59 protein-coding genes, 2 tRNA genes and 1 rRNA gene are annotated in these 55,220 nt (G+C 45.3%); 1 reads left to right on the top strand and 61 read right to left on the bottom strand.

Annotation, left to right across the window (positions count from 1 at the left end):
* Positions 1 to 374: 374 nt before the first annotated feature.
* The 47 genes from lysS to metG all read right to left on the bottom strand — a co-directional run bounded on the left by lysS (position 375) and on the right by metG (position 44,837).
* Positions 375 to 1,874, bottom strand: a complete 1,500-nt coding sequence (gene lysS, locus ACH32G_RS18605) for a lysine--tRNA ligase (protein ID WP_188154897.1) — start codon at positions 1,872 to 1,874, stop codon at positions 375 to 377.
* A 91-nt stretch (positions 1,875 to 1,965) separates the two neighbouring features.
* Positions 1,966 to 2,967: a tRNA dihydrouridine synthase DusB gene (gene dusB, locus ACH32G_RS18600; protein ID WP_016936548.1), complete on the bottom strand. Its 1,002-nt coding sequence runs from the start codon at positions 2,965 to 2,967 to the stop codon at positions 1,966 to 1,968.
* A complete protein-coding gene (locus tag ACH32G_RS18595) occupies positions 2,967 to 3,194 on the bottom strand; it encodes a helix-turn-helix domain-containing protein (RefSeq protein WP_016936547.1) in 228 nt (75 codons plus the stop codon). The genes dusB and ACH32G_RS18595 overlap by 1 nt, the downstream gene beginning before the upstream one ends.
* On the bottom strand, positions 3,146 to 3,649 hold the full coding sequence (gene folK, locus ACH32G_RS18590; RefSeq protein ID WP_016936546.1) for a 2-amino-4-hydroxy-6-hydroxymethyldihydropteridine diphosphokinase: 504 nt from the start codon (positions 3,647 to 3,649) through the stop codon (positions 3,146 to 3,148). The genes ACH32G_RS18595 and folK overlap by 49 nt, the downstream gene beginning before the upstream one ends.
* Positions 3,646 to 4,008 carry a dihydroneopterin aldolase gene (gene folB, locus ACH32G_RS18585; RefSeq protein ID WP_045926517.1) on the bottom strand — a complete coding sequence of 121 codons (363 nt, stop codon included), beginning with the start codon at positions 4,006 to 4,008 and terminating at the stop codon, positions 3,646 to 3,648. The genes folK and folB overlap by 4 nt, the downstream gene beginning before the upstream one ends.
* Positions 4,001 to 4,858 (bottom strand): dihydropteroate synthase, encoded by an 858-nt coding sequence (folP, locus tag ACH32G_RS18580; protein WP_016936544.1) that lies wholly within the window; start codon positions 4,856 to 4,858, stop codon positions 4,001 to 4,003. The genes folB and folP overlap by 8 nt, the downstream gene beginning before the upstream one ends.
* Positions 4,839 to 5,723, bottom strand: a complete 885-nt coding sequence (gene pabC / locus ACH32G_RS18575) for an aminodeoxychorismate lyase (RefSeq protein WP_016936543.1) — start codon at positions 5,721 to 5,723, stop codon at positions 4,839 to 4,841. Before pabC ends, folP begins: the two co-directional genes overlap by 20 nt.
* The gene (gene pabA, locus ACH32G_RS18570) at positions 5,720 to 6,307 is read right to left on the bottom strand and encodes an aminodeoxychorismate/anthranilate synthase component II (protein ID WP_016936542.1); all 588 of its coding nucleotides are present in this window, start codon (positions 6,305 to 6,307) and stop codon (positions 5,720 to 5,722) included. Before pabA ends, pabC begins: the two co-directional genes overlap by 4 nt.
* 15 nt (positions 6,308 to 6,322) lie before the next feature.
* Positions 6,323 to 7,735: an aminodeoxychorismate synthase, component I gene (gene pabB / locus ACH32G_RS18565; RefSeq protein ID WP_188154899.1), complete on the bottom strand. Its 1,413-nt coding sequence runs from the start codon at positions 7,733 to 7,735 to the stop codon at positions 6,323 to 6,325.
* A 167-nt stretch (positions 7,736 to 7,902) separates the two neighbouring features.
* Positions 7,903 to 8,829, bottom strand: coding sequence for a cysteine synthase A (gene cysK, locus ACH32G_RS18560; RefSeq protein WP_004264603.1), 927 nt, complete (start codon positions 8,827 to 8,829; stop codon positions 7,903 to 7,905).
* 75 nt (positions 8,830 to 8,904) lie between these two features.
* Entirely contained in the window at positions 8,905 to 9,795 is an 891-nt protein-coding gene (locus ACH32G_RS18555; RefSeq protein ID WP_188154900.1) for a peptidyl-prolyl cis-trans isomerase, read from the bottom strand.
* Between the two features lie 45 nt (positions 9,796 to 9,840).
* A complete protein-coding gene (gene hslO, locus ACH32G_RS18550) occupies positions 9,841 to 10,716 on the bottom strand; it encodes an Hsp33 family molecular chaperone HslO (protein WP_016936539.1) in 876 nt (291 codons plus the stop codon).
* Positions 10,717 to 10,727: 11 nt separating this feature from the next.
* Positions 10,728 to 11,504, bottom strand: a complete 777-nt coding sequence (locus ACH32G_RS18545) for a type III pantothenate kinase (protein ID WP_016936538.1) — start codon at positions 11,502 to 11,504, stop codon at positions 10,728 to 10,730.
* Positions 11,505 to 11,652: 148 nt separating this feature from the next.
* Entirely contained in the window at positions 11,653 to 13,572 is a 1,920-nt protein-coding gene (gene ftsH / locus ACH32G_RS18540; RefSeq protein ID WP_007615201.1) for an ATP-dependent zinc metalloprotease FtsH, read from the bottom strand.
* Positions 13,573 to 13,669: 97 nt separating this feature from the next.
* Positions 13,670 to 14,209 (bottom strand): hypoxanthine phosphoribosyltransferase, encoded by a 540-nt coding sequence (gene hpt, locus ACH32G_RS18535; protein ID WP_004264611.1) that lies wholly within the window; start codon positions 14,207 to 14,209, stop codon positions 13,670 to 13,672.
* Positions 14,206 to 15,624, bottom strand: coding sequence for a tRNA lysidine(34) synthetase TilS (gene tilS, locus ACH32G_RS18530; RefSeq protein WP_045926520.1), 1,419 nt, complete (start codon positions 15,622 to 15,624; stop codon positions 14,206 to 14,208). The genes hpt and tilS overlap by 4 nt, the downstream gene beginning before the upstream one ends.
* Before the next feature lie 104 nt (positions 15,625 to 15,728).
* The gene (locus ACH32G_RS18525; RefSeq protein ID WP_448814682.1) at positions 15,729 to 16,730 is read right to left on the bottom strand and encodes a protein kinase domain-containing protein; all 1,002 of its coding nucleotides are present in this window, start codon (positions 16,728 to 16,730) and stop codon (positions 15,729 to 15,731) included.
* Positions 16,696 to 17,433 (bottom strand): vWA domain-containing protein, encoded by a 738-nt coding sequence (locus ACH32G_RS18520; protein WP_045926512.1) that lies wholly within the window; start codon positions 17,431 to 17,433, stop codon positions 16,696 to 16,698. Before ACH32G_RS18520 ends, ACH32G_RS18525 begins: the two co-directional genes overlap by 35 nt.
* Positions 17,434 to 17,500: 67 nt before the next feature.
* Complete coding sequence (gene spoIIE / locus ACH32G_RS18515; protein WP_366971677.1) at positions 17,501 to 19,990, bottom strand: stage II sporulation protein E; 2,490 nt, start codon at positions 19,988 to 19,990, stop codon at positions 17,501 to 17,503.
* 209 nt (positions 19,991 to 20,199) lie between these two features.
* Positions 20,200 to 20,271: transfer RNA gene (locus ACH32G_RS18510), tRNA-Glu, on the bottom strand.
* A 9-nt stretch (positions 20,272 to 20,280) separates the two neighbouring features.
* Positions 20,281 to 20,357: transfer RNA gene (locus ACH32G_RS18505), tRNA-Met, on the bottom strand.
* Positions 20,358 to 20,515: 158 nt separating this feature from the next.
* Positions 20,516 to 20,902 (bottom strand): S1 domain-containing RNA-binding protein, encoded by a 387-nt coding sequence (locus ACH32G_RS18500; RefSeq protein ID WP_004264630.1) that lies wholly within the window; start codon positions 20,900 to 20,902, stop codon positions 20,516 to 20,518.
* Between the two features lie 80 nt (positions 20,903 to 20,982).
* A complete protein-coding gene (gene divIC, locus ACH32G_RS18495; RefSeq protein WP_016936533.1) occupies positions 20,983 to 21,360 on the bottom strand; it encodes a cell division protein DivIC in 378 nt (125 codons plus the stop codon).
* A gap of 17 nt (positions 21,361 to 21,377) precedes the next feature.
* Positions 21,378 to 22,013 (bottom strand): spore cortex biosynthesis protein YabQ, encoded by a 636-nt coding sequence (yabQ, locus tag ACH32G_RS18490; RefSeq protein WP_016936532.1) that lies wholly within the window; start codon positions 22,011 to 22,013, stop codon positions 21,378 to 21,380.
* Positions 22,010 to 22,312 (bottom strand): sporulation protein YabP, encoded by a 303-nt coding sequence (gene yabP, locus ACH32G_RS18485; RefSeq protein WP_004264638.1) that lies wholly within the window; start codon positions 22,310 to 22,312, stop codon positions 22,010 to 22,012. The genes yabQ and yabP overlap by 4 nt, the downstream gene beginning before the upstream one ends.
* A 78-nt stretch (positions 22,313 to 22,390) precedes the next feature.
* On the bottom strand, positions 22,391 to 22,651 hold the full coding sequence (locus ACH32G_RS18480; RefSeq protein ID WP_007409934.1) for an RNA-binding S4 domain-containing protein: 261 nt from the start codon (positions 22,649 to 22,651) through the stop codon (positions 22,391 to 22,393).
* A 2-nt stretch (positions 22,652 to 22,653) separates the two neighbouring features.
* A complete protein-coding gene (locus ACH32G_RS18475; RefSeq protein ID WP_327813711.1) occupies positions 22,654 to 24,129 on the bottom strand; it encodes a bifunctional methyltransferase/pyrophosphohydrolase YabN in 1,476 nt (491 codons plus the stop codon).
* The gene (locus tag ACH32G_RS18470) at positions 24,119 to 25,699 is read right to left on the bottom strand and encodes a putative polysaccharide biosynthesis protein (RefSeq protein WP_327813712.1); all 1,581 of its coding nucleotides are present in this window, start codon (positions 25,697 to 25,699) and stop codon (positions 24,119 to 24,121) included. The genes ACH32G_RS18475 and ACH32G_RS18470 overlap by 11 nt, the downstream gene beginning before the upstream one ends.
* A 161-nt stretch (positions 25,700 to 25,860) precedes the next feature.
* Positions 25,861 to 26,397, bottom strand: coding sequence for a stage V sporulation protein T (spoVT, locus tag ACH32G_RS18465; protein WP_016936529.1), 537 nt, complete (start codon positions 26,395 to 26,397; stop codon positions 25,861 to 25,863).
* A gap of 136 nt (positions 26,398 to 26,533) precedes the next feature.
* On the bottom strand, positions 26,534 to 30,067 hold the full coding sequence (mfd, locus tag ACH32G_RS18460; protein ID WP_099744499.1) for a transcription-repair coupling factor: 3,534 nt from the start codon (positions 30,065 to 30,067) through the stop codon (positions 26,534 to 26,536).
* Positions 30,068 to 30,137: 70 nt separating this feature from the next.
* The gene (locus ACH32G_RS18455) at positions 30,138 to 30,368 is read right to left on the bottom strand and encodes an anti-sigma-F factor Fin family protein (protein ID WP_016936527.1); all 231 of its coding nucleotides are present in this window, start codon (positions 30,366 to 30,368) and stop codon (positions 30,138 to 30,140) included.
* Between the two features lie 61 nt (positions 30,369 to 30,429).
* Complete coding sequence (gene pth, locus ACH32G_RS18450) at positions 30,430 to 30,996, bottom strand: aminoacyl-tRNA hydrolase (RefSeq protein ID WP_448814681.1); 567 nt, start codon at positions 30,994 to 30,996, stop codon at positions 30,430 to 30,432.
* Between the two features lie 84 nt (positions 30,997 to 31,080).
* Positions 31,081 to 31,689: a 50S ribosomal protein L25/general stress protein Ctc gene (locus ACH32G_RS18445; protein WP_045926507.1), complete on the bottom strand. Its 609-nt coding sequence runs from the start codon at positions 31,687 to 31,689 to the stop codon at positions 31,081 to 31,083.
* 84 nt (positions 31,690 to 31,773) lie between these two features.
* Positions 31,774 to 32,727, bottom strand: a complete 954-nt coding sequence (locus ACH32G_RS18440; protein ID WP_013350761.1) for a ribose-phosphate diphosphokinase — start codon at positions 32,725 to 32,727, stop codon at positions 31,774 to 31,776.
* A gap of 21 nt (positions 32,728 to 32,748) precedes the next feature.
* Positions 32,749 to 34,119: a bifunctional UDP-N-acetylglucosamine diphosphorylase/glucosamine-1-phosphate N-acetyltransferase GlmU gene (gene glmU / locus ACH32G_RS18435; RefSeq protein WP_448814680.1), complete on the bottom strand. Its 1,371-nt coding sequence runs from the start codon at positions 34,117 to 34,119 to the stop codon at positions 32,749 to 32,751.
* 191 nt (positions 34,120 to 34,310) lie between these two features.
* On the bottom strand, positions 34,311 to 34,604 hold the full coding sequence (gene spoVG, locus ACH32G_RS18430; protein ID WP_004264660.1) for a septation regulator SpoVG: 294 nt from the start codon (positions 34,602 to 34,604) through the stop codon (positions 34,311 to 34,313).
* A 195-nt stretch (positions 34,605 to 34,799) separates the two neighbouring features.
* Positions 34,800 to 35,180 carry a 2-iminobutanoate/2-iminopropanoate deaminase gene (gene ridA, locus ACH32G_RS18425; RefSeq protein ID WP_004264663.1) on the bottom strand — a complete coding sequence of 127 codons (381 nt, stop codon included), beginning with the start codon at positions 35,178 to 35,180 and terminating at the stop codon, positions 34,800 to 34,802.
* Positions 35,177 to 36,034, bottom strand: coding sequence for a pur operon repressor (gene purR / locus ACH32G_RS18420; RefSeq protein ID WP_004264666.1), 858 nt, complete (start codon positions 36,032 to 36,034; stop codon positions 35,177 to 35,179). The genes ridA and purR overlap by 4 nt, the downstream gene beginning before the upstream one ends.
* Before the next feature lie 55 nt (positions 36,035 to 36,089).
* Positions 36,090 to 36,959 (bottom strand): 4-(cytidine 5'-diphospho)-2-C-methyl-D-erythritol kinase, encoded by an 870-nt coding sequence (gene ispE, locus ACH32G_RS18415; RefSeq protein WP_016936523.1) that lies wholly within the window; start codon positions 36,957 to 36,959, stop codon positions 36,090 to 36,092.
* A gap of 143 nt (positions 36,960 to 37,102) precedes the next feature.
* On the bottom strand, positions 37,103 to 37,291 hold the full coding sequence (locus tag ACH32G_RS18410) for a small, acid-soluble spore protein, alpha/beta type (RefSeq protein ID WP_011996172.1): 189 nt from the start codon (positions 37,289 to 37,291) through the stop codon (positions 37,103 to 37,105).
* A 162-nt stretch (positions 37,292 to 37,453) separates the two neighbouring features.
* Positions 37,454 to 37,714 (bottom strand): biofilm formation stimulator Veg, encoded by a 261-nt coding sequence (veg, locus tag ACH32G_RS18405; RefSeq protein ID WP_003218330.1) that lies wholly within the window; start codon positions 37,712 to 37,714, stop codon positions 37,454 to 37,456.
* A 210-nt stretch (positions 37,715 to 37,924) separates the two neighbouring features.
* On the bottom strand, positions 37,925 to 38,800 hold the full coding sequence (yabG, locus tag ACH32G_RS18400; protein WP_016936522.1) for a sporulation peptidase YabG: 876 nt from the start codon (positions 38,798 to 38,800) through the stop codon (positions 37,925 to 37,927).
* Between the two features lie 173 nt (positions 38,801 to 38,973).
* Complete coding sequence (gene rsmA, locus ACH32G_RS18395) at positions 38,974 to 39,855, bottom strand: 16S rRNA (adenine(1518)-N(6)/adenine(1519)-N(6))-dimethyltransferase RsmA (protein ID WP_016936521.1); 882 nt, start codon at positions 39,853 to 39,855, stop codon at positions 38,974 to 38,976.
* A complete protein-coding gene (gene rnmV, locus ACH32G_RS18390) occupies positions 39,845 to 40,408 on the bottom strand; it encodes a ribonuclease M5 (protein ID WP_013350755.1) in 564 nt (187 codons plus the stop codon). Before rnmV ends, rsmA begins: the two co-directional genes overlap by 11 nt.
* Positions 40,409 to 40,542: 134 nt before the next feature.
* Positions 40,543 to 41,868, bottom strand: coding sequence for a G5 and 3D domain-containing protein (locus ACH32G_RS18385; RefSeq protein WP_099744504.1), 1,326 nt, complete (start codon positions 41,866 to 41,868; stop codon positions 40,543 to 40,545).
* A 134-nt stretch (positions 41,869 to 42,002) separates the two neighbouring features.
* Positions 42,003 to 42,770: a TatD family hydrolase gene (locus ACH32G_RS18380; RefSeq protein WP_342007289.1), complete on the bottom strand. Its 768-nt coding sequence runs from the start codon at positions 42,768 to 42,770 to the stop codon at positions 42,003 to 42,005.
* A gap of 75 nt (positions 42,771 to 42,845) precedes the next feature.
* On the bottom strand, positions 42,846 to 44,837 hold the full coding sequence (metG, locus tag ACH32G_RS18375) for a methionine--tRNA ligase (protein ID WP_448814679.1): 1,992 nt from the start codon (positions 44,835 to 44,837) through the stop codon (positions 42,846 to 42,848).
* A gap of 483 nt (positions 44,838 to 45,320) precedes the next feature.
* On the opposite strand from metG, the gene abrB reads away from it, so the two are divergent.
* The gene (gene abrB / locus ACH32G_RS18370) at positions 45,321 to 45,611 is read left to right on the top strand and encodes a transition state genes transcriptional regulator AbrB (protein WP_169510469.1); all 291 of its coding nucleotides are present in this window, start codon (positions 45,321 to 45,323) and stop codon (positions 45,609 to 45,611) included.
* 49 nt (positions 45,612 to 45,660) lie between these two features.
* Here abrB and rsmI read toward each other — a convergent pair whose 3' ends face one another.
* The 14 genes from rsmI to rrf form a co-directional block, all read right to left on the bottom strand.
* On the bottom strand, positions 45,661 to 46,542 hold the full coding sequence (rsmI, locus tag ACH32G_RS18365; protein WP_448814678.1) for a 16S rRNA (cytidine(1402)-2'-O)-methyltransferase: 882 nt from the start codon (positions 46,540 to 46,542) through the stop codon (positions 45,661 to 45,663).
* On the bottom strand, positions 46,517 to 46,816 hold the full coding sequence (locus ACH32G_RS18360; protein ID WP_047478056.1) for a GIY-YIG nuclease family protein: 300 nt from the start codon (positions 46,814 to 46,816) through the stop codon (positions 46,517 to 46,519). The genes rsmI and ACH32G_RS18360 overlap by 26 nt, the downstream gene beginning before the upstream one ends.
* On the bottom strand, positions 46,803 to 47,546 hold the full coding sequence (locus ACH32G_RS18355) for a tRNA1(Val) (adenine(37)-N6)-methyltransferase (RefSeq protein WP_045926503.1): 744 nt from the start codon (positions 47,544 to 47,546) through the stop codon (positions 46,803 to 46,805). The genes ACH32G_RS18360 and ACH32G_RS18355 overlap by 14 nt, the downstream gene beginning before the upstream one ends.
* Before the next feature lie 60 nt (positions 47,547 to 47,606).
* Positions 47,607 to 47,966 (bottom strand): replication initiation-control protein YabA, encoded by a 360-nt coding sequence (gene yabA / locus ACH32G_RS18350; protein WP_016936514.1) that lies wholly within the window; start codon positions 47,964 to 47,966, stop codon positions 47,607 to 47,609.
* 14 nt (positions 47,967 to 47,980) lie between these two features.
* Positions 47,981 to 48,808 carry a competence/sporulation regulator complex protein RicT gene (gene ricT / locus ACH32G_RS18345; protein ID WP_004264723.1) on the bottom strand — a complete coding sequence of 276 codons (828 nt, stop codon included), beginning with the start codon at positions 48,806 to 48,808 and terminating at the stop codon, positions 47,981 to 47,983.
* Positions 48,809 to 48,810: 2 nt separating this feature from the next.
* Positions 48,811 to 49,800, bottom strand: coding sequence for a DNA polymerase III subunit delta' (gene holB / locus ACH32G_RS18340; protein ID WP_016936513.1), 990 nt, complete (start codon positions 49,798 to 49,800; stop codon positions 48,811 to 48,813).
* A gap of 11 nt (positions 49,801 to 49,811) precedes the next feature.
* Positions 49,812 to 50,252, bottom strand: a complete 441-nt coding sequence (locus tag ACH32G_RS18335) for a YaaR family protein (protein ID WP_448814677.1) — start codon at positions 50,250 to 50,252, stop codon at positions 49,812 to 49,814.
* Between the two features lie 12 nt (positions 50,253 to 50,264).
* Positions 50,265 to 50,594: a cyclic di-AMP receptor DarA gene (darA, locus tag ACH32G_RS18330; protein WP_004264734.1), complete on the bottom strand. Its 330-nt coding sequence runs from the start codon at positions 50,592 to 50,594 to the stop codon at positions 50,265 to 50,267.
* Between the two features lie 70 nt (positions 50,595 to 50,664).
* Complete coding sequence (gene tmk, locus ACH32G_RS18325) at positions 50,665 to 51,303, bottom strand: dTMP kinase (RefSeq protein ID WP_047478044.1); 639 nt, start codon at positions 51,301 to 51,303, stop codon at positions 50,665 to 50,667.
* Positions 51,300 to 52,733, bottom strand: a complete 1,434-nt coding sequence (locus ACH32G_RS18320; protein ID WP_448814676.1) for an aminotransferase class I/II-fold pyridoxal phosphate-dependent enzyme — start codon at positions 52,731 to 52,733, stop codon at positions 51,300 to 51,302. The genes tmk and ACH32G_RS18320 overlap by 4 nt, the downstream gene beginning before the upstream one ends.
* A 78-nt stretch (positions 52,734 to 52,811) precedes the next feature.
* Positions 52,812 to 53,930, bottom strand: coding sequence for a toxic anion resistance protein (locus tag ACH32G_RS18315; protein ID WP_448814675.1), 1,119 nt, complete (start codon positions 53,928 to 53,930; stop codon positions 52,812 to 52,814).
* Between the two features lie 15 nt (positions 53,931 to 53,945).
* Positions 53,946 to 54,560, bottom strand: coding sequence for a 5-bromo-4-chloroindolyl phosphate hydrolysis family protein (locus tag ACH32G_RS18310; RefSeq protein WP_448814674.1), 615 nt, complete (start codon positions 54,558 to 54,560; stop codon positions 53,946 to 53,948).
* Positions 54,561 to 54,712: 152 nt separating this feature from the next.
* Positions 54,713 to 54,907: a sigma factor G inhibitor Gin gene (locus ACH32G_RS18305; protein WP_007409914.1), complete on the bottom strand. Its 195-nt coding sequence runs from the start codon at positions 54,905 to 54,907 to the stop codon at positions 54,713 to 54,715.
* A 173-nt stretch (positions 54,908 to 55,080) separates the two neighbouring features.
* Positions 55,081 to 55,196, bottom strand: a 5S ribosomal RNA gene (gene rrf, locus ACH32G_RS18300).
* Between the last annotated feature and the right edge of the window lie 24 nt (positions 55,197 to 55,220).

Below are 55,220 nucleotides of genomic sequence, written 5' to 3'. Positions count from 1 at the left end.
CACGCCGCCAGCGTTCGTCCTGAGCCAGGATCAAACTCTCCGATAAAGTAGTTTGACTGACTACGCACATCGCTGTGCGATTTATTTAAAACTTTGAATTAACAGGTACGTTTTGTCTTGTTTAGTTTTCAAAGATCATTTTGTCTTTCATTCAAGCGACTTTATTATTATATCTTATCAATCTCTTGAAGTCAATAACTTTTTAAATTTCTTTTTTTCGTCAGCGCCTTGTTTAGCGGCAACGAATAATAATATACCACCTCACAAATAATAGTGCAATAGTTTTTTAAAAGAAAATCAAAAAAGCTTTATGAACGGCTTGTTTCTAAAAAAGCGCCGTGCTGCGATATGCAGAAACGGCGCCTTCCCTTTTATTAGCGATGTCTCATTTGAGGGAATAATAAAACGTCTCTGATAGACGGAGCATTTGTTAACAGCATGACAAGGCGGTCGATGCCGATACCTAATCCTCCGGTCGGCGGCATGCCGTACTCAAGAGCTTCAACGAAGTCTTCATCCATCATATGCGCTTCATCGTTTCCTTCTTCTCTTTCTTTTAATTGCGCTTCAAAACGTTCTCTTTGGTCGATAGGGTCATTCAGCTCCGTAAATGCGTTAGCATGCTCACGGCCGACGATAAACAACTCAAAACGGTCTGTAAAGCGCGGATCCTCAGGATTTTTCTTAGCAAGAGGCGAAATCTCTACAGGGTGGCCGTAAATAAATGTAGGCTGAATGAGTGTTTCTTCAATTTTTTGTTCGAAGAATTCATTGATGATATGGCCCACGGTCATTGAGTTTGCGATCTCGATACCATGTTCTTTTGCATGGCCGCGCGCTTCTTCAACAGTCATCTCATTCCAGAAATCTACGCCTGTAGCTTCTTTGACCGCATCTACCATATGGAGTCGTTTCCATTCAGGTTTCAGATCAATCTGCTCTTCACCGTACTGGATTGTGGTGCTTCCCAGCACTTCCTGCGCAATATGTGCAACGAGGTTTTCCGTCAGGCTCATAATGTCCTTATAATCAGCGTACGCTTCATACAGTTCGATCATCGTGAATTCAGGGTTGTGGCGTGTAGAAACACCTTCATTACGGAACACGCGTCCGATTTCGTAGACTTTTTCCAGCCCGCCGACAATCAGGCGTTTCAGATGAAGCTCAATCGCAATACGCATATAAAGAGGCATATCCAGCGCATTATGATGCGTGATGAACGGGCGCGCAGATGCCCCTCCCGGTATGCTGTGCATTGTAGGTGTTTCGACTTCTAAGTATCCATGGTCATCTAAGTATCTTCTCATCGCTTGGATGATTTTGCTGCGTGTGATAAACGTTTGTTTGCTGTCAGGGTTTACGATCAGGTCAAGATAGCGCTGACGGTAACGCTGTTCAACATCTTTTAATCCATGATATTTATCAGGAAGAGGACGCAGTGCTTTTGTCAGCAATTCAAAAGATGTCGCTTTGACAGACAGCTCACCTACGTTTGTTTTGAAAACTTTCCCGGTGATGCCGATAACGTCTCCGAGGTCTGAGGATTTAAAGATTTCATATTGTTCTTCGCCGACACTGTCTTTTCTTACGTAAATTTGAATTTGACCCTCTAAGTCCTGCAGATGGGCAAAGCCGGCTTTTCCTTTTCCGCGCTTTGTCATCATACGGCCTGCAATGGTAACTTCAATCGCTTTTTCTTCCAGTTCTTCTTTAGAAAGCTCTTGGTAGGCGTCAATGATCTGCTGAGATTGATGTGTTCTCTCGAAGCGTTCGCCGAAAGGATCAATGCCGTTTTCTCTCAGCTGGTTCATTTTATCGCGTCTGACTTGCAGCTGGTCGTTCAATTCCTCATGATTTTGCTCTTCTTGACTCATTGTTATCACTCCATTACAGATATTGTTTCATGAAAAAAGCAGAAAAACTGCCAGCACAAAACTAGCAGTGAGCAGCAAATAGAGGTGAGTATTATCCTACTTTTGCGTTTTGAAGCTCTTTCGTCTCAACTTCAACCGTAAATGCATCTAAAAGCTGTACAAACTCTTCTCTTGTCTCACATTGATTGATTTCATTGCGAACATTCGCATTGCCTTTTACGCCTTTCAAATACCATGCAGCGTGCTTTCTCATTTCTCTTACCGCTACCTTTTCACCTTTTAAGTTAATCAGGCGGTCAAGGTGCAGTTTGCATACTGACATTTTTTCACGGACTTTCGGTTCGTCTTTTAACTCACCGGTTTCAAGGTACTGAACTGTACGGTAAATCATCCACGGATTGCCGAGTGCGGCACGGCCGATCATGACTCCGTCAACACCGGTTTCCTCGAGCATGCGTTTCGCGTCCTGAGGCGTTTTGACATCGCCGTTTCCGATGACAGGAATAGAGACGGATTGCTTTACTTCTTTAATGATATCCCAGTTCGCAGTGCCTTCATACATTTGCACTCTTGTGCGTCCGTGCATCGCAACAGCTTTTCCGCCGGCGCGTTCAACAGCCTGGGCGTTTTTCACGGCATAAATGTGATCTTCATCCCAGCCCATTCTCATCTTCACTGTGACGGGCTTATCAACAGCATCTACTACTGCGGATACCATTTCATAAATTTTATTCGGATCGAGAAGCCATTTTGCTCCCGCGTCGCATTTTGTAATCTTCGGCACAGGGCATCCCATGTTAATATCAATAATATCAGCCGTCGTATTTTGATCGACAAACTTAGCCGCTTCTACAAGGGTTTCTTTCTTCCCTCCGAAAATCTGCAGGCTGAGAGGTTTTTCTCTCTCCTCGATGTAGAGCATTCCCATTGTTTTCGCGTTGTTGTACAGAATGGCTTTGTCACTGACCATTTCCGCACATACGAGTCCCGCTCCGAATTCTTTAACGGTAAGACGGAATGCGGCGTTGCAGACTCCGGCCATCGGAGCAAGAACCACTCTGTTTTTTAATTCAATATCACCGATTTTAAACACTATTCGTCCTCCTTTCCTGCATTTTCAGGCGGAGCCAATTCCTCCGCGCTTATATTTAAAGCATCAGCAGCGTCACGAATGATCGAAGCTGACGGCAAACGGTTTCCGCGTTCAATCTCGCCGAGAATGGAAACTGAAATACCTATCGCTTTTGCAAACCCTTCTTGAGTATACCCCTTCAGCTTTCTGAATGCACGAATTCGTCTACCCCAGATTTCTGCTTCCATACGCTTACACCTTCTTGGTTTGTTTCATCGCTTATCGTGATATGATCCGCATGCGGACAAATTTCTTTTAACGGCGCAAGGACAAATAAGCGCTCGTACATTCTCGGATGCGGAACAACCAGCCGCTCTGTTTCAATATTTTCACGATTATACAGCAAAATGTCAAGGTCTGCCGTTCGCGGCCCCCAGCGGATTTCTCTCGTTCTGCCTAATTCAGCTTCAATGCTTTGCGTCACGTCAAGAAGTTCGAAAGGAGTCAATGACGTCTTCACTTCAACGGCCATATTGAGAAACTGATCTTGATCTTCATAACCCACGGGATCTGTTTCATATATGGAGGACACTTTCGACACCGTCACGCCATCATGCCGGCTGAGCATGGCCACTGCCCGCCGCAAGTAACGTTCACGGTCGCCCATGTTGGAGCCGAGACCGATATATGCCGTGTTGTTCATGATTTCGTTCTCGTCATTTCTATGGCTACTGATTTATAATGGCCGGGAATCGGCGGATCAGGCTTAACAACCTTTACCGTACATTGCCGCACCGGCTCAAATTTCTTAAGAACGGTGTCTGCGATCCGCTCCGCAAGCGTCTCGACCAAATTGACGGGTTCGCCCTCAACGATGCCGCGGCAGACACTGTACAGCTCCGCATAGTTAATCGTGTAAGAAAGGTCATCCGTTTGTCCCGCTTTGCTCAAGTCCAGTTCGGCAGTCAGGTCTACTTTGAAACGCTGGCCGAGTTTGTTTTCTTCTTCGAACACACCGTGATATCCGTAAAACTCCATACCTTCTACATATACTTTATCCATAATGCGCGCCTCCTTTGTTCAACATAGCATCCATCATCTTAGTCATTCTTGCGATCTCTTTGACATCATGCACCCTCACAATGTCGCAGCCTTTCTGAACGCCAAGGCATACTGTCGCCCCTGTCCCCTCGGCACGTTCCTCAGGAGGGAGGTCAAGCACATGGCCGATGAATCTTTTTCTTGATGTCGCCAGGAGCAGCGGATAACCTAACCCGCTGAACACTTCCAGCTTGTTCATGACAGCCAGATTGTCCTCATAGTTTTTCGCAAAGCCGATCCCCGGATCCAGAATCATATTTTCATCTGAAACGCCGGCGTCCGCGGCAATTTTTACGCTTTCCATTAAGTCTGCAAGCATATCAGGAATAAGATCGTTATAATTTCTTTCTTTTCGATTATGCATTAAGATAATCGGAACTCCGTGTTTGGCTGCTACCGGCGCCATGTCAGGGTCACCTTTCGCCCCCCAGATATCATTGATGATAGAGGCGCCCGCTTTCACCGCTTCGTCTGCCACGGACGCTTTGTACGTATCAATTGAAATCGGAACGTCCAGTTCGCTTGTGATCCGTTCTATAGCGGGGATTACACGTGACAGTTCTTCATCAGCCGACACGAGTGATGCGCCGGGCCTTGTCGATTCGCCGCCGATATCTATGATATGCGCCCCTTCTTCAGCCATCTTCGCCGCATGCAGAAGCGCTCTTTCCGTACTGTCGTATTTTCCGCCGTCAGAGAAGGAGTCTGGCGTTACATTTAAAATTCCCATAACGAGTGTCTTCTCCTTATAGGATAAAGCGCCTTTTTTTGTATGAATCAGTTTAGGCTGTTCAATCGTTTGCTGCGCCATTTTGTTCCTCCTCCTTTACATTCATTTTGTTTATTTCCTGCTGATACTGCTTACGGAGCAATTGCACCGTTTTTCCGCTCACTCCGGGCAGCGGCACTTCCTCTATTTTAAAAAACGGGATAATTTCAAGCACGGAGTTTGTCATCCACGCTTCATCCGCTTCAAGCATTGATTGAAAACGGAATCGGCCTTCGGCAACCTCTGTCCCCTGCCGTTTCAATTCATCAATGACAAACTGTCTCGTTACCCCGTCGAGAATGCCTGTATCCAAGGATGGCGTAAAGACCTTGTCTCCTTTTCGCCAAAACACATTGGAGACAATGCCTTCCGCGACATCTCCTTCTCGGGTCAGGAAAATCCCTTCAAGATTCGGATCATTGCCGATTTCTTGTTTAGCATACATATTGTTTAAATAGTGATGGGACTTTAACCGAAAAGATCCTTCAGGCGTATTTCTCCGGACAGAGAGAAGTTTGCCTTCTTTTTCAAGAGGCAAAGCTTCCGGATTAAGCCGGCTGACGAAACAAAGGACGGTCGGCTTTTCATAAGTCTGGGCGGTAAATCCTTTATCACTGACGCCTGCCGAGACGTTAAGCCGGACACGCGCGCTGCCGTCTTTGATGTCATTGAGGAGCAACAGGCTTGCAAGCATATCAAGCAGCTCCTGTTTATTCACCTCGTACGCAATCTGCAAATCCCGAAGCGCCCTGTTGAGCCTGGCGACATGCGCATCCGACAAAAACGGCCGGCCGTTATAAAGCCTGAACGTCTCAAACGCGCCGATCCCGTACAGATAACCATGGTCAAAAGGAGAAAGCGCCGCTTCTTTCTCCTCTATATATTGACCATTCAAATATATAATCACACCGTCACTTCCTTCTTACGGTGTGTCTCAATAAAGTTTCTGAGCATCTCTTTGCCGAAGGAGGTCATGATGGATTCCGGATGGAACTGAACACCTTCAACAGGCAGCTCATTATGGCGGATTGCCATAATTTCTCCTTCTTTGGTTTGAGCGGATACCGTAAAGCAGTCCGGCAATGTGTCCGCTTTAACAATAAGCGAGTGGTACCGGGTGGCGACCAACGGATTTTGCAGGCCTTTAAAAATCGTCTGTCCGTCATGCATAATGTCTGACGTTTTGCCGTGCATGAGCCGCTCCGCTCTGACGACATCTCCTCCGAACACTTGTGCGATCGACTGATGTCCGAGACATACGCCGAAAATAGGAATGCTGCCGGCAAAATGTTTGATGGCCTCAAGGCTGATCCCCGCTTCATCCGGACTGCACGGCCCAGGTGAAATCATCAAGAAATCCGGCGCCAGCTCTTCTATCTCTTCAATCGTAATCCCGTCATTCCGTCTGACGATCAGTTCCTCCCCCAGCTCACCCAAATATTGAACCAAGTTGTACGTAAATGAATCATAATTGTCAATCATTAAAATCATCTCTGCTCACCTCATCTAATTTTTTGTCTCTTCTTCGCTCAGCTCTAACGCCTTTTTCATGGCAAAAGCTTTTTTGAACGATTCCTTGTATTCGTGCTTCGGAACCGAGTCAATGACCACTCCTGCTCCGGACTGCATAAAAGCATGTCCGCCGGCTGCATAGATCGTCCGGATCACAATGTTAAATTGCAAATCTCCGTTGAATCCGAACCAGCCTATAGATCCAGTATAAAGCCCCCGTCTTGTCGGCTCAAGCTCTTCTATAATTTCCATCGTTCTCACTTTGGGTGCTCCGGTGATGGTGCCACCCGGGAAAACCGCATGAATAATGTCTGTCGCGTCATATCCGTCCTGCAGCTCCCCCTGTACATTTGACACGATATGCATGACGTGCGAATATTTTTCGATCGCCATAAACTCGTTAACCCGCACGGAGCCGTAGCGCGATACGCGACCGAGATCATTGCGCTCCAGATCAACAAGCATGACGTGTTCCGCACGTTCTTTCTCGTTGTGAATTAATTCATCAGCCAGCGCCTTGTCTTCTGCATCGTCTTTTCCTCTTGAACGCGTACCCGCGATCGGTCTTGTTTCAAGCTTCTTCCCCTTTTTCGTCACCAATAGCTCCGGCGACCCGCATATCACTTGAAAACCCGGTGTCTCAAGATAAGCCATGTAAGGAGACGGGTTGACGTTTCTCAAATGTTTATACACCTCATACGGGTGAACGGATAAGGATTGGGATTGCCTGATGGACAGATTAACCTGAAACACATCGCCGCTCGCGATATATTGCTTAATTTGTTCTACGGCCTGTGAAAATCCTTCTTCAGTGAACGGAGCGGCATACGATCCGTCTCCTTCCCGGCTCAGCGGAGAAAAAGGCTCGTCCCGCGTTTGACGGGAGCGCCACATATCCTCTAATCCGGACAGCTTTGCTTCCGCAAGCTCCGCTTCTTCCGCTTCGGTATGGGTAATGAGCCATAACGCCTCAGCCTCATGGTCGAAAACGGCCACATCATCAAAAACGAGAAAGTATATATCAGGTGTTTCCAAATCATCTAAAGACAGCATTTTAAAATTCTCAATGTATCGGGCATAGTCGTAACTGATAAATCCAATCGCGCCGCCTTGAAAATCCGGGAACTCATAATTGGTTTGCGTCCCAAGCGTCTCAAACCAATCATGAAAAGCCCGCAGCGGGTCACCTTCTTTAAACAGCGTTTCCCCTTCATGCTTGATCGTTGTGATTCCGTCTTTCCCTCTGACGGACGCAATCGGATCTAGACCGGCTATACTGAATCTTCCTCCTCTCGCGCTTTCGAGCAGAACATGCCGTTTTCTCGATTTCGAAAGGTTTTCATATTGCTGTAAAAATGCTTGCTTCGTAAAAGGTATCTTTCTTCCTGCCGGTCTGCGTTGTGCCATCGTATCAATCCTCTGCTTCGTTTTTCTGTAGTTTTATTTTAAAGCAATCATACTGGTGAAAAAAGTGAATTTCTCTTCCAACCATAAAATTCGAAACGTTTTTTGGATTTTCGATGCTTCAGGCACAAAAAAACTCCCGGATACAGCCGGGAGCCGTGTGTATGTCTCTATTCAAACTGATAAAGCGGGGTGCTTAAGTAACGTTCTCCATTACTAGGGATGATCGCAAGCACTTTCTTGCCTTTACCCAGTTTTTTCGCGATTTCCAGCGCCGCGTAAATGGCCGCTCCGGAAGAAATACCGCCGAGAATCCCTTCTTCTTTTGCCGTTTTACGGGCATATTCAAATGCATCCTCATTTTTCACGGGAATGATCTGATCATAGATGTCCGTATTCAATGTTTCAGGGACAAAACCCGCTCCGATACCCTGAATTTTATGCGGACCCGGTTTTCCGCCAGAAAGAACTGGAGAATCCGCCGGCTCTACCGCATAGATTTTGATGGATGGATATGCTTCTTTCAGCACTTCACCCGCTCCCGTGATGGTTCCGCCCGTCCCGATACCGGCCACGAACGCATCAAGCTGGTCGTCTCCAAACTGTTCGACAATTTCTTTCCCAGTCGTTTGGCGGTGAATTTCCGGGTTTGCCGCATTGTTGAATTGCTGAGGCACAAAATAGCCGTGTTCCTCTGCAAGCTCCTCCGCCTTTTTAATGGCGCCCTTCATTCCTTCTGCGCCGGGAGTCAGCACAAGCTCTGCTCCGTATGCGCGCAGCAGATTGCGTCGCTCCATGCTCATCGTATCAGGCATAACGAGAATGGCTCTGAGACCTTTTGCCGCTGCCACCATCGCAAGACCGATTCCTGTATTTCCGCTTGTCGGTTCAATGATTGTGTCGCCGGCTTTTAATTTGCCTTCTTTTTCAGCCGCTTCAATCATCGCTGCTCCGATACGGTCTTTTACGCTGCTGCCCGGATTCATGTATTCAAGCTTCAGATATACATCTGCGCTGTTTTCATCCGTCAGGCGATTCAATTTCACAATAGGAGTATTTCCGATTAGTTCAGTAATAGAATTTGCAATACGCACCATGTTGGACACCTCAATTTCCGACTAAATTTATTGGTATTATAAATATAAGTTATCAATTTCAAAATTTTTTGTCAATCATTTAGTTCTTTTTTCCCCGTAGAACCAAGAGACTCCCGCCTCTTTCCACAGCGTTTTGACTGTCGCCTTATCACCTAATTGATCCATCGCGATCTGACGTCTGATTTGGCTCTTCACTTCATTATATGAGAAAGTTCTCGCCTTAAGCTTTTCTTTCAGCTGAATGACGGCGTATCCTGAAGAAACTTTAATCGGTTCAGCGGACCATTCATTTTCTTTGAGATTTTTGGCTTCTGTGATATATGCCTGCGGGATATTCTCCTGGTTTTCCGTGACAAAGCCGAGGTCTCCGCCATACTGAGACGTGTATCTGTCAGTGGAACGCTCTGCGGCGACGGCTTCAAAGCTGGAACCGCCTTTCAAATCAGCAAGCACCCTGTCCGCTTCTTCTTTGCTTTTGACGACGATGTGCCGGATTCTGTAAGAATCATCGAATTGATACAGTTCTTTATTTTTATTATAAAATGATTGCATTTCCTTATCCGATATATCGATGTCCTTCGTCAGCAGTTCCTCAAGAAGAATGTTGTAGCGGATCTGGTCTTTCCATTCGTTTTCCGTAATATGATCGTCTTCATAAAATGAATTATTCACCGCTTTGATTAAAAGAAATTCACGTTCCAATTCGCTGTTTGAAACTGTGAGTTTATTCTTTTTCGCAAGCTCTTCCACTACTTGTGTATTAATCATGTCTTCCAAGGTTGATTTTCCGTATTGGTCTTCCATCTTTTTCATCCAGTCCTGCCGCGTGATATGTTTATCACCGATTGTCGCGATGAATTCTTCAGATGACCCTGCAGCTTGGGATTTTGTTAAATGATACGCGATTGCCGCGCTGCATACTAACAGCGCCGCTACAATAATCGTCAAAAGTGTTCTCGGTTTCAAAATCTACCCCATCCCTTTTTTAAAATAGAACAACCCGCTAAAGAGCTAGCGGGTTGTTTCGTCACGAAGCTCTTCCAGTTCTTCTTTTGTAAATAAATATTTCTCATTACAAAAATGGCAAACCGCTTCGGCTTTTCCGTCTTCTTCTATCATATCTTGTATTTCTTTTTTGCCTAGTCCTAAAATGGCTGCTTCGAAACGATCTTTAGAACAAGAACAGTGAAATTTGACCGGCATATTCTCAAGTACGTCCGGTTTCTGGCCCAGTACTTCTTCTAAAATTTCTTCCGGTGTCAGGCCTTTTTGAATCAATTTTGAAATCGGTTCAATTTGAGATAATTGCTTTTCAATTGTTGAAATGGTTTCTTCATCAGTCCCCGGAAGAAGCTGAATAATGAATCCGCCGGCAGCGAGAATCGTGTTATCAGGGTTCACAAGCACTCCTACACCGACGGATGAAGGGACTTGTTCAGAAGAAACAAGGTAGTATGTGAAGTCGTCACCGAGTTCACCTGAGACAATTTCTACTTGTCCCGTAAAATAATCACGCAAGCCTAAATCTTTTACGACACTAAGTGTTCCATCCGTTCCTACCGCCCGTCTCACATCCAGTTTCCCCTGTTCATTGAGGTCAAAGTGAACGTGCGGATTTGTTACGTATGCTCTGACTTCGCCCTTTGCATTCGCATCTGCGATGATGGCGCCGATCGGCCCGCCGCCTTCTATTTTGACGGTCAGCTTATCTTCACCCTTCATCATCGCTCCGAGCATCAGAGACGCTGTCATCGTCCGGCCGATTGCGGCTGATGCCGTCGGCCATGTGTCATGCCTTCTTTGCGCTTCATTTACCATATCAGTCGTTCTGGCTGCATAAGCCCGAACTTTACCGTCATATGCAATTGCTTTAATTAAATAATCCATCGTTTAACCTCCTATACGTGACCCACGCGATTTCGCTCATAAATGATTTCCAGCCCTTTTAAAGTAAGAAACGGGTCAACAACATCAATACAGTCTGATTCATTTGCGATTAATGAGGCAAGACCGCCTGTCGCAATGACTTTCGGTTCTTGTTTGGCCTGCCATTTCATCCGCTTGACAATGCCTTCAACTTGTCCGACATAGCCGAAAAGGATGCCGGACTGCATGGCGCTTACCGTGTTTTTGCCGATGATATTGTCCGGTCGGGCGATTTCAATTCTCGGAAGCTTGGCCGCGCGCGAGTACAGCGCTTCCGTTGAAATCGTAATGCCGGGAGCTATCGCGCCGCCCATATATTGTTTGTTTTCATCAATGTAGCAATACGTCGTCGCCGTTCCGAAGTCAACGACAATTAAGGGGCCGCCATACTGATGAATCGCCGCGACGGCATTGACAATCCTGTCTGCTCCCACTTCTTTCGGATTGTCATATTTTATATTTAAACCTGTTTTCATCCCCGGGCCGACAACCTGCGGCTCGATGTGAAAGTATTTTGTGCACATTCTTTCTAAAGAGAACATAATCGGCGGCACCACGGATGAGATGATAATTCCTTCGATCTGTTCAAACATGAGTCCGGAATGTTCAAATAAGGAGCGGAGCAGCATGCCGAATTCGTCTTCTGTTTTGTGTCTGCTCGTTTCTACACGCCAATGATATTCTAATTCACCATCATGATATACACCAATCACGGTGTTGGTGTTCCCCACATCTATAACCAGTAACAACCTCTATCACCACTTTTGAATAGTTTCTAATCATAACTTTTTCAACATTCTACAATACCATACACGATCTGCAGCTCTTTTGTAAACAAAACGGAACCAGTAAAAAAACCGCCGGTATAAGCCGGCGGTTTTCATATCGGAAAGCGAACTATTCTTTCGGTTCGTCTTTCTTTTCGTCTTCTGTTTTAGACAGAATGTTTACTTTCACATCGTCTTTTTGAAGATGGTCATCTGAGAAATTGCGCTCTGGGAGTTTTCCATGATCCACGAGATGCTTGATTTGTTCCGCATCTAATGTTTCCACATCTAGCAATGTCTGAGCAATCAATTCAAGCTTATCGCGATTTTCAGTCAGGATGGTTTTCGCACGCTCATAACATTCTTTAATGATGCGCTGAATTTCCTGATCGATTTCGTAAGCGATCTGATCACTGTAGTTTTGCTCGTTGTTGAAATCCCGGCCCAGGAATACTTGACCGCCTTGAGATTGACCGAACTGGAGCGGTCCGAGTTTTTCTGACATACCGAACTCCGTCACCATTCTTCTGGCAATGCTCGTTGCCCGCTGGAAGTCATTGTGAGCCCCGGTGCTGACTTCGCCGAAAATAATCTCTTCGGCAACGCGTCCGCCCAGAAGACCGACAATTTTGTCGAGAAGCTCAGGTTTTGTCTGGAAGTAGCGGTCTTCTCTCGGAAGCATGACCGCGTATCCGCCTGCCTGCCCCCTCGGAACAATCGTTACTTTATGAACCATATCGGCTTCATCCAGCACAAGTCCGATAACGGTGTGACCGCCCTCGTGGTATGCCACGATATTGCGTTCTTTTTTCGAGATGACGCGGCTCTTCTTCGCAGGACCTGCAATGACACGGTCCGTTGCTTCATCAATGTCGCGCATATCAATTTTCTTCTTGTTTTGACGGGCAGCAACAAGTGCCGCTTCGTTAAGAAGGTTTTCTAAATCTGCGCCTGAGAAACCAGGTGTTCTTGAAGCGATTGCTTTTAAGTTCACCGTCTCATCAAGCGGTTTGTTTCTCGCATGGACCTGCAATACGGCTTCACGGCCGATGACATCCGGACGGTCTACCGTAATCTGACGGTCAAAACGTCCCGGACGGAGCAATGCAGGGTCAAGAATGTCCGCACGGTTTGTCGCAGCGATAATAATGATTCCTTCATTCGCACTGAAACCGTCCATCTCAACAAGCAGCTGGTTCAGCGTCTGTTCGCGTTCATCATGCCCGCCGCCAAGACCGGCGCCGCGCTGACGTCCTACCGCGTCGATCTCATCAATGAAGATCAGGCAAGGCGCATTCTTTTTCGCATTTTCGAATAAATCACGCACACGGGAAGCACCGACACCGACAAACATTTCAACGAAGTCAGATCCGCTGATGCTGAAGAAAGGAACGCCAGCTTCACCGGCTGAGGCTCTCGCAAGCAATGTTTTACCGGTTCCCGGAGGTCCGACCAGCAGCACGCCTTTAGGAATTCTGGCGCCAAGCTCGGCGAATTTGCGGGGATCTTTCAGAAACTCAACAACCTCAACAAGCTCCTGCTTCTCCTCATCCGCGCCGGCTACATCTTTAAACTTCACGCGTTTCTTTTCTTCCGTATACAGCTTCGCTTTGCTCTTTCCGAAGTTCATGACACGGCTTCCGCCGCCCTGAGCCTGATTGAGCAGGAAGAAAAACAGAATAAAGATGATGACAAACGGAATGATCGTCGTTAAGAACGTCACCCACCCGCTTGTTTCCTGTGCGGGATCAACTTTTACGTCCGTCTTTTTAATTGCGTCAAATATCTGGTCTGCTCCTTTTCCTTCAGGAACATGTGTTAAAAAGTACTGGTCTTTGTCGTATTTTTTCAGCTGTCCTTTTACCTCATAAACACCTCTGACAGGCTGAACCGATACGCTATCAACTTTCCCTTCATCGAGGTTCTTGATAAACGTACTGTACGACATATTTTCTGTCTTCGGGTTTGAAGTCTGGAAGTAACTCACAACCCCGATTACTACTAATAAAATAAGTAAATAAAAAATGGTATTACGGAAGACCCGATTCATTCCTTACCTCCTCCCACAGTAAGCACAACTATGTTCAATAGTACCATAGAAAATCATTCCAATACAACCGATAACCATCTCGGAAGCAGGCAGCCGATCAGCTTTCATAAATCGCCGGTTTCAACACTCCGATGTAAGGCAGATTGCGATAGCGTTCGGCATAATCAAGTCCGTAACCCACAACAAACGCGTCAGGAACTTCAAAGCCTACGAAGTCTGCTTTAATGTCCGCTTTTCTTCCGCTTGGTTTATCCAACAGGGTAACAATCTTAATTGATTTCGCTTTACGATATCGGAAGAGTTCTACGAGATAGCTCAAGGTTAACCCACTGTCGATAATATCTTCAATGATTAAGATGTCCCGGCCTTCTACAGATGTATCCAAATCTTTGATGATTTTGACTTCTCCGGAAGAAACCGTGGAATTTCCGTAGCTTGATACATCCATGAAGTCCATTTCCAAATATGTATCAATATGCTTTATAAGATCAGCCATAAAAGGGAGCGCTCCCTTTAACACACCGATTGCCAACGGAAACGTGTCGCTGTACTCGCTTGTTAATTGTTCTCCAAGCTGTTTTACTTTCTGCTGGATCTCATCTTCTGAAATCAGCACTTTTTCGATATCTTGTTTCATGTTAATGCTTGCCCCCTACACTTTTCATGCTGTCTATATTGTAATACAATGCGGTCACTGTTTGAAATCACAAGATTGTCAAAGATGGATTTTTTCAAGCCAGGCAGCCAGATAATTTCACCGCTTGCATCCGTTACAATCGGCCATTCGTCCCGATCACGCAGAGGCAGTTTATGATCAATAAATATATCTTTTACCTTTTTCGAGCCATTCATCCCTTTAAGTTTGATCCGGTCGCCGATTTTTCTCGTCCGGATTGTTAAAGGAAATTGCACCTTGTTTCTGCTTGTTATAAAAACAGCATTCCCATTTTTGATATGAGGGTCGGCCTGATCGGCCACCTCTATCATAAAGCCGTTGGGCAGAACAGCAGTCTCACCTTCTGCTCCTTGCAGCTGCAGCTCAAAGGGAATCTTTTCACATTGCCATTGTTCAAATGTAAACAAACATGTCTGATATGATTTGACCACCTTCAGCCCTTTCGGAAAATCAAGCACTCCTGAGGCGCTTCCGTTTTCTGCCCATTCAAGAAACTGCTGGATATGGCGGGCGGAAAACGACGATGGAACGTTTTCATAAAGATAGTTTAATATTAGTTGAACTCCTCTTCTTTGTAAAGGTATCGGAAGGGCAAGCAATTGAGAGGAATTGACTTCAACTGATGTGTCAGACTTGCTTGTAATAACCTTATTCATTCGTTCTTTCGTTAATGACTGCAAGTATTGTTCGTCTTCTGTCAGTGCTTCACTCACCTTTTGAAACATTTTATGAACGTCAGGTGATTCTTGTTTTAAAAAAGGAAGCACGGTCTTTCTGAATCTGTTTCTTGTATAATCGTCTTTTGTGTTGCTCTCATCCGTTCTGTAGGACAGCCCTTCTTGACGGCAGTATTCAAGAATTTCATCTTTTGCCGTATAGAGGAAAGGTCTGATCAGCAGGCCGGATGCGAATTCGCGGACAGGCTGCATTCCCGCAAGCCCCGCCCCAAGCGTACCTTTCGCAAGCCTCATGAGCATTGTCTCAACTTGGTCGTCGCCATGATGAGCCAGCGCTAAAAACTTTGCTTGGTGTTTTGCCATCAGCTCTTTAAAAAACTGATATCTGCAATCACGCGCGGCAGCCTGCTTGTTCAGCTTATTCTTCCTTGCATATGCGGAAACATCAATCTGTACCGCTTCGCAAAGGATGTGTTCCGCCTCACAATATGACTGCACAAACTTCATATCTTCTTCAGATTCAGATCCTCTGAACTGATGGTCGACATGCGCCGCAATGATAACGGAGGAATGCCCGAAGTGCTTATTCAGCATGCTGAGAAGCGCCATTGAATCAGGGCCCCCGGAGACTCCGGCAATAATCGTTTCTCCCTCCGCCTGAAGATGATATGTTTTGAAAAAATCTTCCACGCTTTTCACAATGTCCCCCTCACGATGAGCAGGTTTTTTAAAGATATACATATCCTATCACTTTCATTCCCTCCAAGCAAAGAAGAAGCATGAACATCGGCGTCCGGCCGGCATTAGATGAGAAAAAAGACGATGTAAGCGAAATAAAGGGCGAGAACGCTGATTAGAATAAGTGTTGTTTCAAACAAACCATTGTGTTTCGCGGGCTTTTGTTTTGGTTTATACCGCGTCTGAGAAACAGTGCCCTGCCGCGGTTTCGCCTGCTGCGCCTTAGGCTTGGCGGCGGTTCCCCTTTTGACGCCCGCGCTCTGCCCCGCCGTCAGGATGTCATGTTTCATCGCTTCAGCAGACGGATATTGCCCGTTTAAAGCAGAAAACAGAACCTTCTTATACTTATTCAAAAACGGGTGGCCTTCAATAATAGAACGAAGCTGTTCTTTCGGCTGTCCTGTCTTTTTGCACTCTTTCTTCTGAACACAGTGGATCATGATCATAGCTGCAGCAAACAGGTCATAGGATGGTTCCGCTTTTCTTGTTCCATACCCCCAATAGCCCCTGTCGTAAAACTCCGTATACTCTTTAATCGCGCGCCCCTGTTTTGTCGTTCCCCCTACATCAATGCAGCGAATGGCAGCCGGAGGTCCGGTTACAATGAGGTTTTCCGGCTTGAGGTCGCCAAAGACCCATCCTTGCTGATGGAGGACAGACAGACTGGAAAGAAGCTGCACCATCAGCACCGGAATCCACTCCGTTCCCTTACTGCTGATATATTGCGGAAGAAGCGGCCCTTCTATGTACTCCATCACGTAAAAAGAGACATTTTTATTCAGCTGCGGTATAAAGGCATCATCCGCATCAAAAAAAGAAGGCCCCATCGTTTGCGACCGGGCCTTTGAAAAGGATTTTAAGACATTCACTTCAGAGGTAACAGACATGCTGTCGCTGCTTATTTTCAAAGCGACATGTCCGCCTGATGCTTCTGCCAGATATACAATACCGTTAGCCCCTTTGCCAAGCTGTTTGAGCAATCTGTAGGATTTGCCGTTCCACTTGCCTTGGATTTCCGTTCCCGGTGCCAGACTACATGCCAAACTCGTTAAAGCGTCGTTCATCATCTGCCAACATGCTCCTTCTTGAGCGGATTCTTTCAAACTGCTGCGCCGCTTCCCGGATAGCGGGACCCGTAGGGGTGATACCGCCGGTTGACAGCTTCGCAAAGAGAGCGGAAAGCGATTCAAGCTTCGGCGTCCAATTCAGCACAAGCTCAACTTCCTGGCTTTTCCCGGGAAATATACACATAGCAAATTCATTGTGACCGGCCCGGGAATTTAAACTGATGGAAAGATCAATCAGCGCTTCTTTCACCGTCGGCAGTTTCGGCGCCATACTCGCACTCGTATCAACCAGCACAAGCACTTGCAGATGAACCGTTTCGCCGAGTTCATCAACCACTTCCATCACTTCGCCGCGTTTTTCCGGAGAAAGTTCTTCCATTTCAACGTTTTTCCCTAAAATTTGTTTAAGCTCTTGATTGACGACACCTTGAAGTGTCTGGGTCATTGCTTTTTTTGTCACCATTTGAACCGTTTGAGACAATTGAGACGCATACACAACTTGATGGACGCCGCCTCCGGCCATGGCGATCCCTTCAACTTCCTTCATTGCCTCTTGGTCAATCGCGTTTTCTTCCATAATTCCTATAACATTCACCGTAATCCCCTGCTCCTTGGCGAAAGCCGCCATTGCAATCGGGTCTTCACCATGATTGGAGCAGCCATCTGTAATCAGCAGAACTTGATTTAAATGTCCCTTATTCACATTCATTCCTCCCGGTGATACGATTAGTCCCATCTTCGCCAGAAGGAATGTGATTTATACGAAAGGATTAAGAAATCTCCTTATTATTTTGGAAAACCGCCGGCACCGGTATGGATGCCCATTTCGGCGTATTGTGGTCAATCCGGACGACAACGACCGTCATATCGTCTTCGATTTGGCCGGCACGCGTTCTGATGACCTCTTCCATTAATATATCAGCGATTTCCTGCGGGTCTTCGGTTTTCAGCCCTTTCATTTTCCGTTTCATCCACAGGTCGTGGTTCTCTACGTGCTTCGGCCCTTCAAAAATACCGTCACTCATCATGACGAGCAGATCTCCCGCTTTCAGCTGTTCACTTACGACCTCCACATCAAATTCATTGATGATGCCGATCGGCAGATTGCTGGCCTGCACTTTCATGACTTGATCTCCCCGTTTGATAAAACTCGGCGTTGAACCGACCTTCAAAAATTTACAGCTTGCATCCTGAAGATCAATGATAGAAAGATCGAGAGTTGAGTAGATTTCATCTGTCGTCCGTAAAGACAGAATGCTGTTGATCGTTTTGATCGCGATTTTTTCATCAATCCCCGATTCGAGTATTTTTTCGAGAAGTTTAATCGTTTCATTGCTCTCATAATGGGCCCTCGCCCCATTGCCCATGCCGTCGCTGATCGCGGCCGCATACTTTCTCGCCCCCAGTTCCATCATGCTGTAGCTGTCGCCGGAGACAAGGCCCCCTCCTTTTGCCGCGTGAGCCGCGCCTGTCGATACCCGGTAAGACTTGGTCGAACCGAACGCAACATGGCTGTAGCCATTCGGATGAGCCGAGTGCTGTTCGCTTTTGACAAGTATCTGCTCCTCAAGAATGTCAGACAGCATCGGAGCGATAATTTTCTCACTCTCGCCGTGCCCTCCGCTGAACGGGATTGTCATTTCAATATCAATATTGCCCTGCTCCAAGCTGTATATCTCGACATGCTGAATCTCGATTCCGAAATGCTGAAGCGCCTCTATCATTTGTTCTTCCTGAATAAAATGCTGCTCCCTCTCCCGTTTTATTTCCCGAGAAAAGTCCGCCATGACCTCAGAAACCCCCAACAGCTGCTCGGCAACAAGCCTTCTGCTGTCCTGAACTTTTCTCTTCAGGGTCAGATGGGCGTGATGATGGGCAAGTTCGTCTTCAATCAGCTCTTCCACCTGTCTGGATTTGGAACAGTGCTGCTGAAACTCCTTTTTTAATCTGCGGTTTGAGGCATACTGTTTTTCCTCTGTTTCATGCATAACTTGTTTCATTAAATCATATGTTTTATCAAAGTTTTGAACCCAGCATTTGCTTTTCTTATAACAGGATTGGCAGGAATGCTCGGTGATTTTGCTTAAAAAGAGATCCACTTCCCCTTCTTCAGCCTGCTCATCGGAAGACGTCTGATGAAAGGTGGCGAAGCTCTCCGACAAGGCATGAAACACATTGGAGAACTGATCTACTTTCTGGGCAGTGACATCTCTGATTTTTCTCGCGTACTGCTGCTGTTCCTGACTGTGCTCAGCAGTGCCCGGTATGTATCGCGCCACCTTTTTCGTAATTGACTGGGGCGTAATTAAAAACAAGGCAACGGCAATCAAAGATTCGTAAAGGGTGGTCATTAACCCGGCGGACCCTTCCCCATATAATGAAATCAGCAGTGAGCCGATCACCAATCCGACTGCGGCGCCGGCTTTCTTGCCTTCCTTCAGCAGTCCGCCAAGAAGCCCGGAAAACGCAAGCAGACTCATTTGATAGAGATTGCCGATATTCGCAAGCCCGAGAATCAGCCCGGTCACAACACCGACAGTACAGCCGATGCTTGCTCCGCCGACAAAGGAAAAACTCAGAACAACATAACGGGCCAGTATGTGCTCGGCCTGCATTCCCTGAAACGAAACGCCTGCAAGACCGGTTAAAACGGATGCGATCAAGATCATAAAACAGATGATTTCTTCTATTTTTAATGATTGTTTCACTTTTTTGATCGTGAAGATCGGCAGGCTTTGCAAAAAGATCAGCGTCAAAATAAAGGCCAAGCCAGCCTCGACAACAGCCATCACATAGTCATAAGTGGTAAAAGCGCCGCTATCAATATATACAAAACCGATTCTCGCGGCAGCCATAGAGAAAAATACTACGATCGGCAGCATCTTCACCCGGTCCTGCATGATATATGTACCGATTTTTGAAAATAGAGTAAAGACGGCTAAAGCTGTGAGAATCAGCAAAGAGTGTTTCGGCGAAATGGTTAACGCGCCTGCAAGCAATGACAGACAAGCATAGAAGGCTTTATCTCTTCTGATCAAAAGCATCGCCCCGAAAAACGGCAGCGCAAACGGAAGAACCTCAGATAATATAAAAGCCCGTCCAAGCAGAAAACCGATCACGACATAAATGAAACCCTTATAGAAAAAAAGTGAATGCGCCTGATGAACCGCAAGCTTTGCAGCCTTTTCAAAAAACGATTGCAGTTTTTCCAGAGCTTGTCCCGCCATCGGCCCGTTCACTCTTCTTTCCGCTTTTTCCATTGCTCTCATCCCCCACCTGTTTTATTCGTTGCTTGTCATTATAAATGAAAGCACAGATAGGATTTTGTCAAAAGAAGGTAACGATTCCAAAGAACTCTTCGACGCTTTCTCCCTTGTTCCCCTTTCCTTTCTTATTTCCTCCGACATTTCTCAAAAAGTTGTCTAAATATGAAAAAATCGGCTTCTGCAACAGAAGCCGATTTGCTTGATGACCCGTACGGGATTCGAACCCGTGTTACCGCCGTGAAAGGGCGGTGTCTTAACCGCTTGACCAACGGGCCAAAAATATATGGTAGCGGCGGAGGGGATCGAACCCCCGACCTCACGGGTATGAACCGTACGCTCTAGCCAGCTGAGCTACACCGCCATATAAGTGCTTATAAGCACAAGTTATATAATACAAAGGTTTCTTCATTCCGTCAACAGAAACTTTGAAGTTTTAATTTTCTGACTACATGGATGTTTACAAAAAAAAGCACCCGCGGGATAGACGGATGCTCCAATGTATTTATAGAAAGCAGCAAGTTATCCTCTTCTTGCTCCGCGCCCTCCACGTTTTGATTCCGTGTTTCGTTTTAAAGATGATAAGCGGTCTTCGCTATCTTTAAGAAACTTGTTCATTTTCTGTTCAAAAGATTCTTTCGGACGGAAATCATTTCTAGGTCTGGCTTGCGGACGGTCTTTAGCTTTTTTAATTGATAAACCAATTTTCCCGTCTTTTTCAACGTTGATGACTTTCACTTCAACTTGATCGCCGACTTTTAAATGCTCGTTAATGTCTTTCACATAATTATCGGCTACCTCACTGATATGAACGAGACCGGTTGAGCCTCCAGGCAATTCAACAAATGCTCCGAAATTTGTAATACCTGTTATTTTCCCTTGCAACTTGCTGCCAACTTCAATCGACATAAAAAAAGTGCTCCTCCTTAGGCTTATAAAAAGATCGTTTGTTTAATTATACCTAAATAAAATTTTAAGTGTCAACAAGGCTACTTGCTCTTCTTTTCTACATTAAAGAGAATCTCACCATTTCCTGACATAAACAAGTCTCTTCTGGCAAGCTCTGTGACGTAATCCTCATCCTTTAATTTGGAAATTTCATCTTTTAAATCAGCCTGTTTCGCGTCCAATTCTTTCACTTGTTTTTCCAGCTGAGCTTTCTTTTCTTCGTTTGCGCTAAGGGAAGAGGTCTGTGACCACAGAGAACCCGCTAAGACAATAGCCGTCAACAACACAAGGGCGCCGAATACGATCAACCGTCTGAAAAGCCCTTTCCGCCTTCTTTTCATAAGCTGGGATTGCCGTTCAACCTGCTCTTTATAGTCGTTTTGAATTTCAGTTATTGTACGTTCTCTAGATAGATTCAAACCAGACGGTCCTCCTTTCATCTTTTCAAAATACGTATCATGGTCGATCTGATTGTTATGATTAGTTTCTTGCTCTTTTGTAAAAATCCTGCACTTTTTTGAAAATATCGTTTGAAAGTAAGACGCCACTTTTCAGGAAGAAGTTTCAATAATTGTTTCAACAGGAAGAACAGCGGATGCAGCAAAAACGTTACGATCTTAAAAAGACACTTCACAAAAAAGGCGCTCACCCGATAGGAGTATAAAGAAATAAACGTGATCAGTCCGATGAGCAGCTTAAAAAGCAGAACCACCGGACGGAACAGCACATGCTGAATGAGCTTTTTTGCGAATTGGTAAAGAGATACCGCAAGATGGATGGCGAATTTCAGTATTTTTATATACATTCGTTTAAACAGGCTTTGGTACGTCGCAATTCCCAGTAAGACAGCCAAGAAAATGTATATCCTGAGTTCACCTTCATTCACGTTGAGCAGCACATAGAAAAACAGCAGACCTTGTACAATCCAAAAAAGAAGGTCATGAATGAATAACAGCCATCTGGCCGTTTTGGCGCGGCTGACAAACAGCCTGTATGTATCAAGCGACGCTCCGAGCCAGGCGCCCATACCGGTCATTGCCAGCATCGTATAAAATTGGGTCGTCAGCGTCATTTAAACAACTTGCTAAAAAACCCTTTAGCTTTATCCCCTTGCTGCTCGTCTAAATATACAAGGTCAAACACCCTGCCCTTTATAGATACAATCCCTTTTTCCACATCAAGGTTTTTCATCTGCAGGTTCTCGCCTCTGACGGAAAGCATTCCCATAACCGTTTCCAGCAAAAACTCTTCGTTGTCAAAACTTTCTACATGCTTGACGCCCGAAATGTCTAAATGCTTTCTCCCTTTCATCGTCACATCATGCTGTTCCGGAACAGAAGAAGAACCTTTTTGCTCATAATATGAATTCATCTATTCAGCCCCCATATCCTCGATACTTTTAGCATTATTACTGCATTGTATGAGGCGGGAGCTTTGTTTAGAACAAGCCTATTCGCCGAGTTTTTCTTCTTTGACGATTGTATACATGCCCGCGGCTTCTTCTTTTTTGGTTGTTTCTTTCAATTCGTTTACCTTTACCGTGACAAGCTTTTGGCCGAAGCGAACCGTCAGTTCATCGCCGGCTTTTACGTCTGAGCTGGCTTTCGCCTGATTCCCGTTAACGGTGATTCTCCCCTGGTCGGCGACCTCTTTCGCCAAAGTGCGGCGCTTAATTAATCTGGATACTTTTAAAAACTTATCAAGTCTCATATTTAGAATCTCCTCTCCATTTCTTTTGCTTCATCCCACAATTTGTCCATTTCCTCAAGTGACATTGCGGTCAATTCAAGTCCCTTTGCCGCCGCTTCTTTCTCAATATAAGCAAAGCGTCTGCGGAATTTGTCATTTGTCATGGCGAGCGCTTCCTCAGGCTCAATTTTATAGTATCGGCCGATATTGACCAATGCAAATAAAACATCGCCGAATTCAGCTTTTAAGCTGATTTCATCTGCTGATTCGGCGGAAGCCTCCGCAGAAAATTCCTTCAGCTCTTCATTTACTTTCTCCCATATATCCTGAACGTCATCCCAGTCAAAGCCGGTTTTTGCGGCTTTTTTCTGAAGCTTGGCCGCTTTTGCAAGAGAAGGCAGTGTTTTTGGCACGGCATCCAGCAATGAAGAGGATGTTGTTTGCTTTTCCGCCTTTTTGATTTCTTCCCAGTTGGCGACGACATCATGTTCATCCTGAACCTTAACATCCTTAAACACGTGCGGGTGCCGTCTGACCATCTTGGCGCTGATGTCTCTGATGACATCATCAATTGAGAAATACCCTTCGTCTTCTCCGATCTGGGCATGAAGCATAACCTGAAGCATGACATCCCCGAGCTCTTCTATCATGTGATCCGTGTCCTCTTCGTCAATGGCCTCAAGCAATTCGTAGCATTCCTCAATCATATATTTCTTTAATGACTGGTGTGTCTGCTTTTGATCCCACGGACAGCCGTTCGGCCCGCGAAGCTCACGAATAATTCTTCGGAATGCGGAAAATTCCTGGTAAAGGAGTTCTTCTTTTTTAATCGGCGGAACATACACACTTGTTAAGTTATTTATCTCTACATTGCGGTCAAGTTCAAACAAAGGCACTTTGGTGATCTTTTCTCCCTTGCTTCCGGCTGCCGTTACGATGACCACTTCATAATCGTCAGGCAATTTCTCCATAAGCGTCAGCTTCACCTCAGAGGCCGTCATTTGGTCATAAACCTGGCAAATGATCAGGTGATGGCGGAGCTCAAGCTCATCCGGCGTCATTGTTTGCGCATCTGTAAATTGAAACCCTTCAATCGGATCAATCCGCAATGCATTAAAGGTGGCATCCAGAAAGCTTTGTCCTCCGGCGGTATGAACCGTCACCTGCTGTTCTTCCCGGCGTTCAAATAACAGCTGAACGGTTTTCTCAGCGACAAACGGATGGCCGGGTACAGCGTAGACGACATCCTCTTGCTTCGCTTTTTCAAACAGAATGTCCGTGATCTCTTCATAGACCGCTTCAAACTGATCGTGCTTTTCATAAATATCATCAAAATACCGGATATCCGCTGCAGCCTCTTGCTCTAATTCCGGAATCAAAGGGTGGTCTTTCGTTCTTATATATAGATGCTTCGCCTGAGTCAGCAGCTTATGTACGCCCACTGTCAACTGATCCATGTCACCGGCGCCGAGGCCGACGACCGTAATGTTACCTGCCATGTTTTTCTCTCCTCTTGTTCAATTTGCTTAAAGCATTGCCGAAAGGAAGGCTGCTCAGCTCTTCGTCCGTAAATATCTTCATTCTCATCATACAATAAATAAACAAAAGCCCCCCTATGACTGACGCAGACAGACTCTCACATACTGCTCCGGTTCTGCTGACGGGAACGAATAACTGCCAAAGCTTCGTATACACGAGCAGAAAAGAAGCCATCAGCAGAGTGCACCAGCACAAACGGGCAATTATGCCGCCGATATTCGTCAGCCAGCCCTTCGACCAAATTCTCTGCAGATTCAGGCACGCAACTGCGGCAAATGCCAAGACGGTCGCCAGCGCCGCTCCTGTAATACCCCAGTCCGGGACCAGCCAAACATTCAGCACCCATTTCAGCACCCCTCCCGCCAAGACGGACACGGCGGGGAAGACGGTATGTCCCGCGCCTTGCAGGATCGCGGCTGCCGTAAGCGCAATCGAAGCAAAAAAGATAGATAAACTGAATATTTGTAAGGGCTGCGTCCCTTCACTGTTTTGGAAAAGCATGATGTTCACCGGTTCTAAAATGCAAAAAAGTCCGGCCGATGCGCCGATTCCTACCGCAAGGCAGAGCTTAATGGCAGAGGTCGCTTTCTCTTTTATAATAAACGGCTTGTTCCCATGCACCGCTTTTGAAATGGAAGGAACAAGAGATGCGGCGATACTGACGGCAAACACGGTTCCCAGCTGAAGGAGCGGCTGTCCGCGGTCATATATGCCTTTCAGCTGTTTCGCAGCATGGCTCTTTGTCCCGTCTGACAGCAGTGAATATAAGTTTAAGGCGTCTACGAGCTGAATCAAAAGCATGAGTACACTGCTGATACAGATGGTGACTGAATAAAGCAGCAGCTTTTTTACAATGATACCTGTTTCGATATGTCCGATGTCTGTCTTCTTGTCTTCCTGCTTGTACCAGAATAAGGCCAATACGCAAAGAGCCGCCAAGCTTCCGGCAATTGATCCCGAGGCTGCCCCCGCACCTGCCGCATATAATGAACGGCCGCTTTTCAAAAGCCAGAAAGATAAACCGAGAAGCACCGCCACACGGAGAAGCTGTTCGGTGATCTGGGATAAGGCGGACGGCATCATATCATGCACGCCCTGGAAATACCCCCGAAAAACCGCCGTAAACGGAAACAGTATAAAAGCGAACGCCGCTACCCGTATCAGCAGTTCAAGGCGGGCGTCACCCATAAAACCGGCCAACGGCGCCGCGCCGGCATACATGAGCACAAACAGTATAAGTCCGGCCGCCGTGACATAAAGGGCGGAAATTTTCATTATTTTTTGTTTATGATTGCTATAATCGTTCATTAATTTTGAGATGATCACCGGAAATCCGGATGTTGAAAGCATGACCGCGATGCCTAAAAACGGATACACCTGCTGATAAATGTAAAATCCGACGTCACCGACAATATTCTGAAAAGGAACTCTGTACACGGCGCTTAATATCTTTGTCACGATGCCCGCAACAACAAGCACAAAAGCACCTTTCCATGCCGATTGCCGTTTGACGCCAACTGAATCGTTCATCCAAAAGCTCCTTCCAGCCGCTAGAAAATTACGTCTATAAAACGAGCTTATTATATCACAATCCTAACGGCCGAACCGATAGTGAGCACATATGAAAAAGAACAGCACTTGTTTAAGAGCTGTTCTTTCCCCGTTTCTTATTTCAATAATGGTAATAAGACCTACTGTTCCATTTGTCTCGCCAAAAAGCTGGCTGCCGTTTCTACCGCTTTGTGTTCTACCTCTCCAAGTGCCTGTTCTTTAGAAAAAATGACCACGGCACCGATAGGATCGCCATTCGCCACGATAGGAGCGATTGTATAGGAGCTCATGTCTTCATCAATGTCATTAACAAGCTGTGCGGATTTTACGTCATTTTCCAGCACCGAGCTGCGCTGGTCCATCGTTTTTTCAAGCAAATCGCTGATGGATTTATTCAGAAATTCTTTTTTGGAGCTGCCCGAAACGGCAATATACACGTCACGGTCGCAAATCAAAACGGAATGACCGAGACTGTCATACAATGCATCCGCATATTCTTTCGCAAAATCGCCAAGCTCACTGATAGGAGAATATTTTTTTAATATAACTTCTCCGTCGCGGTCAACGAATATTTCAAGCGGGTCTCCTTCCCTGATTCGCAGTGTTCTCCGAATTTCCTTAGGGATGACGACCCGTCCTAGATCATCAATACGACGTACAATACCTGTAGCTTTCATCTCTCTGGTGCCTCTCTTTCATGTGATGATATTTAAGGGAAAGTACTAAAGCTCTTTACTTTATGTAGCTTCCGCCACTCGCTTGAAATTAGTATCCGTCACATCAAATGTAATATACACCAGAGAGTAACAATTTTTATGAGGACGCGATTGTTTCTTTCTTCACATCTTGAAGGCCTTTCAGCATGCCGAGCACGGTCTCCAGCCACTCTTCGGTTTTGCGTCCTTTCGTTTGCACTGAGATTTTCAGTTTTTTCCCTTCCATTCCCAGTCCGATCTGCCGGCCGTATTTATTGCCGAGTTCAAACAATTTCTGACCGTCAATCTGGGCGCTGGCCTCTTCCGAAATAGTGAATCTGACCGCGTCCTTATCCTGCTTGATGAGTTCGACGCGTTCATATTTGCCGTACACCTTCATCTCAGCAACTGTAAACAGCCATTCAACCTCTTTAGGATAGCTGCCGAACCTGTCGATGATTTCATCTTGAAGCTCATTTTTCTCCTCAATTGTAGCGATTGATCTGAAACGTTTATACATGTCGATTTTTTGCTTGCCGTCTTGTATATAGTTTTCAGGAATATATGCATCAAGCTCGATATCGATTTCTGTCTCAAACTGTTCGCTTTTCGGCGTATCGCCTTTACGCTCTTCAATGGCTTCTTTGAGCATTTGCGAATACAGGTCAAAACCGACCGAGTCGATGAAACCGTGCTGCTGGGCGCCGAGAAGGTTCCCCGCTCCCCTGATCGTCAAGTCACGCATGGCAATTTTAAACCCTGATCCCAGCTCGGTAAATTCTTTAATCGCCTGCAGCCGTTTTTCCGCCACCTCAGTAAGCACTTTGTCTCTGCGGTACGTAAAATACGCGTACGCGACACGATTGGAGCGGCCGACCCGTCCTCTCAGCTGATACAGCTGAGACAGTCCCATTTTGTCTCCGTCAAACACGATCAAGGTATTGACGTTCGGTATATCTACGCCTGTCTCAATAATGGTCGTGCTGACGAGGACATCTGATTCCCCTTCCAGAAAATTAAGCATGACGCTTTCCAATTCATTTTCGGTCATTTTTCCGTGGGCGTATGCCACCTTCGCATCGGGAACAAGCATGGAAATTTCGTCAGCCTTCCGCTCGATATCATCCACGCGGTTGTACAAGAAATATACCTGTCCTCCGCGCGCCAGTTCTCTTTCTATGGCTTCTCGTACAAGTGCGCCGTTGTATTCCACGACATATGTCTGGACAGGGAAACGGTTTTCCGGCGGCGTTTCAATAACAGATAAGTCCCGCACACCGAGCATGGACATATGAAGCGTACGCGGAATCGGCGTCGCCGTCAGAGTCAGCACATCGACATTGGCTTTGATCTGTTTGATTTTTTCCTTATGCGTAACACCGAAGCGCTGCTCTTCGTCGATGATGAGCAAGCCGAGATCTTTATAGACGACATCTTTAGATAAGAGCCTGTGGGTTCCGATCACGATATCTACTGTTCCGTTTTTCAGACCTTTGAGCGTTTCATTAGATTCTTTTCTCGTTCTGAATCGGCTGAGAAGACCGATGTTAATCGGATAGTCTTGGAAACGCTCCGTAATGGTTTCATAATGCTGCTGTGCGAGTATGGTCGTCGGCACAAGGAGCGCGACCTGTTTTCCGTCGGCGATCGCTTTAAAGGCCGCACGGATGGCTACCTCCGTCTTCCCGTAACCGACATCACCGCAAAGCAAACGGTCCATCGGGCGTTCTCTTTCCATATCCTTTTTAATTTCCTGAATGGATCGGAGCTGATCATCTGTTTCCTGATAAGGGAAAGCAGACTCGAACTGACGCTGCATTTCATGATCCGGCGAGAACGCATAGCCTTTGCTTGCTTCGCGTTCCGCATAAAGCTTAATCAGATCATCGGCAATATCCTGAACGGAGTTTTCAACTTTTTTCTTCACCCGTTTCCATTCACTGCCGCCCAGTTTATAAAGCTTCGGTTCTTTTCCTTCAGAGCCGACGTACTTTTGCACCTGGTCGATTTGTTCTACCGGGACGTACAGCTTATCACTGCCCTGGTAATGAATGTTGAGGTAATCTTTATGAATGCCCTTGATTTCAAGTGTTTCGATCCCCAAATACTTACCGATCCCGTGGTTGACGTGGACGACATAGTCACCGACTTGAAGCTCAGAGTAGCTTTTGATCCGTTCGGCATTTGTCAGCTTCTGCTTTCTCGGCTTCTTCTTGATTCGGTTTTTGAACAGCTCTTCCTCCGTAATGACGGCCAGCTTCATCAGCGGCAGTTCAAAACCGGATTGCAGCTCGCCTTCCATGACATAGACCTGTCCTTGTACAAGCGCTTTGGAGCTGTCCGTTTTGGCGGCTTCAATTTCGTAATCAGCCAGCACGGACGCCAATCTGTCAGTTCTGTCCTTATTTGCGCCTAAAAAGACGACGGTGAAGTTTGATTTCTTAAAGCGCTCCATTTCACCGGCGAGCACATTCATCTGCCCGTGAAAACTCTGCATCTGCCGGCTTGTCACATTAACGATATTTTGAGGGCTTGTATGCTGAACATGACGCAAAAATAATGAAAAGTAAATGGCAGGACGCCGCTTCTCGGCCATAATCTCCTGAAAGCTGAAGGATAAATTGATGTCATGCAGAATTTTTCCTTCTTCCAGCAGACTTGTCATGAATTCGGCTTCTTCTTTTTGGAGCTGATCCTCCATTTCATGAATCCGGCTGACCTCGTCTAACAATAACAAGGTGTCTGACGGTGTATAATCTAGCAAACTAGCAGGCTTTTCGTAAAAGTACGAGAGATACTTCACAAGTTCCTGATCAGTCTGTCCCGTTGATAACCGTTCTTTATCATGTGAGATATTGATATGAAGCATTTCCTTTTGTTTGTCCTGCTTCAGCTTCTTCAGACTGTCGGCAAGCCCTTTATCGAGCCTTTCCATCGCGCGGGCTTTTTCTTCCGCCCGGATGATCAGTTCCTTCGCCGGTCCGATGGCCACCGTTTTTAGTGTCTCAATTGATCTCTGGTCATCAGAGTTGAAGCTTCTGATGGAGTCGACCTCCGTATCAAACAGCTCAATCCGCACCGGATGTTCTGACGTCAGCGGATAAATGTCGATTATTCCGCCGCGAATACTGAATTCACCGGGTGCAGAAACCATATCGGAACGCTCATACCCCACCTCTACAAGGCGTGCAGACAGCTGATCCTGTTCTATATCGTCTCCGAGTGATATGGTGATTTGGCTGCTTTTCCACAGTTCTTTCGGCGGAAGCATTCTTCTCAGTGCCGCAACGGGCGCCACTACGACAGGCGCTTCTCCGTTTGTTAATCTATTAATGACATCAAGCCGCTGAGCGCGCAGTTCAGGACTCGCCACCGCAATTTCTGAAGAAATCAATTCATTTACGGGGTATAAAAAAACAGATTGATCCCCGAGAAGCGCCGTCAGATCTTCCGTCACTTTTTGGGCCTGATATAAATTATGAGTGATAAAGAAAATCGGCTTTTTCGTTTCCTGTGCAAGGGCGGAGGTAAAAACAGAACGCGCAGAACCTGACAGACCCGCAAGCAGCTGTTCCTTCAGCCCCTCATGTAAACCGTTAACAATGGATTTAAAATCATCGCTTTCTTTAATAAAGGTTTGAATATTGTCCATATGGGCCCCTCCTCTCTATTTTCTGCAAGAACAGAAAAACGCTTTGGTCTAGAATCTACACCAAAGCTCATTATTGAATAAATGTGTTGTGTTCATGGTAGTGCGGATTGCGTTCCAGCGCCTCTTGGCAGTCTTCACAAATTGTAAGAACATGGACATCTCCATTGTCTTTATATGAAATCATATCGTTTCTTTCCTCATTTGTTAAGTGCTGAAATCCAAGTGACTGTGTCGGCACCGACGAATACTCCAGGCTCCCTACCTTAAAACCGCAGTGGCGGCAGAAATAATGCAAAGCCATACATTGGACCTCCTGATGTGAAAAAATCATTTTTCCCTAGTATGGTCTCCCATTATTTATCTTATACATTTGCATTAAATTCGTTCATAACTTCTAAAAATGGTTTCGTCAAGGAAGCTTCGCAGGCTTTTACGGTTTTTGAGACGGCATCATTGATATGCGGCGCTTCTTCTTTCGTAAAAGCGCCCAGCACATAATCAACGACTTTCATCCCGTTGACGGGACGGCCGATTCCGATTCTGACCCGGTCAAATTCAGGGGTTCCGAGGTGCTGAATAAGCGATTTAATTCCGTTATGTCCGCCTGCGCTCCCCTTCGTCCGGAGCCTGATTTTCCCCGTCGGAAGATCCAGGTCATCGTATATGACTTTCAAATCTTCATGATCGGCTTCATAATAATCCAATAGCGGCCGCAAACATTCCCCTGATAAATTCATATATGTAAGCGGTTTAACAAGTAGAACTTTTTTTCCGGAAACAAAACCGATTCCGTAAAGTCCATTGAATTTCGTTTTATTTAATTCAATATTCCATTCTTTAGAAAGCTCGTCAATGGCCATAAAGCCGACATTATGTCTCGTGTTCTCGTAGGTTTTTCCCGGGTTACCGAGACCGGCAATCACAAGCATCGTAAATCCTCCCTCAACATCGCTGTAATTCTTCTCATTCTAGCACAAAAGACGTAACCTCGGGCGGGTTACGTCTTAAAGCGCTTATTGATTTTCTCCTTCGGGCTCTTCCTCAGGAGACGGTTCTGCATCTTCTTCGAATGCTTCCTGCTTAGGAGGCAGGATGGAAGCCACGACTTCTTCCGGGTCGTTTGTAAATGTATAATTGCCGTCAGCAGTCAAATCTGCGATGGTCAGCACATCATTCATTTCAAGCCCGGAAATATCAACATTGATTGTCTGTGGGATGTCCTTCGGCTTAGCCTTGATCGAAAGTTCATGCAGCGGCTGCTGGATGACGCCTCCATCTTTGACTCCTTTCGCCTCTCCCGTCAGCTGAATCGGCACTTCCGCCTCCAGCTCCTCACTCATATTCACGACTTGAAAATCGGCGTGCGTCAATTCGTTTTTGAGCGGGTCTGTCTGAAGATCAGTCACCATAACCGATTGCTGATTTCCGTTGACATCAATTGTGATAATCGTGTTTTTTCCTTCGTCCCGCAATGTTTTAAGCAATTCGACACTGTCTAAAGAGACAGCCGTATTCGTTATTTCTTTACCGTATATAATCCCTGGAACATGTCCTGAATGACGGATTTTCCGAAGCGTCGAACGTTTAAAATCTGTTCTTTCATTTGCTTTTAAAGTTGCCATATTCAGCACCATCCTAATTATCGTTTTATCGTCCTATTAGAACAATACCCACAATAACTGGGATTTAAACCTTAAAGTTTCGGTTTAGCTGAATAAATAGCTGACAGATTGTTTCTCGTGAACACGGATAATCGCTTCAGCCAGAAGCGGTCCGACAGAAAGCTGCTTAAAGCGTTCGATTTTTTTCTCTTCAGGAAGCTTAATGCTGTTCGTTACGACAAGCTCCTTGATTTTAGAGTTGTTGATCCGCTCAACCGCAGGGCCTGACAATACAGGGTGCGTACAGCATGCATACACTTCCGCGGCTCCGTTTTCAACCAGCGCGTTTGCGGCAAGTGTGATTGTGCCGGCGGTATCAATAATATCATCAATCAGAATCGCGGTTTTTCCTTCCACGTTACCGACGATGTTCATCACTTCCACCTCATTCGGTCTAGGACGGCGTTTGTCGATAATCGCGATCGGCGCTTTCAGACGGTCCGCAAGTTTGCGGGCGCGCGTCACACCGCCGTGGTCAGGAGAAACAATGACGATATCTTTCAAGTCTTTACCTTCAAAGTAATGGCCTAAAATCGGAACACCCATTAAGTGGTCAATCGGAATATCAAAGAAACCTTGAATTTGCGGTGCGTGTAAATCAAGCGCGATCACGCGTGTCGCACCCGCTGTTTCAAGCAGGTTTGCAAAAAGTTTTGCCGTGATCGGTTCACGTGATCTTGCTTTTCTGTCCTGGCGCGCATAACCGTAGTACGGAATCACAATGTTGATTGTTTTCGCGGAAGCGCGCTTTAAAGCGTCCACCATAATCAGCAATTCCATGATGTGCTCGTTGACCGGCGCACTTGTAGACTGAATGATATAGCAATCACAGCCGCGAATACTTTCTTCTATGTTGATCTGGACCTCTCCGTCACTGAATCTTGTAACAGAGCACTTTCCTAATTGAACTCCTACATTATCCGCGATTTCTTTTGCAAGTTCTGGATTTGAATTCAAAGAAAAAATCTTTAAATTCTTATCTCCGTATTCGTTAGACATGGTAAACCTCCGATTTTAGGATTATTTTTTATGAATATTTTTCACATAATCTTCTTTATTTACTTGTCTTGCTCTGGCAATGGCAAGCGCTTCGCCCGGCACATCTTCAGTTACGGTTGAGCCCGCAGCGACGTACGCGCCTTCTCCCACTGTGACAGGAGCGACCAGATTGGAGTTGCAGCCAATAAACGCGCCGTCTTCAATTTTGGTTAAATATTTGTTCTTCCCATCATAATTGACCGTGATGGAGCCGCACCCGAGATTGACGTCCGTGCCCACTTCGGCATCACCGATATAGCTTAAATGAGATGCTTTGCTGCGGTCGCCGAATTGTGTTTTCTTGATTTCCACAAAGTTTCCGATCTTCACTTCATTGCCGATTGCGGAATCAGGTCTGATGTGAGCAAAAGGACCGATATTTACATCATTCCCAACCTTGCTCCGATTGACAACGGATTGTTTAATCACAGTGCGGCTGCCGATCGAGCTGTCCTCTATCTCAGTGTGAGGGCCGATGACACATTCATCGCCGATTTCAGCTTGTCCCTTTATCACAGTTCCGGGATAAATAACTGTATCTTGTCCGATACGTGCGTCAGGTGAGATGTACGTATTCATCGGATCGATTAAAGTGACTCCGTTTTGCATATGCCGTTTGTTAATACGCTCTTTCATATACATTTCAGCCTGAGAAAGAGCGACTCTATCATTCACTCCGAGCGTCTCTTGGAAGTTACCAGTCTGGTAAGCGGCAACAGTTTCGCCTTCGTCTTTGAGGATTTCGATCACATCCGGCAGGTAATACTCGCCTTGGGCATTTTCATTCGAAACCTGTTCGATGACACGAAAAAGGGCCTCGTTATCAAAACAGTACGTTCCCGTGTTGATTTCTTTCACAAGACGTTCTTGCTCCGAAGCATCCTTATGCTCCACGATTTTTTGAACGGCGCCGTCTTCTCCCCGGATGATTCTTCCGTATCCGGCGGGATCGTCGGCAACGGCCGTTAACACCGTGGCTTTTGCGCCTTTGTTTGTATGTTCATTCAGCATGGCTTCCATCGTCTCCGCCGTCAGAAGCGGTGTATCGCCGCAAATAACGATCGTGACACCTTTCTCTCCGTGAAGAAATGGTTTTGCCTGCTTGACTGCATGAGCCGTACCGAGCTGTTCTGCTTGGAGAGCGTAATCGCTTTTCTGTCCGAGCTGCTTTTTCACATCTTCGGCGCCATGTCCTACGATGGTGACAAGCTTCGCTAAAGATAATTTCAGAGCCTCGTCTGCGACGTGCTCTACCATAGGCTTTCCGCATACCGGATGAAGGACCTTATAAAGCTTAGATTTCATTCTCGTTCCTTTTCCGGCAGCTAAAATCACTGCAAACCGCTTATCCATTTAATGGCCTCCAATATCCCTTTTATCCATAGAAAAATATATCCTAAATAGCTGTTGATTTCAAGAAGACATCAAAAAGTGCAAGAATTTTCTATGTAATCGCTTTATTACTGAAAAATCAGATTTAAAAAAGGACTGCCGGAAAAGGCCTTGTGTCAGCCTTTATCAGCAGTCCTTACATTTTGTTATGTTTAAGAAGCCCCAGCTTCTTCATATTCTAATGCTTCAGAATCACCCAAACGATGATACTCATTTAAAACAGCATCCTGGATCTTGCCCCGCGTGCTGGAATTAATAGGATGAGCAATATCGCGGAATTCTCCATCAGGGGTGCGTTTACTCGGCATCGCAACGAAAAGACCATTGTTTCCATCAATCACACGAATATCATGTACGACAAATTCGTGATCCAGCGTGATGGATGCAATCGCTCTCATGCGACCATCGGTATTCACGCGGCGTAATCTTACGTCAGTAACTTCCACAGTAGTTCACCACCTTTTCCCTATATAAAAGCATTAGTCTAACAATTCCACGATTCTTTTTAAATTCCTGCACATTTCAAAAAGTTTTTTTGAAAATATAGGATATACATACACAATTAGGTGATAAACCATATTGGGGGATCATATACTGCATAAAAAAAGTGATTCCGGAGACCGGAACCACTTTTCTGAGATTTAAGATTTCACCAGCGCAATGACTTCAATTTCCACGAGAGCGTCTTTCGGCAGTCTCGCCACTTCCACACAAGACCTTGCCGGCTTATGTACATCAAAGTATTGTCCGTACACTTCATTCACTTCCGCAAACTGCTCCATATCAGCAATAAACACCGTTGCTTTTACAACCGTCTCGAGAGAAGCGCCCGCTTCTTTCAGCACAGCCTTTAAATTGCTGAACACCTGATGCGTTTGTTCTGTGATATCACCGTTTACCATTTCTCCTTCAGCAGTAAGAGGAATTTGGCCTGAGCTGTAAAACATGTTGTTTACGATGATTCCCTGTGAATATGGCCCGATCGCTGCCGGCGCGTGTTTTGTATGGATTGCTTTTGTCATTTTTCTGTCTCCCCATTCTTTAAATGCTGTTCTTTAAAAAATCGCAGAAAATTGCCGTTTTGAATCTCAATCGTTTTGTCTTTCATATTGATGGTTGAAAGTGTGAGCAGCGACATGTATTCATCGACAAGCCGTTCATTCACTCCCTCAGCTTCAACCAAGACGCCTATTCCCGCGACGTTCGCATTAAACTCATCAAGCAGGCTGATCATACCGTTTATGGTGCCGCCCGCTTTCATAAAGTCGTCAATAATCAAAACGTTCGACCCCGTGGCCAAACTTCTTTTCGCAAGTGACATCGTTTGAATGCGGTTAGACGACCCTGATACATAATTGATGCTCACCGTGGAGCCTTCCGTCACTTTATTGTCTTTTCGTACGATGACAACCGGAACGTTCAGATAACTGGCCGCTGCGTAAGCGAGAGGGATTCCCTTTGTCGCAACGGTCATCACCACATCAATCTCCCGCTCCGCAAAAACGGAAGCAAAAAGCCTGCCTACATGAGAGAGGACAGATGGTTTGCCTAAGATATCCGTTAAATATACATAACCGCCCGGAAGGATACGCTCAGGATTTACTAAAGACTGTCCCAGCTCCTGTATAAACGCTTCTGCTTCAGCCTGTTTCACTTTCGGAATGTATTTGACGCCTCCGGCAGCTCCCGGCACTGTAAGCAGCGTCCCAATGCCTTGCTGTTCGAAGGTCTGTTTAATAATCGTTAAATCTTCACTGATTGATGACTTTGCTGATTGATACCGTTCAGAGAAAAACGTTAACGGTATTAATTCATGCGGATGGGTTAACAAATAATTTGTTAAGTCCACCAATCTGCCGCTGCGACGAAACTTCATGAACTTACCCCCAAAATCCGAATAATTTAAAAACAATATAACTTAACATACGGATTTAATCAAGAGCATTCTGTTCGCCGATCATCCGCACCGCGTACACCTGATCACAGAAGCCTCTTAACCCGTTATAAATCCGCTGCACCTTTGATTCGTATTGAACCAAACCGAATACAGTCGGTCCGCTTCCGCTCATTAACACCGCATCGGCACCGAAGCGTTTCATTTGATTTTTAATCATCGCCACCTCGGGATGAAGGTTGAGCGTAACCGATTCCAATACGTTTCCTAGTTGGCTGCACACCTTTTGGAAACTTTTTTCTTCAATTGCGTCAATCATCGCCTGTACATCCGGATGCCGAACCTGCTGCAAATTCAGCCGGCGGTACACTTCGGCGGTCGATACCCCGATCGTCGGTTTGGCGAGCACGACCCAGCAATGAGGCGGAGCACTGATATGCCTGATCTTCTCACCGCGTCCGGTTGCCAGGGCAGTGCCTCCGTAAACACAGAAGGACACGTCTGAACCGATTTCAGCGCCAAGCTCCGCGAGCTCTTCGACAGAAAGCTTTAAATCCCAAAGCCTGTTCAGCCCTCTTAGCGTGGCAGCCGCATCGCTGCTTCCGCCGGCAAGCCCCGCCGCTACAGGGATCACCTTTGTAATCATAATGGAAACGCCTTTTTTGACTTGAAACCGTTCTTTGAGCAGTTTGGCTGCCTGATAAGCCAGATTTCTTTGATCATCCGGAACAAAGCGATTATGCGACGCCACTCTGATAACGTTTTCGGGCAGTTCTGTCAGTTCAATCCGATCTGCCAAATCAATTGTCGTCATGATCATCTCCACTTCATGATAACCATCCGGGCGTTTACTCCTCACATCGAGGGACAGATTGATTTTGGCCGGCGCTTTTTCTAAAATACGCATAGCTTTCACCTACTTCTCCATCTAAACATAAGTATGAACATTGTATCACATTTGGAGACCCGGAGGTACTTATCCGAAATTGACGCCGATTTTGACAGCCGATAGAAAAAACCGGGGAACGGATTGTCCCCCGGGCCACTGCATTATCGGTTATTTTGGTTCTGAGCCGCCATCTGCTGTTCGGCAATCTCAATCGCACGCTTTACCATATTCCCGGCATCGCGCGCCCGAATGCCGCCCCAGCCCTCGTTTTTCACCGTATCGTAAAAACCAAGGTCCTTTGCCAGCTCATACTTGAACTCATCTGACATAACTCCACGACGTCTGCCCAAACGAAACAACCCCTTTTATAGAATTGATCACCATTCGTGCACGCCACGATAAAACATGTGACACTTATAGCTTCCGTTTAATCAGCTGAAACTTTCGAGGGAATAATTAGAAGAGCTTTAGAAGGCAAAACAAAAAGCAGTAAACAAAAGGTTCACTGCCCATTAAAATGCTACTGAGCTTGCCGCATCATCATTGAATGTCAATTCAACAGTCTCAGTCAGAATATCAGCATAACTGTATGAAACTCTTTCAAACGAATTCTCGTCTTGATCTAGTTGTATCACAAAAACAGAAGGGTACGTCTCAGCTAAAATGCCCGAACGCTCAATCGTTTTTCGGCGGCCGCCGTTTGCTTTTAACGTAAGCCGTTTACCTAAATTCCCATCAAGCGATCTTTTTATATCGGACAACGTCTTCGCCATTGCATCCACCTCACTACATTTATTGTACAACAAGATCCCAATTTTGTCAAACAAAATTTAAATTATATCAACGTTAATAAGTCATTGTCAACAAAATTATTTTGACAAAATTCTATTGATTTCTGCATTATTTTTCACAAGTTCCGGAAATTTATGTATCAATATGTAAAATAATTAACCCGCATAGCGAATTTCATGCGGGTTTTTCACTCATCCATTTGATTTATACGGCATACCGACACGCAGCACACCCTTCGTTTCAATGCCTCCCAGCCCTTTCTCTCTCGTCAGCGTATTTCTCAGGACATCCCACACATTAATCCGCTCCATAAACGGAGTGAAGCTGATTTTCGCGACAATATATACCGGGTCAAGCGCATGAATGTTGACGCGTGACGGTGAACTTGCAAAATTCGCGCCCGCTTTGATTAAAGACTCGAAATGGGATTGGCAGGCACCCGCGAATATGACAAGCTGGTCCAAGTGGGGGACTTTTCGTCTCGCTCTTTGAACCGTTTCGACAAAGTGTTTAGAATGCCTGTAGGCGCTTAAATCGTTCACGTCTCCCTTATGCTTGGAATATGCATCATGGCCGGTGATGACTAAAATATCCGGCCGGTATTTATCGAGCAGCTCCTCAATGGATGCCGGCATTTTTTTCTCATGGCAGTGAATCCCGTACACCGGCACACCGATTTTTTCGTAAAAGTTCAGGCACTTTTTCAAATAAGCCTCATCGCCGTCCAAATGCAATACCTTGCCGGGCATATGAAAGTAGTGCTCCTGATGCTGATATTGATTCGTCGCATAATATTCCTGTTTTTCCCGAAGCAGCTTATAATCCTGGCGGAGCAGCTCGAGAGATTCATTCATCCTGCTTTCATCTTTCTGCTTTCTCACGGCCTGTTCGTCTTTTCTTACAGGCGCCAAATCAGAAAAATCAGCATCCGCAATCAATCTGACTTCGTCACCATGCAGGATGGCAATTGAATTTCCTTTGCTTGTTTGCTCTATGCCGATAATGCGAAATAAAACATCCATTTGATAGGATTTTCTGGCTACCATATCTCCTATTTGAAATTGCACGTTACCCACTCCACAAATAGACTAAGCCTCATCATGAAAGAAGCCTTATCAAATGCACCTCTTTCCGCTGCGGCGCTTGATGTTTCAAGCTTTTCTTGCAGTTGAATGAATAAGGTTCTTCTCTAGCCTATGTAGCGGCAGTCCAAGTGGTGACGCAAAACAAAAAGCCCTTCTTAGAAAAGGGCTTTATACAATCCGTTGGACAGGAGCGCGAATTCTTCTATAGACAGGGATTCACCGCGCCGCTTTCCGTCAATATTCGTTTCTTGGAGAATTTCTTCGATTTGAGCTTTCTTCTCTTTTCCGCCCGGAAGATTGTTCACAAGGTTGTTCAGCAAGGTTTTCCGGCGCTGAGCGAAGCTTGCTTTAATCAACTGGAAGAAAAACGGTTCATTATCGACGTCAACCGCCGGGCCGTCACGAAGCAAGAGACGGATGACCGCGGAATCGACATTAGGCTGAGGCACAAACACCGTTTTCGGTACGGTCATGACCGTTTTGGCCTCCGTGTAGAACTGAACTGCGATGGAAAGCGATCCGTACTCCTTAGAGGAAGGATCAGCCGCCATCCGCTCAGCGACCTCTTTTTGCAGCATGACGACAATTCCTTTTAAGGGAAGATGCTCTTCCAAAAGCTTCATGATGATCGGGGTCGTTACATAATACGGAAGATTCGCCGTCACCATAATTTCATCACAATCCTGAAACTGCTCTTCAATGACGGATTTGACGTCTGCTTTCAGCACATCCTGATGAATGATCGTTACATTGTCATACGGAGACAGCGTATCATTGAGAATGGGCAGGAGGCGCTGATCAATTTCAAACGCGACGACCTTTTTCGCCCGTTTGGCAAGCTGCTCTGTCAGCGCGCCGATTCCGGGTCCGATTTCAATGACTCCGGTCCGATCCGTTATTTCCGCATGGTCCACAATTCTGTCCAATATATTTGTATCAATTAAGAAATTCTGTCCCAGACTCTTTTTAAAAGAGAAACCGTATTTTTTCAGAATTTCTTTCGTTCTGATAGGTGTCGCGATATCTTTATTGTTCATCCTGTTCCTCCTGCATCATAGCATCGAGCGCATCAATAAAATCACTTCTTTTGATTTGAAACATTTGCAGCCGTTTTTGAAGCTGTTTGCCGTTTGTATAGCCGATCTTCAGCAGGTCGCCCAATCGTTCGCGGCGTCTTTTGGCAGCCGGCCCGCCGATCAGACCGGCTTGTATTAAATCTTCAGCCGAAATCTCACTCGGCTTTGCCTCCATCTCTTCATGCACATTTTCCAGACATGCTCTGATGCTTTCAATGGATGCGTGCTCAACGCCGATGCCGCGCTTGTTCTTCGGTTTGGCAAGATGTTTGGGCAGAAATGCGTGTTTACAGCCGGGTACTGCTTCGGAAATGGTTTTCCGGATCTTTTCCCCCGGAAAATCCGGGTCCGTCAGCACGATGACTCCTCTCGTTTCCTGCGCCAGCCGAATCTGCCTGATGACTTCGTCTCCGATTGCCGAACCGTTCGTCTCAATCGTATCCGCATCAACGGCAAGTTTTATGCGCGCAGTGTCATCGCGTCCCTCGACTACAATAATTTCTTTAATTTTCATTACTTCCTCCAAAAAAACTTTTTATATCCAAAACGAAACCTTTGTTTACATGTCACGTCTAATATACTGAAAATACACTTTACCTATTATAACGAAAAAAACAGAGGGCGCAAAACCCTCTGAATGAATCGGAATTAATTTAAAATTTTTATTTTGACCTGTTTCTTTCCCCAGCGGTATGCCGAAGATTTTTCAGGGAAAAAGACATCAATCCGTCTTCCTTTAATGGCTGAGCCCGTATCTGCGGCCACAGCATCCCCGTATCCGTCTACGTGGACTCTTGTGCCGAGCGGAATGACGCTTGGGTCTACCGCAATGACCTTGGCATTCGGATTGCTTGTCAGGTTAACGCCTGTAGCCGTATGGCCGGAACAGCCGCTGCAGCTTGCGGTATATGCCGTGGAAGACACGGTAATCACTTTACCGGAAGATCCGGTTTCACCCGAAGATGCCTTCACCGGTGCACTGAGCTGCTCAATCTTGGGACTGTGCCGCTTTGTGCCGACCGCAATGATCTGATCTTTGCTTTTTTCAGATGTTTCTTCTTTGACAAGCTTTCTTGATACTTCTTTTCCATTTTCTTTGACAACATGAAAATGCTTTTTAAGCTTGCCTTCTTTTCCTTTTTGAACGATCTTTTCTTTCCCGTTGTCGAGAGACGCATCCTCTTTTTCTTTCACTCGATACGCTATTTTTTCCTCAACTACATCGGTGACTTTTTCGATACGAGTGATTTGTATGCCGGCCTGATCTTTTGTGAGCTTTTCGTGTAATGCCGGTTTTACTTTATCTTCGTCTTTCATGTCCATCTTATGCTGCGTTAAAAAGTCAGCGACCGTAGTCGAAGTCGTCCATATTTTCTTTTTCTTTCCCGCATCATTTACAGTGACCTGAAAAGCCGGGTCGACCGTGACTTTCATGCCGTTTGTCACTTTCGTATCTGCTGCTGGATCTATTTTATCGTGCTGATTCACAGGTGTATGCTGTTCGTTCAGAAATGCGCCGACTGTTTTTGCCGTTGACCATAAAGTCTTTTCTTCTCCGCCTCTTGTCACACGGATCTGCTTTGCAGCATCATACACGACATTCATGTTCTCAGCCAATGCTGTCTGCTTAGACGGGGTAATCCGGTCTTCATTTCTTGTCTCTATATGTAAATCTTCCAGAAGTTCCCCAACCGTTTTTGCATGAGTGCGTATTTGCTTTTTCTTGCCGTTGATAGAAACAGAGACTGATTGTTTTGAGAGCTCATGTGCCCCGTATGCAGTCCCGGTTCCGCCCAGCAGAATAATAGCTGCAATAAGAATAACCTTGCTTTTACCAAGCTTTACGGAAAACAGTTTTTTCATTTTTTGTGTGATGAAAAACGCCTCCTTCTCCTCGGAGAGATTATATAGAGTATCTAAAATGCTGTCAACCCTCCCATCTCGAAGATCAAAAACCTTCAGCGTATCCCTCATTATGCAAAAACAAAGCAAAAAAAGGAAGAGAGACATATCGACAACCTATCTTATGAGAAGAAGGAAGCTTGTAGAACCGTTTTACATATCCACTGAATCGGACAAGCCTTTACACGTTACGACAGCGCATTTTGTCAGTTCATGCGGAAAAGTCTTTTTGCGTTTTCGGTTGTTATCGAAGCAATTTCTTCATACGTCAGTCCTTTTAATTCCGCGAGCTGTTCAGCAACATATTTCACGTAGCTTGGCTCATTTCGTTTGCCGCGGAAAGGATGGGGTGTCAGGAAAGGACAGTCAGTTTCGATCAGCAAACGGTCATTCGGAATTTCCTTTGCCACTTCTTTTGGTTTCTTCGCATTTTTGAAGGTAACCGGTCCTCCGAATGAGATATAGAAATTCATATCCATACACTGCCGCGCAACCTCCGCGCTGCCCGTAAAGCAGTGCATAATGCCGCCGACTTCTTCCGCTCCCTCTTCTTTCAAAATCGTGACAACATCCTCGGTTGCATCACGGTTGTGAATGATAATTGGAAGGTTCACTTCTTTGGCAAGCGCGATTTGTTTCCGGAATACCTCTTTTTGGATATCCTTCGGTGATTTGTCCCAGTGATAGTCAAGGCCCATTTCTCCGATTGCCACGACTTTTTCATGAGCAGACAGTTCCTTAATCCATAATAAATCTTCCTCTGTCATGTCAATTGCGTCTACCGGATGCCAGCCGATCGCAGCGTATATAAAGTCATATTCCTCAATCAGCTCCATTGCACGCGTGATGGTAGGTTTGTCGAATCCGACAACGACGATTCGTTCAACTTTTTCAGCCTTTGCACGCGCAATGACTTCTTCTAAGTCTGTGTCGAATTGCTCGGCGTTTAAGTGTGCATGTGTATCAAAAAGCATCATAAAAACTCCTTTCTTGTTGAAAAACAAAAGGTGTTCGACGAAATGTTACACGTGAAACACCTTTTGCATCTATTATTTAATTCTGGTGCCTTTCGGTAATGACTGGTCGACAGCTACAACCTTAAGGACGCCGTCAGATTCTCCTGCCAGTATCATCCCTTGAGAAAGCTCGCCTCTCAGTTTTACCGGTTTTAGATTCGTTACACAAATGATCTTCATTCCCACAAGCTGATCCGGTGTGTAATGCTTCGCGATACCTGATACGACTTGGCGCTGTTCAAAGCCCAGATCAATTTGCAGCTTCAGCAGACGGTCCGCTTTTTTTACCGGTTCTGCGGACAAGACTTCTGCGACGCGAAGTTCTGTATCCATAAATTGATCAAACGTAATTTCCGGAAGATGCTCTGCTTCTTGCGGCTCTTCTGTTTTTTCTTCTTTCACAGGAGCAGGCCCTTGCATTTTTTGCTTGATGTAAGCTACTTCCTCTTCAGCTTCAAGACGTGGGAAAAGCGGCTCCCCTTTTTTCACTTTCGCGTTCTTTAATTGGCCGAATGTCTGGATGCTGTCCCAAGCTTTAAGAGACTGATCCTCAATCCCGAGCTGAGCAAACATTTTTTCAGGCGTCTGCGTTAAGAAAGGCTGAAGCAGTACGGCCGAAATACGCAATGATTCAGCTAAATGATACATGACAGAGCGTAATTCTTTTTGTTTTTCCGGATCTTTTGCCAGCACCCACGGAGCAGTTTCATCAATATATTTGTTCGTACGGCTGATTAATTGCCATAGTGTTGATAAAGCCACTGAAAACTCCATGTTTTCCATTGCCTTTTCATATGCTTTAACTGTTTCACCGGCTACAGAAGAAAGCTCTGAATCAAAATCGGTCACATTTCCTTCATATGAACCAATCTCACCGTCAAAATACTTTTGGATCATAGCGACTGTACGATTCAGAAGGTTTCCTAAGTCGTTTGCCAAGTCATAATTAATCCGTTCTACAAAACCTTCCGGCGTAAAGACACCGTCTGAACCAAACGGCACTTCGCGAAGCAGGTAATAGCGAAGCTCATCCAAGCCGTAGCGTTCAATCAGTGTTACCGGATCAACGACATTTCCTTTTGATTTCGACATTTTTCCGTCTTTCATCAATAACCAGCCATGCGCGAATACTTGCTTAGGGAGCGGGAGATCAAGCGCCATCAGCATAATCGGCCAGTAAATGGTATGAAAACGGACAATTTCTTTACCGACAAGGTGTACGTCAGCAGGCCAGTACTTTTTGTAAAGCTCGTCATTTTCCGTATCGTAACCGAGCGCCGTAATGTAGTTGAACAATGCGTCAATCCATACATACACGACATGCTTCGGGTTTCCCGGCACTTTTACGCCCCAGTCAAACGTCGTTCTGGAAACGGCCAAATCTTCAAGCCCCGGTTTAATGAAATTGTTAATCATTTCATTTTTGCGTGATTCAGGCTGGATGAAGGAAGGATTGTCCTCATAAAACTTCAGCAGGCGGTCTGCATATTTGCTCATGCGGAAGAAGTATGACTCCTCTTTGATTAATTCGACTGGATGGCCGCTGTCCGGGCTTTTTCCGCCGACAACCTCGCCCTTTTCATTTCGTTCCACATCCACCAGCTGTGTTTCAGTATAGAATGTTTCATCAGGGATGCTGTACCAGCCCTCATACTCATCCAGATAGATATCACCATTATCAAGAAGCTTTTGGAACACTTTCTCAATAATTTCTTTATGCCGGCTTTCCGTCGTCCGGATGAAATCATCGTGAGAAATGTCGAGCTGCTTCCATAGTTTTTGGATCTCAGCCACGGCACGATCCACATAAGCCTGAGGTGTGATATTCTCTTCCTCCGCTTTCTGCTGGATTTTTTGTCCGTGTTCATCCGTTCCTGTCAGGTAGCGTACGTCAAATCCTTTTAATCTTTTGTAACGCGCCATCGCATCGCCGGCCACGGTAGTATAAGCATGGCCGATATGTAATTTTCCGCTCGGATAATATATCGGGGTCGTAATATAAAAAGTATTATTGTCTTGCGGCATGTTGCAACCTCCCATTCAGAATGTCGAAAAGCTCACGCCCAAAGGACGAGAGCGGTTTTATTTGATATACAATATTGATATTTGTCCTCTATCTATGATACCATCTTAGCCTTTAAGATCAAGGATATATACGTACTGCGCGTAAAAGAGTAAATAAAATTAAAAATTTTTATTGAAATTAAAAAAAGTCTTAACATGTCGAAATTTGTCGTATATAATCTACTAATATAAAACATCTTGGTTCGAAAGTCTTGATTTAAAAGGATTTTCAGTAGGATAATAGGTTCGAAAAAGCAGTCAAAAAGCCTGTTATTTCAGGATTTCCAAGGCTTTACTTACTATAAGAACTAATTCTTACAATCAATAGTAAACAAAAAGATTGACGATTATTGGAAACCTTGTTATGCTAGGAATGTAAGGAATTTTGTCGAATAATGACGAAGAAAAATATAAACTACAAAATAATTATCTCTCGGGAGGAGACTGTTAATGAAATCTACTGGTATCGTACGTAAAGTTGATGAACTTGGACGCGTAGTTATCCCTATCGAACTTCGCCGTACACTGGGCATCGCAGAAAAAGACGCTCTTGAAATTTATGTTGATGATGAAAAAATCATCCTGAAAAAATATAAACCAAACATGACTTGCCAAGTTACTGGTGAAGTTTCTGATGATAACCTTAAACTTGCCGGCGGCAAATTGGTACTCAGCAAAGAAGGCGCTGAGCAAATCATCTCTGAAATTCAAAATCAGCTTCAAAACCAAAAATAAGTTATTTCATACAAAAACCGTTCTTGTTACGATACAAGAACGGTTTTTTTTATGATTGAATGTGATAAGCGTCATAAATCTCGCGTTTCGGAACGTTCCGATCTACCGCTGTTTGTTTTATGGCCTGTTTGGAAGATGCTCCTTCGTTTATGTAATGCTCCACATGCTCTTTCTCAGAAAGCTCCGTCCACCAAGGCTTGTCATCTTCATCCGGTTCAGTGGCTTGATTGCCTTCGACAACGAGACAGAACTCACCGCGGATTTGATCTTCATTTGCCCATTCAAGCACCTCGGCGATGGTTCCTCTGATGAATTCCTCGTACTTTTTCGTTAATTCTCTCGTGACGGCGATGTTTCGATTTCCCAAAACGTTATGCATGGCGGTTAATGTTTCTTTTAATCGGTGCGGCGCTTCGTAAAAAATCATCGTTTCCTGGCGTTTTTTCAGGATTTCGAGTTCTTTCTTCTTTTCTTTCTTCTGTCTGTTTAAGAATCCGTAGAAGAAAAACGGCTGCGGGGTGATGCCTGATGCGGTCAGCGCAGTTAACGCCGCATTTGCACCGGGAAGCGGTACGACATAACCGCCGATTTGGGTAAAATCTCTTACAATCTCAGCCCCCGGGTCGGAAATTGTCGGCATACCGGCGTCACTGACCAAAGCCACATTCTTTCCGTTTTTCAGCCATTCAATAATTTTATGGCCGCTGCTTTCTTTGTTGTGTTCATGATAACTGGTAAGAGATGTTTCTATATCATAGACGTGGCACAGCTTTTTCGTCTGTCTCGTATCTTCGGCAGCTATGACATCGACCGATTTCAGCGTCTCCACTGCACGAAAGGTCATGTCCTCCAAGTTGCCGATCGGTGTAGGAACAAGATAAAGGATTCCCATTTCAGATTTTCCGTTAAAACTCATCTGGCGACTTAACATATACAGCCTCCTTGCTGCTTCGTTTTTCTTCTATATATTGTTCTTTTTTCTTTCGGGTCAGCTGCTTAAAACGGTATTCCGCCTGCATGGCTTCCCGTTTTGTGTCAAATGATTCCGCATGGCATAACGAAACCGGCCTCCGCGCCCTTGTGTACTTCGCGCCCTTTCCCTCATTGTGGGTTTTCAGCCGTTTTTGCAGATCATTTGTATAACCGGCGTAAAGACTGTTGTCATTGCACAGCAGCACATAAAAGAAATGACTATTTGTCTCCATATAAAATCGTGCGGATCTCTTTCGTATATTCATTTTGTTCATCATATACAAACAGCGGAGGAAGAATTTTGAGATCAGGGCGGCCGCCTTTAATTCCTTCAACCAAAATAGTGTTCGCTTCTTTTCCTTGTTTCGGATAGATAAACTGAACCCGTTTCGGTTCTATTCGGTACGCTTTCATTAATTCAAAGATTTCCAAAAGCCGGCCCGGCCGATGAACGAGCGCGGCTTTTCCGCCTTGCTTCAACAGTTTGCTGCTGACGGAAATTACATCTTCAAGCGTGCAAAGAATTTCGTGCCTTGCGATTCTGAGATGTTCGTTCAGGTTCTGCTCAGCCTCTTTCGGTGTTTTAAAATAAGGCGGATTGCAGGTGACAACATCATATTTATTATGTCCGAGTCTTTCCGGCATATTTTTCAGATCATCATGAATGAGTCTGATCTGATCGTCCAGCCCGTTGTATTCCACGCTTCGGAGCGCCATATCATACAAACGCTCCTGAATTTCAACCCCGGTGATATCCGCCTTTGACCTTGTACTAAGCAGAAGCGGCACAATTCCATTCCCCGTACATAAATCAACGATGTTTCCCTTTTGAATCGGAACGTATGCAAACTTTGACAGCAGCACGGCATCTAATGAAAAAGCGAAAACCGTCGGGCTCTGTACAATTTTCATGTCCTCTGCTAATAAGTAATCCAATCTTTCATCATCACGTAATGAAACCATAATCTTATTCCTTTCGGCACTCTTTGAAAAAGGCTTCCGACATCAGCGGAAGCCTTTTCCTCATTTTTTATTTAAGAAGGACAGACAAAAAAGGCAATCTCCCTTGCGGACGCTCCCATAATGGACGTTGCAAATATGAAAGCCTTCTTGATACAGCCGGGCCAGATTATCGTACCCTTCTCCTATATCACTTTGCTCTGCCTTCTGTGTTTTTGTTTCTTTCTGATCGGCTTTGAATTGCTCAATTTGCTCTGTCGTGTCATCAAGCCGCTTACGCAAATGCTTGTTTTCAAGCTGAAGATGGTGATTCTCTTCAATCATTTCGCCGATATGCTGCTTTAAGTCACCCAGCTGACGGTACAGCGAACCGATTTGTTCCTCCAGGTTTATGACAGTATCAAATAACTCTTTTTTATCCAAGGTTCCACACCTCGTTAATCTGTGGTTTGTGCGGATACGACGCCCTCTTCCAAGAGCTCTTCCCAAGTATATTCTATCACTTTTTCACGATTCTTCAGTTCCACCTGAAGCACCCGTTCCAGAATATTAAGACCGACAACCTTTGCGGGGCCGTTTGCCGTCGTAATCATTTCGCCTAAATCCGGCAGCTGTTCTTTTGCCGTCTCATACTCATCATTTTCGTACTTTAAACAGCACATCAAACGGCCGCACAGACCGGAAATTTTCGTCGGGTTCAACGATAAGTTTTGATCCTTTGCCATTTTGATGGATACCGGTTCAAAATCACCGAGGAACGTGGAGCAGCAAAGCATTCTCCCGCACGGGCCGATACCGCCGAGCATTTTCGCCTCGTCCCTCACACCGATTTGGCGCAACTCGATTCTTGTTTTAAAGATAGAAGCCAAGTCTTTGACCAATTCCCTGAAATCAACCCGTCCGTCAGCCGTGAAGTAAAAAATGACTTTATTGCGGTCAAACGTAAACTCAACATCAACGAGTTTCATATCTAAGCCGTGGTCAGCTACTTTTTTCTGACAGACTTCAAAGGCGGACAGGGCCTCTTGTTTATTTTCTTCTACAATGAGAAGATCGCGTTCATCAGCAACGCGAATGACCTTTCGAAGCGGAAGCACAACATCATGCTCGTCCACTTGTTTATTTGCGATGACAACCTGCCCGTATTCGACACCTCTTACAGTTTCAACAATGACGCAGCTGTCCTGTTCTATATCAAATCCGTTCGGATCAAAATAATAAATTTTTCCCGCTTTTTTAAAGCGGACGCCTATTACGTTGTACAAGCTTATCCCTCCTGCAACGTTAACACCAAGTGCTCCATTAATCCCTGTGTATTCACATTGGAATGAAGCCGTTTTTTTGCTTCTAAAACAGCGAGAATTTGGTTCGTAACGCTTTCTTGTGTAAATTGCAGCGCATGCTGTTTTATTGATTGGAATAAGTCTTGATAAATCAGTTTATCTTCATTTCCAATTTGGATGGATAATACATCACGGTATATCAATAAGAGCATATCAAGACCCATTTCTTGATGGGTTTTTTCTTTGAAAAAGGGCACCCACTGATCCTGAATGAAGAAAAAGGCATGTCCTTTCCGCTGATGTAAGACTTCATACAATTTTATCACTTTCGCTCTGGACTCTGCAAACTCATCATTTCGACTTAATTCGACTGCTTCCGCAATATTATTTGTCATATTTGCTAAGAGTCTGGCCATGTGAGGGCTTACTTCCTGTTCAACCAGCCTTTCTTCTATTGCTTTCGGCTGAAGCGGCTGAAACGGAAGAACCTGGCATCTCGAAACGATGGTATCCAATATTCTGTGGAGCTGCTCAGTAATCAGAATAGCGATAGTGTCTTGACTCGGCTCCTCTAAAAATTTCAGCAGACTGTTTGCCGCATTTGTCGTCATTTGATCCGCATGGGATATAATGTACAGCTTTTTATGCGATTCCAGTCCTGTTTTAGAAAACTCCTCCTGAAGCGATTGGATCTGAGCTTTTTTAATGGATAATCCGTCGGGCTGAACCACATGCAGGTCGGGGTGGTTTCCGGAATCAATACGCTTGCAGTTCCGGCACTCCCCGCAAGGCTCAGTCCCGTCTTCAAGGCAAAAAAAGCTTTTTGCGAGAAGCAGTGCGGCATCCAATTTGCCAGTACCTTTTTTGCCTTCAAACAGATATGCGTGAGAAAGCCTTTTCTTTTCAATGCTATTATGCAAAAGACGCATTACTCTGGGCTGCTGCCCGGTCATTTCCTTCCATGATATTGCCATTGTATCACTCTCTATGTGTAAAGGTTAATCAATAAACCTTTTATTTCTCCGATTCGATCCAGCAAATCAATTGCCGGTTTTTCCTGATCTAACATCTCTTCCGTCAGCTGGAGCAGCTTTTCATCTATTTCTTTCACAAGCCCCAAGGTCCGGCTGCTGCCGTACATGTCAAAGCTTTTCGTCGTTTCATGCGATAATCCGCTGTCAACGGCCTCTTTCACAAAACGTTTTATCAATCCTTTGAATTTCGCTAAGTCTTTGAAGTTCCTCGACTTCGTCAGTCTTTTCCCGAACGTTTCTATATCCGTTAAGAACCTGCTCAGCTGGTCAAATTTCAGCTTGCTGCTTTGGCTGTCCATTGAACTTTTAAACGTCCCGGAAAGCTCTGCCGCTTTATAAGCAGGCTGCTGCTTTTTCTCAATAAATGTGCGTAAGTCAGAATTTATTTTCACGTCGTCAAATCCTTAAAATTGATGAAATTCATCGACCGGAAGGACAAAGACCGTCGCTCCGCCGACTTCCACTTCGACAGGATAAGGAACGTAAGAATCCGCATTCCCGCCCATCGGGGATACCGGGGCAATCATCTGATCACGTTTACAGCCATTTTCTTTAATGAGGCTGAGCGCTTTATCGACACGGATATCCTCCACCCCGATCATAAACGTCGTATTGCCTGATTTAAGAAATCCGCCTGTTGTCGCAAGCTTCGTCACCCTGAAGTTGTGGTCGGTTAATACTTTCAAAAGTCTGTTGCTGTCTTGATCCTGCACCACTGCCACTATTAATTTCATTCTATAGGCCCCCTTTAGGTTGGAAAGAACATGGTCGTTACATTCATTATATCAACTTATGAGAAACAGGTCACAACTGAATTTTTTTCAATGTTTCATTTATCACCTGAAGTACGTCCTGAATGACGAGTTCCTTCTTTTTCGATGCGTCGATTGTATGAAATCTTTCCGGAAAAAGCTGCATCACCTTTTGATATCCTTCCCGAACTTTCGTGTGAAAGTGCAGGGCCTCAAGATCAAGACGATTCTTTTCTCTTGAATCATTCGACGTAATCCGTTTCAGCCCTTCTTCCGGATCGATAGAAAAATAGATAGTGACATCAGGCATCGTATCGCCGATTGCAAACTGGTTAATAGAAAGCACTTCATCAATGCCGAGCCCTCTCGCATAGCCTTGATAAGCCAGCGAACTGTCGATAAAACGATCGCACAGCACAATGCGTCCTTCTTCCAATGCAGGCTGCACCTTCTCGGCTAAATGCTGTCTTCTCGCAGCGGCGTAGAGCAGCGCCTCCGTTTTTGCATCCATCAGTGTATTGTTTTTATTTAAGATCACTTCTCTGATCTGTTCCGCAATGTCGATGCCGCCCGGTTCTCTTGTCGCTGTTACCGGAAGCCCCTTTGCCGACAGAATCTCTTTCACTTCCTGAAGCACAGTCGTTTTCCCTGCACCTTCAGGACCTTCAAATGTAATAAATAAACCGCTCATGATTTCTCCTCTTCTGTATAAACAAGTAGTTGTTCCCCGTTTAACAAGCCTTGAATATGCGCGTCCATGCCGATTAAACGGGAAAGCTTTTGTACGATCTCTTCTGTTATCCGTTCTCCGTCCATGATCAGCGGAATTCCCGGGGGATAGGGAATAATATTCCCCGCGTGCAAGCGTCCGGCCGCCTTATTTATATCCGTAAGCTCTTTTGTAAACTTCCGTATCTCATTTTGCGGATATTCAAGTGTCGAAATGGACGGAAAGGTCCAATTCACGGTATCCGGCAATTTATCGGGCGGTGTATTCTCCAGTTTCCTCTGTATGTTTCTTACGGTTTCCTGTTCTATCATCCGCCGGCCGCCTATCGGCAGGACGAGCAATACTTGGTACTCGTCAGCCAGCTCGGCAACAATGCCTTCACTCTCCAACATACTTTGTAATGAATAGCCGGAATGTCCGAGCTTTGACCGAAGAATGAATTTTAACGGATCCGCCCTGAGCCCAAATCCGGAAGGTTCGATCATTTCAATAGAAGAAATTGATGCGAACATTCGTTTGATTTGTTCAATATGCGCCATATGACCGGGGAGTGTCCCTTTTTCAGCGATATCCTGAACATAAGCGCGCGCCGTATCTAAAGAGGCCATTATCGGATATGACGGGCTGCTGCTTTGCAAACTGCTTAAATAATAGGTTAATCGATCTCTGTCAATGCGGGTGCTGTTTAAATGAAAGTAAGATCCCATCGTCATAGCCGGAAGCGTTTTGTGAGCCGATTGAACAACGGCATCCGCCCCCATATCCAATGATGATGGCGGGAACGGTTCACCTAACACAAAGTGAGCGCCATGAGCCTCATCCACCAGTACAGGAACGCCGTATGAATGGGCTTTGTTAACTGCCGCGGTCAAATCGGCAGCATGACCGTAGTAAGTCGGATTAGTCAGAACAAGGCCTTTCGCATTCGGATATGACGCTAACGCTTTTTCAATGACCGGAAGGGGTACATGGGCCGGAACATGCATGTTTTTATCAATTTCCGGCGCTAAATACACCGGCTTGGCTCCAGCCATTGCCACCGCATGGAAAACAGACTTGTGACAATTACGCTGGATCAGAATGGGTTCGCCCGGTTCACAAACAGCTAAAATCATTGCCAGATTGCCGGCAGTCGTTCCATTGACGAGAAAGAAGCTTTCCCGAGAACCGTAAAGTCTGCTCAGCAAATCCTGTGCTTCCTTGATGACTCCCGTCGGGTGATGTAAGTCATCAAGCCCTGTGATCTCAGTCATATCAATAGATAAAAGAGATTGATATACAGATCTGGCTTCATCAAAAAAGACATCTCCATTGTGATGTCCCGGAACATGAAAAGAATACGTATTTCGGTGCGCATGCTTCAGCAGCGCTGTATATAAAGGTGTGTCCATATTTTAAACAAATCCTTTGCCTGTCTTTCTTATTATATCGTGCCTGTGAGCCAACTTAAAGCTAAGACTTTTTGCCAACTAGCCATTATCCCGGCCGGACTTCATATCAAGCAGTTTCTTTTTCAAATCGCCTTCCATAATCATAAGCTCCTCCTCGGCCCGCCTGCGCTTCATCCTGCCTTCTTCTTGAATAGACATGATTTCTTCCAGTGTGGTGACTAAGCTTTCCTGCACTTTTTTTAGGGTATCTGCCTCAACAAGTCCGCGCTCATTGGCTTTGGCGGTCTCGACTGTACTTGTTTTCAAAAGCTCAGCATTTTTCAGGAGCAATTGATTCGTCGTATCCGCCGCCTTCTGCTGCGCATCTGCCGCACTCCGCTGCTTCATTAGTGTCAGGGCGATGGCGACTTGATTCTTCCATAAAGGAATAGCCGTAACAATGGAGGATTGAATTTTCTCTGCCAGTGCCTGATTCGTGTTTTGAATCAGACGGATTTGCGGCGCACTCTGAAGCGTAATCTGCCTGCTCAGCAGCAGATCATGCACTCTCTTATCCAGACGGCCGGCAAACTGGCGAAGGTCATTCACTTCCTGAGCGGCCATTTGATTGTGTTCCCCTAATTCAGCTTTTCTTACCGCTTCGGGAATCAGCTTTGTTTTCAGCTCATCTAACTTTAATTCACCCGCCGCTATATACATATTTAAGTCAGAAAAGTAACGTTTATTTTGGGCGTACAGCTGATCTAGCCATTTATTATCACTCAACAGCCCATTTTTAGAAAGTTCGAGCCTTCTGCTGATACGGTCAATCTGTACACTGGTCTTTTGATATTTCGAAAGCACTTCTTGTACAGAGCCGGATACCCTTTTGAACAAACGGGCAAAGAATCCTTTGTTTTTCATCTGCAGATCATCGGGGTTTACCTGGTCAAGCTTTCTCATCAAATCAGACAGTATCTGTCCCATCTCTCCTGCATCTTTTCTTTGCACATGCTCTATCATCGTATGGGAAAATTCAAGAAGATTCGCCTGCGCCTGTGAACCAAATAGAACAATGCTTTGCATGTTCCCGGGATCCAGTTTTTCAGCGAGCTGAAGTGCCGCTTCTCTTTTTTCTTCCGGCAGCGTATCTGCAAGCTTTAGATCAGCCTGATCATTTTGAGCGCCCATGATATCATCGGAACGGTCTTTGGCCATTTCCTTCCCCCTTTCTTACTTTCTCAGTGACTGCTTTGCCATATCTAGTTCAAAATGCAGATCATCGATGTCTTCCTTCATCAGTTCATGAAGATCCTCTTCCAGCCGCCTGGCAAGCTCCGCAAGAGTCATCCTTGTCTGACTCAAGGCCATTGATAAATCTTTATTTTTTCGCGGCTGTGATGAGAGCAGAGCATACTTTTCGGTCAGCTCCACAACAGAATCAAGCGTTTGATAATAGAAACGCTCTGCCTGATAAAAACGCTTCGGCTCCTGCTTGGTGAGCAGATATATCCGCCGCGTTATCCGCAGTATCTCTGCATTCTGCTTCAGCATTTGTATACTTTTAGAGCGAAAAAGCGCCTTGCGCAATCGAACGATTTTATTTCTTGCTTCCTCAAGATTTTCCTTGATATAAGTATATTCTTTTCTTGTCAACCGGTGTTTTTTTAAAAAGAGGCGCTTCGCATTCCACAGTCCGGCCATACTGACGGCAGTTCCGCCTGCTGCTCCGTATAAAAGCGAATACAGAAAAGGCTGATGCCCTATCGTAAAAGCGGCTGTCCCCGCTAATACAAAAACTGCGCTGCCGCAAAGCATCCATTTCATATATTGAATAAACGGTTTCATATTTGGATCGACTCCTATTTATTCACTTTTATCAGTATTATCTATTACATTCCATTTCTAAACAAGTTCCTCTTCTTATCGTATCAGTTCTTTTATAAAAAGTGAAAAAACTACTCCCTTATTTTAAAGCAAAAAAAAGACCCTTTTCAGGGTTAAGAATATAATGTCGGTGTATGAAGGCTTTTCAGTTTACGAACGAAAAATTCATAATTCGGATCAGAGGTTGGAGTTGAAACTACTTTCTTCTCACACTCTAAACATATAAATTTCGTATAAATATGAATACCCCTGCTTTTTTTAGTTTCACACACAATACATGTTTCTTCATGGCTGGACGTTTCATTCATTTGTGCCCACCTCCGTATGAATAGCCTTCCCTGAAGCCATTGATTGTATACACAATTTGGACCTTTTTGAAGTTTGCAATTAGTATATGGGCGTTGCCGTATTTCGGTGTTTGTATTGTTTTTATTCAAAACAAAAAAGGCAGCTCATGATGAGCTGCCTTTACCGTATGATTGCTTGGCGGCGTCCTACTCTCACAGGGGGAAACCCCCGACTACCATCGGCGCTGAAGAGCTTAACTTCCGTGTTCGGCATGGGAACGGGTGTGACCTCTTCGCTATCGCCACCAAACCATTGAGAGTGTTCTCTCAAAAC

The organism is Bacillus sp. CIS52 (assembly GCF_053545315.1).
This window is presented reverse-complemented; position numbering and strand designations above follow the sequence as displayed.

What these genes read in the sequence shown, in the direction of transcription:
- hpt (WP_004264611.1), bottom strand. Translation starts at nt 14,209, where the DNA reads ATGAAACAAGATATCGAAAAAGTGCTGATTTCAGAAGATGAGATCCAG.
- cysK (WP_004264603.1), bottom strand. Translation starts at nt 8,829, where the DNA reads ATGGTGCGTATTGCAAATTCTATTACTGAACTAATCGGAAATACTCCT.
- ACH32G_RS18480 (WP_007409934.1), bottom strand. Translation starts at nt 22,651, where the DNA reads ATGAGACTTGATAAGTTTTTAAAAGTATCCAGATTAATTAAGCGCCGC.
- purR (WP_004264666.1), bottom strand. Translation starts at nt 36,034, where the DNA reads ATGAAGTTTCGTCGCAGCGGCAGATTGGTGGACTTAACAAATTATTTG.
- ftsH (WP_007615201.1), bottom strand. Translation starts at nt 13,572, where the DNA reads ATGAATCGGGTCTTCCGTAATACCATTTTTTATTTACTTATTTTATTA.
- ACH32G_RS18470 (WP_327813712.1), bottom strand. Translation starts at nt 25,699, where the DNA reads ATGAACGATTCAGTTGGCGTCAAACGGCAATCGGCATGGAAAGGTGCT.
- darA (WP_004264734.1), bottom strand. Translation starts at nt 50,594, where the DNA reads ATGAAATTAATAGTGGCAGTGGTGCAGGATCAAGACAGCAACAGACTT.
- ACH32G_RS18360 (WP_047478056.1), bottom strand. Translation starts at nt 46,816, where the DNA reads ATGGAGACAAATAGTCATTTCTTTTATGTGCTGCTGTGCAATGACAAC.
- ACH32G_RS18440 (WP_013350761.1), bottom strand. Translation starts at nt 32,727, where the DNA reads ATGTCTAACGAATACGGAGATAAGAATTTAAAGATTTTTTCTTTGAAT.
- ACH32G_RS18380 (WP_342007289.1), bottom strand. Translation starts at nt 42,770, where the DNA reads ATGCTTTTTGATACACATGCACACTTAAACGCCGAGCAATTCGACACA.
- ACH32G_RS18445 (WP_045926507.1), bottom strand. Translation starts at nt 31,689, where the DNA reads ATGGCAACTTTAAAAGCAAATGAAAGAACAGATTTTAAACGTTCGACG.
- holB (WP_016936513.1), bottom strand. Translation starts at nt 49,800, where the DNA reads ATGGCAATATCATGGAAGGAAATGACCGGGCAGCAGCCCAGAGTAATG.
- ACH32G_RS18475 (WP_327813711.1), bottom strand. Translation starts at nt 24,129, where the DNA reads ATGGCAGGTAACATTACGGTCGTCGGCCTCGGCGCCGGTGACATGGAT.
- folB (WP_045926517.1), bottom strand. Translation starts at nt 4,008, where the DNA reads ATGGATAAAGTATATGTAGAAGGTATGGAGTTTTACGGATATCACGGT.
- ACH32G_RS18355 (WP_045926503.1), bottom strand. Translation starts at nt 47,546, where the DNA reads ATGGTTTCATTACGTGATGATGAAAGATTGGATTACTTATTAGCAGAG.
- rnmV (WP_013350755.1), bottom strand. Translation starts at nt 40,408, where the DNA reads ATGAAAATTAAAGAAATTATTGTAGTCGAGGGACGCGATGACACTGCG.
- pth (WP_448814681.1), bottom strand. Translation starts at nt 30,996, where the DNA reads ATGCTTGTGATTGCCGGTCTCGGTAACCCGGGAAAAACCTACGAGAAC.
- ACH32G_RS18315 (WP_448814675.1), bottom strand. Translation starts at nt 53,930, where the DNA reads ATGGCCAAAGACCGTTCCGATGATATCATGGGCGCTCAAAATGATCAG.
- spoIIE (WP_366971677.1), bottom strand. Translation starts at nt 19,990, where the DNA reads ATGGAAAAAGCGGAAAGAAGAGTGAACGGGCCGATGGCGGGACAAGCT.
- ACH32G_RS18455 (WP_016936527.1), bottom strand. Translation starts at nt 30,368, where the DNA reads ATGGCTTTGCATTATTTCTGCCGCCACTGCGGTTTTAAGGTAGGGAGC.
- ACH32G_RS18310 (WP_448814674.1), bottom strand. Translation starts at nt 54,560, where the DNA reads ATGAAACCGTTTATTCAATATATGAAATGGATGCTTTGCGGCAGCGCA.
- veg (WP_003218330.1), bottom strand. Translation starts at nt 37,714, where the DNA reads ATGGCGAAGACGTTGTCCGATATAAAAAGATCGCTTGATGGGAATTTA.
- ACH32G_RS18385 (WP_099744504.1), bottom strand. Translation starts at nt 41,868, where the DNA reads ATGAGGGATACGCTGAAGGTTTTTGATCTTCGAGATGGGAGGGTTGAC.
- glmU (WP_448814680.1), bottom strand. Translation starts at nt 34,119, where the DNA reads ATGGATAAGCGGTTTGCAGTGATTTTAGCTGCCGGAAAAGGAACGAGA.
- yabQ (WP_016936532.1), bottom strand. Translation starts at nt 22,013, where the DNA reads ATGACGCTGACGACCCAATTTTATACGATGCTGGCAATGACCGGTATG.
- ridA (WP_004264663.1), bottom strand. Translation starts at nt 35,180, where the DNA reads ATGACAAAAGCAATCCATACAAAACACGCGCCGGCAGCGATCGGGCCA.
- lysS (WP_188154897.1), bottom strand. Translation starts at nt 1,874, where the DNA reads ATGAGTCAAGAAGAGCAAAATCATGAGGAATTGAACGACCAGCTGCAA.
- tmk (WP_047478044.1), bottom strand. Translation starts at nt 51,303, where the DNA reads ATGAGCGGTTTATTTATTACATTTGAAGGTCCTGAAGGTGCAGGGAAA.
- ispE (WP_016936523.1), bottom strand. Translation starts at nt 36,959, where the DNA reads ATGCGTATTTTAGAAAAAGCGCCGGCCAAAATCAATCTGTCCCTCGAT.
- folP (WP_016936544.1), bottom strand. Translation starts at nt 4,858, where the DNA reads ATGGCGCAGCAAACGATTGAACAGCCTAAACTGATTCATACAAAAAAA.
- ACH32G_RS18500 (WP_004264630.1), bottom strand. Translation starts at nt 20,902, where the DNA reads ATGTCGATTGAAGTTGGCAGCAAGTTGCAAGGGAAAATAACAGGTATT.
- pabA (WP_016936542.1), bottom strand. Translation starts at nt 6,307, where the DNA reads ATGATTTTAATGATTGACAATTATGATTCATTTACGTACAACTTGGTT.
- rsmA (WP_016936521.1), bottom strand. Translation starts at nt 39,855, where the DNA reads ATGAACAATAAAGATATCGCGACACCTATCAGAACGAAAGAAATTCTG.
- ACH32G_RS18320 (WP_448814676.1), bottom strand. Translation starts at nt 52,733, where the DNA reads ATGGACACACCTTTATATACAGCGCTGCTGAAGCATGCGCACCGAAAT.
- ACH32G_RS18525 (WP_448814682.1), bottom strand. Translation starts at nt 16,730, where the DNA reads ATGATGAACGACGCTTTAACGAGTTTGGCATGTAGTCTGGCACCGGGA.
- mfd (WP_099744499.1), bottom strand. Translation starts at nt 30,067, where the DNA reads ATGGACAATATTCAAACCTTTATTAAAGAAAGCGATGATTTTAAATCC.
- yabP (WP_004264638.1), bottom strand. Translation starts at nt 22,312, where the DNA reads ATGAATTCATATTATGAGCAAAAAGGTTCTTCTTCTGTTCCGGAACAG.
- hslO (WP_016936539.1), bottom strand. Translation starts at nt 10,716, where the DNA reads ATGGATTATTTAATTAAAGCAATTGCATATGACGGTAAAGTTCGGGCT.
- ACH32G_RS18595 (WP_016936547.1), bottom strand. Translation starts at nt 3,194, where the DNA reads ATGGAAGCAGAAATCTGGGGTAGACGAATTCGTGCATTCAGAAAGCTG.
- folK (WP_016936546.1), bottom strand. Translation starts at nt 3,649, where the DNA reads ATGAACAACACGGCATATATCGGTCTCGGCTCCAACATGGGCGACCGT.
- rsmI (WP_448814678.1), bottom strand. Translation starts at nt 46,542, where the DNA reads ATGTTAAGTCGCCAGATGAGTTTTAACGGAAAATCTGAAATGGGAATC.
- spoVT (WP_016936529.1), bottom strand. Translation starts at nt 26,397, where the DNA reads ATGAAAGCTACAGGTATTGTACGTCGTATTGATGATCTAGGACGGGTC.
- pabB (WP_188154899.1), bottom strand. Translation starts at nt 7,735, where the DNA reads ATGGCACAACGCAGACCGGCAGGAAGAAAGATACCTTTTACGAAGCAA.
- ACH32G_RS18305 (WP_007409914.1), bottom strand. Translation starts at nt 54,907, where the DNA reads ATGAATGAAACGTCCAGCCATGAAGAAACATGTATTGTGTGTGAAACT.
- metG (WP_448814679.1), bottom strand. Translation starts at nt 44,837, where the DNA reads ATGCCGCAAGACAATAATACTTTTTATATTACGACCCCGATATATTAT.